At 66.2% G+C, this 55,887-nt stretch carries 56 protein-coding genes, 1 tRNA gene and 1 pseudogene (1 of these 58 only partly in view); 26 read left to right on the forward strand and 32 right to left on the reverse strand.

All coding sequences use genetic code 11. The features are described 5' to 3' along the window. Positions 1-87: 87 nt before the first annotated feature. From BMX17_RS18750 to tmcA, 3 genes and pseudogenes are all read right to left on the reverse strand, one after another. A pseudogene (locus BMX17_RS18750) lies at positions 88-285 on the reverse strand (glutamate--cysteine ligase); the annotation flags it as partial. A 214-nt stretch (positions 286-499) separates the two neighbouring features. Continuing rightward, on the reverse strand, positions 500-1,012 hold the full coding sequence (locus tag BMX17_RS18755) for a DUF456 domain-containing protein (RefSeq protein ID WP_092662970.1): 513 nt from the start codon (positions 1,010-1,012) through the stop codon (positions 500-502). Next, complete coding sequence (gene tmcA / locus BMX17_RS18760; protein ID WP_092662972.1) at positions 1,009-3,252, reverse strand: tRNA(Met) cytidine acetyltransferase TmcA; 2,244 nt, start codon at positions 3,250-3,252, stop codon at positions 1,009-1,011. Before tmcA ends, BMX17_RS18755 begins: the two co-directional genes overlap by 4 nt. Before the next feature lie 91 nt (positions 3,253-3,343). Between tmcA and BMX17_RS18765 the strand changes: the two genes are divergently transcribed. From BMX17_RS18765 to BMX17_RS18795, 7 genes are all read left to right on the forward strand, one after another. Then, entirely contained in the window at positions 3,344-4,372 is a 1,029-nt protein-coding gene (locus BMX17_RS18765; protein ID WP_092662974.1) for an NAD(P)H-dependent flavin oxidoreductase, read from the forward strand. Positions 4,373-4,587: 215 nt separating this feature from the next. Further along, positions 4,588-4,950: a 50S ribosomal protein L7Ae gene (gene rpl7ae / locus BMX17_RS18770; protein WP_092662975.1), complete on the forward strand. Its 363-nt coding sequence runs from the start codon at positions 4,588-4,590 to the stop codon at positions 4,948-4,950. 10 nt (positions 4,951-4,960) lie between these two features. Continuing rightward, positions 4,961-5,191 carry a 30S ribosomal protein S28e gene (locus tag BMX17_RS18775; RefSeq protein WP_092662976.1) on the forward strand — a complete coding sequence of 77 codons (231 nt, stop codon included), beginning with the start codon at positions 4,961-4,963 and terminating at the stop codon, positions 5,189-5,191. Next, the gene (locus BMX17_RS18780) at positions 5,191-5,643 is read left to right on the forward strand and encodes a 50S ribosomal protein L24e (protein ID WP_092662977.1); all 453 of its coding nucleotides are present in this window, start codon (positions 5,191-5,193) and stop codon (positions 5,641-5,643) included. The genes BMX17_RS18775 and BMX17_RS18780 overlap by 1 nt, the downstream gene beginning before the upstream one ends. Then, complete coding sequence (gene ndk / locus BMX17_RS18785) at positions 5,644-6,114, forward strand: nucleoside-diphosphate kinase (RefSeq protein WP_092662978.1); 471 nt, start codon at positions 5,644-5,646, stop codon at positions 6,112-6,114. A gap of 136 nt (positions 6,115-6,250) precedes the next feature. Continuing rightward, positions 6,251-6,634: a hypothetical protein gene (locus BMX17_RS18790; protein ID WP_092662979.1), complete on the forward strand. Its 384-nt coding sequence runs from the start codon at positions 6,251-6,253 to the stop codon at positions 6,632-6,634. A 166-nt stretch (positions 6,635-6,800) separates the two neighbouring features. Continuing rightward, a complete protein-coding gene (locus BMX17_RS18795) occupies positions 6,801-7,847 on the forward strand; it encodes an RNA-guided endonuclease TnpB family protein (RefSeq protein ID WP_092662981.1) in 1,047 nt (348 codons plus the stop codon). A 249-nt stretch (positions 7,848-8,096) separates the two neighbouring features. On the opposite strand, the gene BMX17_RS18800 is transcribed toward BMX17_RS18795, so the two are convergent. Further along, on the reverse strand, positions 8,097-8,285 hold the full coding sequence (locus tag BMX17_RS18800) for a hypothetical protein (protein WP_092662983.1): 189 nt from the start codon (positions 8,283-8,285) through the stop codon (positions 8,097-8,099). A gap of 148 nt (positions 8,286-8,433) precedes the next feature. On the opposite strand from BMX17_RS18800, the gene rbcL reads away from it, so the two are divergent. Further along, entirely contained in the window at positions 8,434-9,681 is a 1,248-nt protein-coding gene (gene rbcL / locus BMX17_RS18805; RefSeq protein ID WP_092662985.1) for a type III ribulose-bisphosphate carboxylase, read from the forward strand. Between the two features lie 9 nt (positions 9,682-9,690). Here the strand turns inward: rbcL and BMX17_RS18810 are convergent, their stop codons facing one another. From BMX17_RS18810 to BMX17_RS18825, 4 genes are all read right to left on the reverse strand, one after another. Then, positions 9,691-10,560, reverse strand: coding sequence for a DUF7537 family lipoprotein (locus BMX17_RS18810; protein ID WP_092662987.1), 870 nt, complete (start codon positions 10,558-10,560; stop codon positions 9,691-9,693). Between the two features lie 42 nt (positions 10,561-10,602). Next, positions 10,603-11,502 (reverse strand): ATP-dependent ribose-1-phosphate kinase, encoded by a 900-nt coding sequence (locus BMX17_RS18815; RefSeq protein WP_092663092.1) that lies wholly within the window; start codon positions 11,500-11,502, stop codon positions 10,603-10,605. Then, positions 11,499-12,455, reverse strand: coding sequence for a ribose 1,5-bisphosphate isomerase (locus tag BMX17_RS18820; protein WP_092662989.1), 957 nt, complete (start codon positions 12,453-12,455; stop codon positions 11,499-11,501). Before BMX17_RS18820 ends, BMX17_RS18815 begins: the two co-directional genes overlap by 4 nt. A 65-nt stretch (positions 12,456-12,520) precedes the next feature. Next, positions 12,521-14,065: an alkaline phosphatase family protein gene (locus BMX17_RS18825; protein ID WP_092662991.1), complete on the reverse strand. Its 1,545-nt coding sequence runs from the start codon at positions 14,063-14,065 to the stop codon at positions 12,521-12,523. A 101-nt stretch (positions 14,066-14,166) separates the two neighbouring features. Between BMX17_RS18825 and BMX17_RS18830 the strand changes: the two genes are divergently transcribed. The 4 genes from BMX17_RS18830 to BMX17_RS18845 are packed head-to-tail and all read left to right on the forward strand — an operon-like array spanning position 14,167 to position 17,107. Next, complete coding sequence (locus BMX17_RS18830) at positions 14,167-14,841, forward strand: glycosyltransferase family 2 protein (protein ID WP_092662993.1); 675 nt, start codon at positions 14,167-14,169, stop codon at positions 14,839-14,841. A 2-nt stretch (positions 14,842-14,843) separates the two neighbouring features. Then, complete coding sequence (locus tag BMX17_RS18835; protein WP_092662995.1) at positions 14,844-15,194, forward strand: DUF2304 domain-containing protein; 351 nt, start codon at positions 14,844-14,846, stop codon at positions 15,192-15,194. Further along, on the forward strand, positions 15,187-16,071 hold the full coding sequence (locus BMX17_RS18840) for a polysaccharide deacetylase family protein (RefSeq protein ID WP_092662997.1): 885 nt from the start codon (positions 15,187-15,189) through the stop codon (positions 16,069-16,071). Before BMX17_RS18835 ends, BMX17_RS18840 begins: the two co-directional genes overlap by 8 nt. A gap of 1 nt (position 16,072) precedes the next feature. Further along, a complete protein-coding gene (locus tag BMX17_RS18845) occupies positions 16,073-17,107 on the forward strand; it encodes a lysylphosphatidylglycerol synthase transmembrane domain-containing protein (protein WP_092662999.1) in 1,035 nt (344 codons plus the stop codon). Between the two features lie 138 nt (positions 17,108-17,245). Here BMX17_RS18845 and BMX17_RS18850 read toward each other — a convergent pair whose 3' ends face one another. The 3 genes from BMX17_RS18850 to BMX17_RS18860 are packed head-to-tail and all read right to left on the reverse strand — an operon-like array spanning position 17,246 to position 21,133. Beyond that, a complete protein-coding gene (locus tag BMX17_RS18850; RefSeq protein WP_092663001.1) occupies positions 17,246-19,042 on the reverse strand; it encodes an ArnT family glycosyltransferase in 1,797 nt (598 codons plus the stop codon). 40 nt (positions 19,043-19,082) lie between these two features. After that, a complete protein-coding gene (locus tag BMX17_RS18855; RefSeq protein WP_092663003.1) occupies positions 19,083-20,141 on the reverse strand; it encodes a methionine synthase in 1,059 nt (352 codons plus the stop codon). After that, positions 20,138-21,133 carry a 5-methyltetrahydropteroyltriglutamate--homocysteine methyltransferase gene (locus tag BMX17_RS18860; RefSeq protein ID WP_092663006.1) on the reverse strand — a complete coding sequence of 332 codons (996 nt, stop codon included), beginning with the start codon at positions 21,131-21,133 and terminating at the stop codon, positions 20,138-20,140. The genes BMX17_RS18855 and BMX17_RS18860 overlap by 4 nt, the downstream gene beginning before the upstream one ends. Before the next feature lie 279 nt (positions 21,134-21,412). On the opposite strand from BMX17_RS18860, the gene BMX17_RS18865 reads away from it, so the two are divergent. Further along, complete coding sequence (locus BMX17_RS18865) at positions 21,413-21,613, forward strand: hypothetical protein (RefSeq protein WP_092663008.1); 201 nt, start codon at positions 21,413-21,415, stop codon at positions 21,611-21,613. 98 nt (positions 21,614-21,711) lie between these two features. On the opposite strand, the gene BMX17_RS18870 is transcribed toward BMX17_RS18865, so the two are convergent. From BMX17_RS18870 to BMX17_RS18940, 15 genes are all read right to left on the reverse strand, one after another. Next, positions 21,712-22,293: a HemK2/MTQ2 family protein methyltransferase gene (locus tag BMX17_RS18870; protein WP_092663010.1), complete on the reverse strand. Its 582-nt coding sequence runs from the start codon at positions 22,291-22,293 to the stop codon at positions 21,712-21,714. Then, on the reverse strand, positions 22,290-23,507 hold the full coding sequence (locus tag BMX17_RS18875; protein WP_092663012.1) for a mechanosensitive ion channel family protein: 1,218 nt from the start codon (positions 23,505-23,507) through the stop codon (positions 22,290-22,292). The genes BMX17_RS18870 and BMX17_RS18875 overlap by 4 nt, the downstream gene beginning before the upstream one ends. Further along, entirely contained in the window at positions 23,504-24,376 is an 873-nt protein-coding gene (locus BMX17_RS18880; protein WP_092663014.1) for a 16S ribosomal RNA methyltransferase A, read from the reverse strand. The genes BMX17_RS18875 and BMX17_RS18880 overlap by 4 nt, the downstream gene beginning before the upstream one ends. Before the next feature lie 34 nt (positions 24,377-24,410). Next, positions 24,411-25,007, reverse strand: a complete 597-nt coding sequence (locus tag BMX17_RS18885; RefSeq protein WP_092663016.1) for a DUF655 domain-containing protein — start codon at positions 25,005-25,007, stop codon at positions 24,411-24,413. Positions 25,008-25,053: 46 nt separating this feature from the next. Continuing rightward, positions 25,054-25,410 carry an RNA polymerase Rpb4 family protein gene (locus tag BMX17_RS18890; RefSeq protein WP_092663018.1) on the reverse strand — a complete coding sequence of 119 codons (357 nt, stop codon included), beginning with the start codon at positions 25,408-25,410 and terminating at the stop codon, positions 25,054-25,056. Then, a complete protein-coding gene (locus tag BMX17_RS18895) occupies positions 25,407-25,697 on the reverse strand; it encodes a 50S ribosomal protein L21e (protein WP_092663020.1) in 291 nt (96 codons plus the stop codon). The genes BMX17_RS18890 and BMX17_RS18895 overlap by 4 nt, the downstream gene beginning before the upstream one ends. Positions 25,698-25,862: 165 nt before the next feature. Then, on the reverse strand, positions 25,863-28,142 hold the full coding sequence (locus BMX17_RS18900) for a methyl-accepting chemotaxis protein (protein ID WP_170845478.1): 2,280 nt from the start codon (positions 28,140-28,142) through the stop codon (positions 25,863-25,865). Positions 28,143-28,376: 234 nt separating this feature from the next. Next, the gene (locus tag BMX17_RS18905) at positions 28,377-28,643 is read right to left on the reverse strand and encodes an elongation factor 1-beta (protein ID WP_092663024.1); all 267 of its coding nucleotides are present in this window, start codon (positions 28,641-28,643) and stop codon (positions 28,377-28,379) included. Positions 28,644-28,682: 39 nt separating this feature from the next. After that, the gene (locus BMX17_RS18910) at positions 28,683-28,862 is read right to left on the reverse strand and encodes an HVO_2753 family zinc finger protein (RefSeq protein WP_092663026.1); all 180 of its coding nucleotides are present in this window, start codon (positions 28,860-28,862) and stop codon (positions 28,683-28,685) included. A gap of 84 nt (positions 28,863-28,946) precedes the next feature. Next, a complete protein-coding gene (locus BMX17_RS18915) occupies positions 28,947-29,570 on the reverse strand; it encodes a DUF2391 family protein (protein ID WP_139203582.1) in 624 nt (207 codons plus the stop codon). Between the two features lie 4 nt (positions 29,571-29,574). Continuing rightward, entirely contained in the window at positions 29,575-30,474 is a 900-nt protein-coding gene (locus BMX17_RS18920) for a 3-hydroxyacyl-CoA dehydrogenase family protein (RefSeq protein WP_092663028.1), read from the reverse strand. Positions 30,475-30,523: 49 nt separating this feature from the next. Next, on the reverse strand, positions 30,524-31,951 hold the full coding sequence (locus tag BMX17_RS18925; RefSeq protein WP_092663030.1) for a zinc ribbon domain-containing protein: 1,428 nt from the start codon (positions 31,949-31,951) through the stop codon (positions 30,524-30,526). Further along, the gene (locus BMX17_RS18930; RefSeq protein WP_092663032.1) at positions 31,948-33,129 is read right to left on the reverse strand and encodes a thiolase domain-containing protein; all 1,182 of its coding nucleotides are present in this window, start codon (positions 33,127-33,129) and stop codon (positions 31,948-31,950) included. The genes BMX17_RS18925 and BMX17_RS18930 overlap by 4 nt, the downstream gene beginning before the upstream one ends. A 111-nt stretch (positions 33,130-33,240) precedes the next feature. Beyond that, entirely contained in the window at positions 33,241-34,095 is an 855-nt protein-coding gene (locus BMX17_RS18935) for a DUF8054 domain-containing protein (protein ID WP_092663034.1), read from the reverse strand. Positions 34,096-34,143: 48 nt separating this feature from the next. Then, positions 34,144-34,515: a hypothetical protein gene (locus tag BMX17_RS18940; RefSeq protein WP_092663036.1), complete on the reverse strand. Its 372-nt coding sequence runs from the start codon at positions 34,513-34,515 to the stop codon at positions 34,144-34,146. Between the two features lie 544 nt (positions 34,516-35,059). Here BMX17_RS18940 and BMX17_RS18945 point away from each other — a divergent pair. From BMX17_RS18945 to BMX17_RS18965, 5 genes are all read left to right on the forward strand, one after another. Beyond that, positions 35,060-35,917, forward strand: coding sequence for an NOP5/NOP56 family protein (locus BMX17_RS18945; protein WP_092663038.1), 858 nt, complete (start codon positions 35,060-35,062; stop codon positions 35,915-35,917). Beyond that, positions 35,910-36,542, forward strand: coding sequence for a fibrillarin-like rRNA/tRNA 2'-O-methyltransferase (locus BMX17_RS18950; protein ID WP_092663040.1), 633 nt, complete (start codon positions 35,910-35,912; stop codon positions 36,540-36,542). The genes BMX17_RS18945 and BMX17_RS18950 overlap by 8 nt, the downstream gene beginning before the upstream one ends. A gap of 79 nt (positions 36,543-36,621) precedes the next feature. Then, a complete protein-coding gene (locus BMX17_RS18955) occupies positions 36,622-37,704 on the forward strand; it encodes a glutamate--cysteine ligase (RefSeq protein ID WP_092663042.1) in 1,083 nt (360 codons plus the stop codon). Positions 37,705-37,753: 49 nt separating this feature from the next. Then, the gene (locus BMX17_RS18960) at positions 37,754-38,263 is read left to right on the forward strand and encodes a helix-turn-helix domain-containing protein (RefSeq protein WP_092663044.1); all 510 of its coding nucleotides are present in this window, start codon (positions 37,754-37,756) and stop codon (positions 38,261-38,263) included. Positions 38,264-38,323: 60 nt separating this feature from the next. Next, positions 38,324-38,821, forward strand: a complete 498-nt coding sequence (locus tag BMX17_RS18965; RefSeq protein WP_092663046.1) for a phosphopantetheine adenylyltransferase — start codon at positions 38,324-38,326, stop codon at positions 38,819-38,821. On the opposite strand, the gene BMX17_RS18970 is transcribed toward BMX17_RS18965, so the two are convergent. Next, positions 38,822-39,130 carry a cyclin family protein gene (locus BMX17_RS18970; RefSeq protein WP_092663048.1) on the reverse strand — a complete coding sequence of 103 codons (309 nt, stop codon included), beginning with the start codon at positions 39,128-39,130 and terminating at the stop codon, positions 38,822-38,824. A 54-nt stretch (positions 39,131-39,184) separates the two neighbouring features. On the opposite strand from BMX17_RS18970, the gene BMX17_RS18975 reads away from it, so the two are divergent. Beyond that, the gene (locus BMX17_RS18975) at positions 39,185-39,700 is read left to right on the forward strand and encodes an MOSC domain-containing protein (RefSeq protein WP_092663050.1); all 516 of its coding nucleotides are present in this window, start codon (positions 39,185-39,187) and stop codon (positions 39,698-39,700) included. Here BMX17_RS18975 and BMX17_RS18980 read toward each other — a convergent pair whose 3' ends face one another. Further along, entirely contained in the window at positions 39,701-41,074 is a 1,374-nt protein-coding gene (locus BMX17_RS18980) for a DolP-mannose mannosyltransferase (RefSeq protein WP_211611396.1), read from the reverse strand. A gap of 94 nt (positions 41,075-41,168) precedes the next feature. Here BMX17_RS18980 and BMX17_RS18985 point away from each other — a divergent pair. The 3 genes from BMX17_RS18985 to BMX17_RS18995 all read left to right on the forward strand — a co-directional run bounded on the left by BMX17_RS18985 (position 41,169) and on the right by BMX17_RS18995 (position 46,215). After that, positions 41,169-41,253, forward strand: a tRNA-Leu gene (locus BMX17_RS18985). Positions 41,254-41,417: 164 nt separating this feature from the next. Then, positions 41,418-45,530, forward strand: coding sequence for an Eco57I restriction-modification methylase domain-containing protein (locus BMX17_RS18990; protein ID WP_092663096.1), 4,113 nt, complete (start codon positions 41,418-41,420; stop codon positions 45,528-45,530). A 4-nt stretch (positions 45,531-45,534) separates the two neighbouring features. Continuing rightward, the gene (locus BMX17_RS18995; RefSeq protein WP_092663054.1) at positions 45,535-46,215 is read left to right on the forward strand and encodes a hypothetical protein; all 681 of its coding nucleotides are present in this window, start codon (positions 45,535-45,537) and stop codon (positions 46,213-46,215) included. Between the two features lie 190 nt (positions 46,216-46,405). Here the strand turns inward: BMX17_RS18995 and BMX17_RS19000 are convergent, their stop codons facing one another. Further along, complete coding sequence (locus tag BMX17_RS19000) at positions 46,406-48,226, reverse strand: ArnT family glycosyltransferase (RefSeq protein ID WP_092663056.1); 1,821 nt, start codon at positions 48,224-48,226, stop codon at positions 46,406-46,408. Positions 48,227-48,375: 149 nt separating this feature from the next. On the opposite strand from BMX17_RS19000, the gene BMX17_RS19005 reads away from it, so the two are divergent. The 3 genes from BMX17_RS19005 to BMX17_RS19015 all read left to right on the forward strand — a co-directional run bounded on the left by BMX17_RS19005 (position 48,376) and on the right by BMX17_RS19015 (position 51,403). Further along, on the forward strand, positions 48,376-49,002 hold the full coding sequence (locus tag BMX17_RS19005; RefSeq protein ID WP_170845479.1) for a universal stress protein: 627 nt from the start codon (positions 48,376-48,378) through the stop codon (positions 49,000-49,002). An 85-nt stretch (positions 49,003-49,087) separates the two neighbouring features. Further along, positions 49,088-50,155, forward strand: coding sequence for an mRNA surveillance protein pelota (locus BMX17_RS19010; RefSeq protein ID WP_092663060.1), 1,068 nt, complete (start codon positions 49,088-49,090; stop codon positions 50,153-50,155). Positions 50,156-50,251: 96 nt separating this feature from the next. Then, positions 50,252-51,403: a sensor histidine kinase gene (locus tag BMX17_RS19015; protein ID WP_092663062.1), complete on the forward strand. Its 1,152-nt coding sequence runs from the start codon at positions 50,252-50,254 to the stop codon at positions 51,401-51,403. Here BMX17_RS19015 and BMX17_RS19020 read toward each other — a convergent pair whose 3' ends face one another. The 3 genes from BMX17_RS19020 to BMX17_RS19030 all read right to left on the reverse strand — a co-directional run bounded on the left by BMX17_RS19020 (position 51,404) and on the right by BMX17_RS19030 (position 54,695). Further along, the gene (locus BMX17_RS19020; protein ID WP_092663064.1) at positions 51,404-52,930 is read right to left on the reverse strand and encodes a globin-coupled sensor protein; all 1,527 of its coding nucleotides are present in this window, start codon (positions 52,928-52,930) and stop codon (positions 51,404-51,406) included. A gap of 132 nt (positions 52,931-53,062) precedes the next feature. Further along, positions 53,063-53,839, reverse strand: coding sequence for an MBL fold metallo-hydrolase (locus BMX17_RS19025; protein ID WP_092663066.1), 777 nt, complete (start codon positions 53,837-53,839; stop codon positions 53,063-53,065). A gap of 61 nt (positions 53,840-53,900) precedes the next feature. Further along, positions 53,901-54,695: an HpcH/HpaI aldolase family protein gene (locus tag BMX17_RS19030; protein WP_092663068.1), complete on the reverse strand. Its 795-nt coding sequence runs from the start codon at positions 54,693-54,695 to the stop codon at positions 53,901-53,903. 102 nt (positions 54,696-54,797) lie between these two features. On the opposite strand from BMX17_RS19030, the gene BMX17_RS19035 reads away from it, so the two are divergent. Next, on the forward strand, positions 54,798-55,887 hold the beginning of the coding sequence (locus BMX17_RS19035; protein ID WP_092663070.1) for an ATP-dependent helicase. The gene runs 1,649 nt beyond the window's last position; 1,090 of the gene's 2,739 nt are visible here — the first part of the coding sequence; it begins with the start codon at positions 54,798-54,800; its stop codon lies off the right edge, out of view.

Below are 55,887 nucleotides of genomic sequence, written 5' to 3' on the forward strand. Positions count from 1 at the left end.
GTTCCGGGAAATAACGCTCATAGCCGGCGTTTACAACGTGGAGCAGGCAATTGAACGCTGAAACGCCGAAATTCGCCGGATTCAATTGAGCCGTTCGAACAGTTCGCGACGGAGCGCGCTGGTCGTCTCACACGGTGTGGTCTTGATCTCCAGCAATGGCTCGACGAACTCACGCTCGACGCCCGGCGACGCGGTCACGAGGTCGCCCGGCTCGACCAGCCGCCCGTCGGTGTCGACGACCCAGTACTCGACTTCGATGCTCCGTCGTAGCGAGTTCCCTGACATTGTGATCCCGAGGCTAGTCCGTGGGCGTCGGCGCTCCGATGCCCCGATCCGTGGTAACTATTACCAACTTAGCCGACGGTCCGGCCCCACAAGAATTTTCCGACCACTGCAAAATTCTGCGGTAGGTTTGCGACCGCACCCTGTTCTTTTGGGCCGAACGACATTCAAATGTGTACTTAATACGCCTATTGAAAATCGTTCGTCGAATCTTTCCTCAAATGAGGATCGCCAGCAGGAAACCGACGACGAGTAGCGTCGTCAGCAGGAACTGCGCGACGGTACTCGCGAGCATTCCGAGGGTCGTGTAGACGGCCGTTCGGGCGCTGGCGGGGCCGTCGCCGGTGCGGCGGATCTCCGCGAGGAAGACCACGCCAGCGACGCCGAGCAGGATGCCGACCGGCCCGGCGACGAAAAATAGCAGGAATCCGGCGACGCCGGCCAGGAGGCTCGTCGTGGTGCCGGCACCGCTGACTTTCGCCGAAACAGCGCCGGCGAACCAGTCGACGACGACGATCAGCAGTCCCAGCGCGGTCAGCACACCGAGAACGAGCAAGCCGGGATCAGTGTAGCCCGTCGACCACCAGTAGAGGTAGACGCCTCCGAGCGAGAGGAGCGCGCCGGGAACGAGCGGGACGAGCGTTCCCAGGACGCCGAGAAACGCCAGTCCGATCGCGAGCCATACCACCAGATCCGTGCCGAAGAGGGTCGTGAGTACGGGTCCAGTCATCTGTATCGGTCGGCCTCCGTCAGTGCCGCCGCCGGGCCGCACGCATCGACGAGGGGTTCCAGCGCGTCGCCGAGCGCGCGCATCGCCTCGGCCGTCGAGTGGGAGTCGAGTATCGACGCAACCTCGTCCCACGGCCGGCCCTGAAGGGGTTTCAGGACCAACAGCCGCTCCTGACGCGTCGTGAGGTCGACGTCGACGCCGGCGGTGAAGTACGTGACGGCCAGCCGGCGGTACGGGCCCGGTGCCATGTCGAACAGGCCGGGGCCGAACGCCGCGCTCGCGACCTGTCGCCACTCCCAGTCGGCGAGATCGAGGTCGGCGTCCCGGTTCAGTGCCGAGAGGGTCGCCCGCACCACGTCCGGGTCGAGGTCGGCGAGAGGGTCCGCCAGTACGTCCCCGACGCGGGCGACGAACTGGTCGGTGTGGCGCTCGAACAGGTCGGTTCCCGCGTCGCTCGTGGGATCGAGCATCAGCGCGGAGTACTCCCCGCTCTCGTCGTTACGCGTCGTCGAGAGGTGGACGGGCCGGTAGCCGTTCCCGGCCCAGAACTCCAGCAGTTCGGGGGTCGCGCCGTAGCCGACGCCCAGCCAGTCCACGTCGTCGGCGACCTCCTCGCGGATCTCGGCGAGGAGGTGCGACCCCAGACCGCGTGACCGGGCGGCGTGGTGGGTGGCGATTCGGAGGACGCGGTAGCCGACCGGGACGCCGGCCGACTCGTCCCGGAGCTGGGTCGTCAGCACGTCCGGGAGCATATTCCCGCGGATGCGCCCGCCGTCGTACATATCCGCCCGGGTTTCGGCGTCGAGGCCGCCCTCCCGGGCCAGCAGGGCCACCGAGACCACGTGCCCGTCGTGCAACAGTGCGCGGACGGTGAGGTTCGGCGCGTCGAGGAGTCGTGCCAGGTCGTCGGGTTCGGTCCGGTAGTGCGCCAGCACGAGCAGACCGAACGTCTCCCGGAGCACGGTCTCGTCGGCCAGCAGGTCCGCGGCCTCGAGCGCGACGTACTCGACGGTCCCGGGCTGGGCGTCGGCTACGAGCGGGTCGACCGGCGGGCTGGCGTCGAGCAACAGCGCGCGGAAGGCCCACACCTCGACGGGGTCGCCCGTGGCGTACCGAATCGGCTCTGCCAGTCGGACCTCGCTGGTCGCGTGGTCGCTGTCGTCGAGACGGTCCCGGAAGCGGACGGAGAAGCCCCGGCCCGCTCCCTCGTAGCCGTGGACGGTCGTCGCGAAAGCCACTGCCGGCGCGTCGAGGAACGATTCGAGGACGTGGACCGGAAGCGCGGCCGCCTCGTCGACGATTACGGCATCGGGGCCGGCCGGGAGACCGCCCTCCACCGCATCGGCCGCCCGACGGAAGCGGACCCGACCGTCCGGCGCAGTCAGTTCGTGGGGCGTGTCGGGGTCGTCGGCGGAGACGAGCGCGTCCGCGGCGGCGAGGCGCTCGCGGGCGCGTGCGAGAACTTCGGCGGCGTTGCGGTACGCCGGAGCCGCCACCAGGACGTCCTCGCCAGCGAGTGCGAGCGCGCCGGCTGCCAGTCCCGCGGCGCTTGACTTTCCGCGCCCGCGGTCGGCCTCGACCACGACCGCCTGCCCATCGTCGTGCAGGCGTTCGAGTTCCAGTACCGCCTCGGTCTGATCGTCCGTCAGGCAGGCCTCGTAGACGGCATCGGGGAAGGTGTGGGCGTCGGGGAGGGAAACACCAACGCCGGCCAACACCGGCGCGGGATCGGTCAGGCCGTCGCGTTCGACTCGCTCGGCGTCCACGTCGACGATGGCGATTCCGGGGTGAGCCCGAACCGTCTCGACGAGTCGGCGGCGGAAGTGACCGGTGACGGCGGACAGGTCGGCCGGCGGGACGGCCAGGCCCTCGTCGAAGCCGTCGCGACGGTCGGGCCACTCGTCGAGCGGCGGGGTCAGCAGGATCAACAGGCCGCCGCCGTCGACGACGCCGACGGCTCGGCCGATAGCGTTGGGTCGACAGGCCGCGTGCAGGTCCAGCACGACGGCCTCGCGTGTCGTGCCGAGCAGTTCCGCCGACCGTTCTAGTGGGAGGTGTTCGCAGTCGAGGGCGGGTTCGGGGCCGACCAGCGTCGCGTCCGCCGGGTCGATCCCTGCGGCGTCGAAGGTGTCCGCGGCGGCCCGGCGCGTCCGATCGGGGGCACCTGCGAGGACGAGCAATCGGCGTTCGTCGGTCTCGCGGGCTTGTTCTCGCAACCGGCGGACGACGCCGTCGAGCATACGCCCCCTCGATGTGCCGCCGGCTTGTGTCTGGCGGTTTCGGCGGTTCTCGTGCCCGAACACTCAACTGTGCGGGCTCGGAAGGCCGGGTATGTCGACGCTACGGACGCCCCTCTGTGATCGGCTCGGGATCGACGTGCCCGTCGTGCAGGCCCCTATCGGCAGCGTCTCCTGTCCCGCCCTCGCGGCCGCCGTCTCCGAGGCAGGTGGGCTCGGGACGCTGGCGGTCACCTGGCTCGGCCTCGACGCCACGGAATCGGTGATCGCGGCGACCCGCGAGCGCACGGACCGACCGTTCGGCGTGAACCTCGTCCTCGATCCGGACACGACCACCCACGCGACCGAGGAGCATCTGGAAGTCTGTCTCGACGCCGGTGCGGAGATCGTCTCCTTCTCCTTCGGCGACGCCACCCCCTACGTCGAGCAGGTCCACGACGCCGGCGGGACTGTCCTCCAGACCGTCGGCAGTGCCGATGAAGCGCGCGAGGCCGTCGCGGCGGGCGTGGACGTACTCGTCAGCCAGGGCTGGGAGGCCGGGGGGCACGTCCAGAGCGACGTGGCGACGATGCCGCTGGTCCCGGCGGTCGCCGACGTGGCGGGCGAGGACGTGCCGGTGATCGCCGCCGGCGGCATCGCGGACGGGCGCGGTCTGGCTGCAGCGCTGGCGCTGGGCGCTGACGGCGCGTGGCTCGGGACGCGGTTCGTCGCGGCCGCCGAGTCACGGGCACACCGGGAGTACCAGCAGGCGGTGACGGCGGCCGACGCCCGCGAGGCCGTCCGGTCGGAGTTGTACGACGGTGGTTGGCCCGGCCAGCCCCACCGGACGCTCGAAAACGAGACGTACGCGGAGTGGGCCGACGCCGGGGAACCGCCGGTCGGCGAACGCCCGGGCGAGGGCGAGGTAGTCGCCCGGTACGGGAACGGGCACCCGGTCGAGCGGTACGACGACGATCCGCCGCTGGCGGGGATGGAGGGGACCGTCGACGAGATGGCCATGTACGCCGGCCAGAGCGCGGACCTGACCGACGACGTCCAGCCGGCCGCCGAGATCGTCGACGAGCTGGTCGCGGGGGCCCGTGACCGTATCGCTGTCCTGTCAGGATCCGGTTGTGGATCCTGACATGGGGGTAACCAGCCCGGAGATCCTATGCGGACGCCTGACACTGTTGTGGCGGCATCGAAAGCGCTTTTAGCAGGGGATAGCCAATGAAGGGATACAGCCTGCGCGGGGTTGATGATGCTCCTAGCCTCTCAGGACTTTGCCGTCGGCCGTCACACTTGGCGGTCGACTCTCAGGCGGGGGAGCGCGAGCCCACGCGCGGGAGGTGAATACCAATGTCAGTATACGTCGATTTCGACGTCCCAGCAGACCTCGCCGAGGACGCCCTCGAGGCTCTGGAGGTCGCACGGGACACAGGAGTTGTAAAGAAAGGAACCAACGAGACGACCAAAGCCGTCGAGCGAGGGAACGCGGACCTCGTGTTCGTCGCCGAGGACGTCCAGCCCGAGGAGATCGTCATGCATCTGCCCGAGCTGGCCGCCGAGAAAGACGTGCCCTATCTGTTCGTCGAGTCCCAGGACGACGTGGGTCAGGCGGCCGGCCTGGAAGTCGGCAGCGCCGCGGCGGCCATCGTCACGGCCGGCGAGGCCAGCGGCGACGTCGACGACATCGCACAGAAGCTCGAGGACCTCCAGTAGGTGACTCGATATGAGCGCAGAAGAAACTGAAGACGGAGGCGGCTCGACGCCCGCGGAGGTCATCGAAGTCGTCGGCCGAACCGGGATGCACGGGGAGGCCATGCAGGTCAAGTGTCGCATCCGCGAGGGCGAGAACCAGGGCCGCATCATCACCCGGAACGTCCTCGGCCCGGTCCGCGAGGGCGACGTGCTCCAGCTCCGGGAGACGGCCCGCGAGGCCGACCAGATCGGAGGACAATAATGCCACGAACCCGCGAATGTGACTTCTGTGGCGACGACATCGAACCCGGCACGGGCACCATGTTGGTGCAAAACGACGGGGCGACCGTCATGTTTTGCTCCTCGAAGTGCGAGAAAAACGCCGACCTCGGTCGCGAGGCCCGCGACATGGGCTGGACCGAGTCCGGCCGCAGCGCCGGCGGCAAACGCGCCGCCGAGACGGCAGACGAACCCGAAGCCGAGGAAGAAACCGAAGCCGAACCCGAAGACCCCGCCGCGACCGAGGCCGACGTCGTCGAGGACACGGGTGCCGCGCCCGACCTCGAAGACGCCGAGTCCGAGGCCACGCCGGGCCCCGAGGGTGAGGGTGCCGACGAAGCGGCCGCCGACGCGGACGCCGACTCCGCAGAGGCCGTCGACGAGGACGCCGAAGACGGCGACGACGAGGCCGACGAAGAGGAGGCCGAGGCATAGATGAGCCACGACGAGCGCACGTTCGTGATGGTCAAGCCCGACGGCGTCCAGCGCGGCCTGATCGGTGAGATCGTCGGCCGCCTCGAAGAGCGCGGCCTGAAGCTCGCCGGCGCGAAGTTCATGCAGATCGACGAAGAACTCGCCCACGAGCATTACGGCGAACACGAGGACAAGCCCTTCTTCGACGGCCTGGTCGAGTTCATCACCTCCGGTCCGGTGATGGCCATGGTCTGGGAGGGCGCGGACGCCACCCGCCAGGTCCGACAGATGATGGGGACGACCGACCCCGCCGAGGCCCAGCCCGGCACCATCCGCGGTGACCTCGGCCTGGACCTCGGACAGAACGTCATCCACGGCTCCGACCACGAGGACCCCGGCGCGAACGAACGGGAGATCGACCTGTTCTTCGACGAGGAGGAACTGGTCGACTGGGAGAAGTCCGACGCCGAGTGGGTGTACGAGGACGCCTGATCACTGACAGCACCGTCGGTGACTCCGTAATTTCTCAGTATTTTCGACGCCGGAGAGCGGTGGCTGTCGCGGGGTCGCTCGCGAACGGGCGAACACCGGGAGTAACTATTTGGACGCCCGCCCGATAGCGAGGGGTATGCGTGTTCGCCAGCGTGGACGATTTCTCGACGACGAACGCGGGACGTCGACGCTGGCGGTCGGTGGTGGCTCGACGTTCCCTCTGCTGGTCGCGCTCGTCCTGGGCGGGCCGATGCTGGCCGCGCTGATCGGTGCGGCCGTCCGGCGGGAACGGGCCTTCGACTACGTGGCGACGGCCGCCGCGTCCCTGATCGCGGTGTTCGCGCTAACCGGGACGACCGGGTTCGCGACTCACTGGACGATACTCGGGATTCTGGCGGTGCTTTCGGTCGTGGCTGGTCACTGGCTCAGCTTCCGGGGCGACCGGACGAGTCTGGTGATCGTCGGGAGTATCTACGCCGCGCCAGTGGCGCTGGCGGTGGCACTGCTGGTGACACTGTGACGTGGCGGTGTGTGAGCGGCGGTGACTGATTACAGCGGTAGCGAGGCGAAAGCCCACCCGTTCACGGGTGGGATGAAGCCGACAACTGGGGAGGAAACCACGGATGTCGGCCCGCCTGATATTCCCCCGTTTTATTATCATCCAGACAAACGTTACAACTGTAATCGTGGTCACGACCACTGTCACCACGACGTTTCACAACCCCTCCCGAGAGCGCTGCAGGGAGTGGCAACGCGCCACTCACCTGTACCGCGACACCAAGCAGTTCTGCATCGACGGGTGGGAGACCGGCGAGTTTGGCATGAGCGTGACCACGGCCAGCATCGACAACGACCTCTACTCGGCCATCCAGAATCAGGCCATCCGCGAAGCCAAATCCGACTACAAGAACGACGGCATCGTCGAGTACCACGCCAGCCAGCCGTTGGCGGTCAACAACCAGAACTGGGAGATCGACCGCACCGAGAACGGGTCGGTCGTCGTCGGTTTTCCCTGTATCTCGGGCTGGTGGTACACGCCTATCGACGTGTACGACGACATCGCCGATGACGTTGCTCGACTCGTGGCTGGCGAAGCCGACAAGTCCCGGTTGCAGGTGTACCGCCGGGACGACGACTGGTTCTGTACGTTCACCGTCGAATACGACGCAGAAACGGGCGAGGAGACGGCAATCGGCGTGGACATAGGTCACAACCACCTGCTGGCCGCAGACGCAGAAACGGGCGAGTCGATGCTGGTGTCCGGTCGTGAGGCGAAATACGTCCGGCGCAAATATCGTTCCTTGCGCGAGTCGCTGCAACAGGCGGGTGCGCTTCGCGCACGTAACCGCGTGGGTAACAAAGAACAGCGCCGGATTCGTGATCTCAACCACAACGCCTCCCGTCGCCTCATCGACTGGGCCGAGCAGTTCGAGAATCCCGTGCTGAAAATCGAGGACCTGGAGGGCATTAGAGAGGGAAGCGACTGGCGCGGCGTCCACTCGTGGCACTTCCACCAGTTGCAGGAATTCATCGTCTACAAGGCAGAACAGGCCGGGATTCGCGTCGAGGAAGTTGACCCGTTCGAGACGAGCCAACGCTGTTCGGCCTGCGGTGCCGAGGGCACACGCAACAGCGACCACTTCTCATGTCCAGAGTGCGACCGTAGCCGCCACGCCGACCTGAACGCCGCCGAAAACATCCGTCAACGGGAGGGAGAACCATGCACGGCCTAACACTTCGGCTGACGCGACCCGTGCGGCCTCGTGGACTGAACACTCCACCGACTGCTTCGCAGCCGCCCGGCGTGACCGGGGAGGAAGGCCGCGTTGACCCGGCTGTACGCGCTGGAAAGCACGTCCGGGGTCGTAACCGGATGGCGACCTGTGAGGCTGGCCACGCGAAAGCGTCCCTGAGCCGCCGAGGAAACGCGCAACCTGAATATCCCCGTCGGGGAATCCCACCCCTTTAGGGGTGGGAGGAGGTCAATCGGTGAAGATGTCGATGGAGGCCTCGACGAGCCGGACGATTGTCGCGACGAACGTCGTGAGGAGAGTCTCGACGAGCGAGAGGAACACGCGGTAGGCAGTCGCGACACGCAGGCCGAACCGATAGACCTGCCAGAGTCCGCGCAACAGCGTGGCCCGCTCCGGGTCGTCTATCTGATCGAGCATACGCGAGACACGGACCGCGGGCGCGGTAGTCATCCTATTTGGACGTTCCAGCAACTGGCGTCTTACGCGTTTCGGCTCCCGACAGATTTCGCCCCCTGGACCGCCACCCGGCGGCAGTTTAACGATCCGGGCCGACCAAGGTCGGGGTATGCCCGGCATCAACTACGAGGATTTCCTCGATCTCGAGTACGAGCCCCGTGACTCGGAGCTGGTCTGTACGTTCGCCGTCGAACCGGCCAGCGACATGGACATGGCCGACGCCGCCGGCCGCGTCGCCTCGGAAAGCTCCAACGGCACCTGGGCCGAACTCCAGGTCGAGGGGTCGATCACCGACCTCTCGGCGACGGCCTGTGCCATCGACGGGAATCGAGTCACGGTGGCGTACCCGGACGCACTGTTCGAGGACGGCAACATGGCGCAGGTGCTGTCCTGCATCGCCGGGAACATTTTGGGCATGAAAGCCGTCGAGCGCATCCGCCTGCTCGACTGTGACTGGCCCGAGCCGCTGGCCACCTCCTTCCCGGGCCCCCAGTTCGGGACGAGCGTGCGCGAGGATATCTTCGACGCCGGCGACCGGCCGATCACGGCGACGGTGCCAAAGCCCAAGGTCGGCCTCTCGACCGACCAGCACGCCCAGATCGGGTACGAGGCCTGGACCGGCGGACTGGACCTGCTGAAGGACGACGAGAACCTCACCGATCAAGGGTTCAACCCCTTTGCGGATCGCCTCACCGAGTCGCTCGGCCAGCGTGACCGCGCCGAGGACGAGACCGGCGAGAAAAAATCCTACCTCGTGAACGTCACCGCGGACACCCGACGGATGCTCGAACGGGTCGACATGGTGGCCGAACACGGCGGCGAGTACGTGATGGTGGACGTGGTGACCTGTGGCTGGGCGGCGGTTCAGCGGGTCCGCGAGCGTTGCGAGGACCACGGGCTCGCGATCCACGCCCACCGCGCGATGCACGCCGCGTTCGACCGCATCCCCGACCACGGCGTGTCGATGCGGGTCCTCGCACAGGTCACGCGCCTCTGTGGGGCCGACCAGCTCCACACCGGCACCGCCGACCTCGGCAAACTCGAAAACGAGGATTCGGCGGGAATCAACGAGTGGCTCTACGCCGATCTGCACGGCCTGAACGACGTGCTTCCGGTCGCGTCGGGCGGTCTCCATCCCGGTCTCGTTCCCGAGTTGATCGACCGTCTCGGGAAAAACCTCTGTGTCCAGGCCGGCGGAGGCGTCCACGGCCACCCCGACGGCACCCACGCCGGCGCGAAAGCACTCAGAGCGGCGGTCGACGCGGCCGCGGCGGGCGAAGACATCGAGGACAAAGCAGAGGACGTGCCGGAACTCGAAACCGCGATCGAGAAGTGGGGAACGGAGACGCCACGGTGAGTCGGTCGGTCACCGGGTCTCGTCGGTCCAGTCGGGTTCGTCGACGGTCACGTCCCCGACGGCGGTGGTCTCCAGCGAGAGAGACAGTTCCTGTCCGGTGTTCGCGTTCACGAACTGGAAGTCCGCGGACCGGATCACGCCGGTACGGTCGACGAGTAGCGTCGCGCTGGGGTCGGTCGCGTTGCGCGGTCGCCGGTCCGCACCGGCGAAGGCGTCGGCACCGAATCGGTACAGTCGCGTTCCGTCCCGCGTGACGTTGCCGGCGAACGCGAACTCGAACATCAGGAAGTAGTCGGCTTCGGTGAATCCGACGGTGCCGCGCTGGTACTGTCGACGGGTTCGCTGGCGCGTGGTTTCCGACACGGTGGTGGTCGCCGCCTGCCCGTCGAACGTATCGTTGTAGCGCTCGTAGCGGTCGTCTCCGGTGTGATACTCGTCGATTCGACTGGCGAGGAACGAGCCGGATACGTTGCGGAACGATCGCGTCACCCGGTAGCGCTGTCGCAACGGGGTCGTCGACCCCGCCGCGGTCACCAGCCTGAACGACGTTCCCTCGGGGGCCACGACGGTCCGATTGGTTTCGACCCGGTAGCTACCGCTCCGGTTGAGCGCCCGGAAGTGCGCGAGCAACAGTGCGCTCGCGTTCACTTCCGAACCGGTCCGGACCGCCTGCAGATCGAGTGGTTCGAGGTCTGCATCGGGGGTTTCTCTCGTGCTGTCGTCGTCAGATCCGGTATCAGTTCCCTGTTGTGGCCCCGAGCCGTCCGAAGCGTCTGGCTCGCCGTCCGCGGTCGGCGACCCCGGGCCGCCTCCGCCCGAACAGCCCGCCAGCGCGACCAGCGCCACCAGGAGCACGACGCCCAGTGTTCGACCGTCCATACGGGAACCTACATCTCGGCCGACATAAAATCGAGAGCGGTTTCACGTGTCGAGCAAGTCTTCGATCCGGTCCCAGGAGAGCGGTGGCGACGGGCCACGCACACCTGCGGCCAGGGCACCGCAGGCGTTGGCGACGGCGAGACACCGGTCGAAATCCGGCTCCGCGTCGCCGTCGAGCCACGCGGTCAGGAAGCCGGCGGCGAAGGCGTCGCCCGCGCCCGTGGTGTCGACGGCCTCGACGGGGAACCCGTCGTGGCTCGCGTAGTGCCCGCAGGGCGTCAGGACTTCCGCGCCCGCCGCGCCGTGTTTGAGGACCACCGTTTTGTCGAGGCCGTCAGCCGGGCCGAAGTGGTCCTCGATGGCCGTCGATGCCTCGCGCTCGTTGACGAACACGAGATCGGATCGGGCGAGCGGGGCCGTAAAGTCCCGTGCGTCGATCCGCCGGCCGGGGTCGAAACTGACCCGGAGGCCGTGGTCGTGGGCGCGATCGGCCAGTTCGGCGGCGGTATCGGGGTCCTGACTCGTCAGGTGGAGGTGGTCGGCGGCAGCGAGGATGGCGTCGTCGAGGTCGTCGGCCCCGAATGCTTCGTTGCCGCCCTCGTTGCCGAGGACTGCGACCTCACCGGCGGGGTCGACGACGAGGTACTTCACCGCGGTCTCGGTGTCGGCGACCACGAGCGGGTCGCAGTCGACGCCGGCCGAATCGAGGGCCCGGGTCGCGAGGTGGCCGTTCTCGTCGTCCCCGACGCTCCCGAGGATGGTGGTGTCGTTGCCCAGCGCGGCCAATCCAGTGGCGGCGTTGCTGGCGCTCCCGCCACAGGACTGGGACTGATCGGTGATCGTCGCCTCGGCGTCGGCACCGGGAAGGCGGTCGACAGAGAGGGTCACGTCCCAGTTGACGTGGCCCGCACAGATCACGCGCGCCGGATCGGCACCGCTCACACCGGGTCCTCCCACGGTCGCGCGGAGGTCTCGCCGAACAGTTCCCGCATCAGCGTGACGATGCTCTCGGGTGGGAACTGACCGCGCTCGGTGACGATGGCGTCCATGTAGCGAGGCGGCGTCACGTCGAAGGCAGGGTTCTCGACGGCGATATCGCCGATCTCATCGCGCTCGGCCGGGCCGATGATCTCGGCCTCGTCGCGCATCTCGATCTCGACGGTGTGGCCGGTCATCGTTCCCGGATGGAGTTTGATCGTCTGGGCCGCGGTCATGATCGGAACGCCGCGCTCGCGGGCCGACACCGCCAGGCCGCTGGTCCCGATCTTGTTGACGACGGAGCCGTCCGCCGCGACGGCGTCGGCTCCGACGAGGACGTGATCGACCTCGTCGAGGTAGCGACGGGCGGCGCTGTCGACGATCAGTGTCACGGGTACGTCCCACTCGCGCAACTGCTCGGCTGTGATGTGGCCCTGATTCCGGGGACGTGTCTCCTTGACGACCGCGGACAGTTCCTTGCCCTGGTCGAGCGCGGCCTCGATACAGGCCAACGCGTCCGTCGAGTGGCAGTGGGTCATCACGGTGTCCCCGTCCCGCAGTCGGTTGGCACCGATCTCGCCGAGGTCGTCCTGTGCGCGGTCGAGTTGGTCTCGGAACTGCTCGACAGCGTCGACCGCGGACTGCCGGAGCGACTCGACGGTCGTCCCCTCCATGCTCTGAAAGACGAACCGTAGCGCGTTGGGCAGGGAGACAGCGGTCGGGCGCGTGTCGTAGAGCACGCCCGCGGCCGCGTGCATCTCCGCCCTGAACTGCTCGGCCGTCTCGGCGTCGCTCGCCGTGGCCTGCGTGGCCAGCGCGTCGGCCGCCGCGTCGGCGATGGTCGCCGCGCCGCGAATCTCCATTTCGGCGATGTCGGCGGCGACGGCCTCGACCGCCGGGGCAACCTCCGTGTCCATGGCGCCGAACTACGCGGTCGGGCGTAAAAAGTGACCGGGGGGACGGGAGGAGTGCCGGGAACCCATCATTCCATGTAGCCCAGTTGCTTCAGCCGCTCGGCCACTTCCTCGTCGTCGCGGCTGTCGTCATCGTCGGCCAGCGTGATGGGGTCGCGACGCTCCCAGTCGCGGTCGTCGGCGAAGATATCGAGGACGTCGCCGGTCATGTCTTCCGGCACGTCACAGCCGCTGGCGACCAGCAAGGTCGGCGCGATGTCGCGGATGCTGATGTCGTCGAGTTCGCCCGCCTCGGCGAAGTCCGGGCCGCTCGCGAGGAAGATGCCGTTGGGCGTGTTCTCGGCGGCCCAGCGGTCCGGGCCGGTCTGGATCACGCCGCCGCCGACGCCGTCGTTGACGTGGACGCCCGGGCGCTGGTCGACGACGATTTCGGGTGCTTCGTCGAGATAGGGGCCCTCGTACACCTCCTCACCGCGGTACACGTCGGTGAAGAGCCGGCCGTGTTCGTCCTCGACGGCGGCGAGATCGGCCATCAACTCTTCACGCACGGATTCGGTATCGAAGTCGGGGTTGAGGTAGATCGGTCCCTGTGCGCTGGCGACGGCCTTCGTCCCGTCGAGTTCGATGGCCTCCAGTTTCCGGGAGCGTTTGAGCCCGGCGCTCTGGGGGACAAGCTCCTGAATGCGCTCGGGAACGACTTTTGCGAGGAAGTCGACCGCGCCGACGCGTTTGGCGGCCGAGAGAGCAGTCTCGCGGTCGATGCCGACCCGCTTGAGGACGCCGTCGACGGTCTGGGTGCGGGCCTGATAGCCGTTTTCGGCCAGCCACTCGTTGACGTAGAACTCCGTCTGGGTCGCCGCGGAGCCGTGGTCGGACATGACGACGAGGTTGGTGTCCTCCAGATCGTCGAGTCGGCCGAGCCACTCGTCGACGAGTTCCCAGGCGCGCTTGCTGGGCTCCTCGTCCCAGAAGAAGTGATGGATGACGTTCAGGTAGAAGAGGGTGACGTGGACGAAGTCGAGTTCTTCCTCCTCGAACAGCGAGAGGGCGACCTCGAAACGCTTGTCCAGCAGGTCGAGGATGGCCTCTACTTCCGCACCGCGTTCTTCGTTCGAGGAGAGGAGCGGATCGGGGTGGACGCGGTAGTCGAAGCGGTCTTCCAGCTCGGCGGCCAGCGATTCGGGGGCGGTGTAGCCCGAGGAGATCGAGCGGTACTCTCCCTCGACGGCGTCGGGGCCGCCGGCGACGACGGGGCCGTCGATCTCGCGAGGCGGGTACATCGTCGGCATATTGACCACGCCAGCGGTCTGGCCGTCGTCGTTGAGGTAGTCCCACAGTTCGGCGGTGTCGAATTCGCCGCCGTTGACGACCTCGATGACGCCCTCCTCGAGGTCCATCCGTTCGAACCAGAAGACACCGAACCCGCCGGGGTCCTTGCCGGAGGAGTAGCACTTCCAGTTGGGGAAGGTCACGGGCGGCAGGCAACTCCGGTGCTCGGCCCAGGCCGATTCCGAACGGAGGGCGGCGAGGTTCGGGAGGTCACCGGCCTCGATCCAGGGGTCGAGCAACCGCCAGCTCGCCCCGTCGAGGCCCACGACGAACGTCCGTGTCATGCGCGAGTCGACGATACGGACACAACTATGTCTTTCCGTCCAGTCCGGCGCATTCGAGACAAACGACAGGTCTAAGTTTACCGATGCGAGCAACTCTCTCAGTGGACGTCGTCGCCGTCATCCCCGCGTACAACGAGGCCGACACCATCGGTCCGGTGATCGATGGGACTCATGAACACGTCGACCGGGTGGTCGTGGTCGACGACGGGTCCAGCGACAGCACCGCCCAGATCGCCCGCGAACACGGTGCGACGGTCGTCGAACACGTGTTCAACACGGGCGTGGGCGGAGCCGTCCGAACCGGCTACCAGTACGCCATCCAGCACGATTACGACTTCGTGCTCCAGGTCGACGCCGACGGGCAACACGACCCGGAGTACATCCCCCAGTTGCTAGACGCGGCGGCCGACTCGGACATGGTCATCGCGAGCCGGTACCTCAACGAGAGTTTCCAGGACTACTCGCTGACGCGGAAACTCGGTATCGCCTTCTTCACGAAGATGGTCAACACGCTCGGCGGCATCGACATCACCGACGTGACCAGCGGCTTCCGGGTCTACCGGGTGTCGGCGCTGGCGACGATCCTGCATCGGTCGGACAAACACTGGGCGGTCGAACAGACCCTCGAAGCCGCCAAACGGGACTTCCGGATCACCGAGGTCTCCATCGAGATTCCGACTCGGGAGGAGGGCGAATCGCAGTTCTCGCTCGACACGTTCGTCCTCTACCCGCTCCGGATGACCGACGTGATACTCAGGGTCCTGCTCTTTCGCTAACGATGGATTTCACGCTCGTCAACCTCCTGTCGTTGCTGGTCGGTGCCCTGTTCCTCGCGAACGGCTACTACCTCGTCAAGGAGGGCCGGGAGGCGCTTGCCCTCTTCGTCATGTCCCTTTTCGTCGGGGCCGGCCTGATGTTCGTCGCCGTCTATCCGAACTTCTTCGAGATGCTCGCCACGCTTCTCGGACTGGAGTGGAAGGCACGTGCGATTCTGGTCGTCTCGAACCTGGTGTTGTTCGTGATAATCACCTACCTCATTAACCGCATCGGGAAGCTGTACGACCGGCTCTCGCGGCTGAACGAGGAAGTGAGTCTGCTGAAAAGCGAACTTGAGGAACTGGATGAGTGACCGCGCAGTCCTCTCGATCGATTTCGAGTTGTTCGAGCAGACGCCAGCCTATCGGTCCGCCGACGGGACGATGGACGAAGACGGCGTCGGACTGGACGGCGGGGAGTTCCTCCGTCGCACCCTGGCCACCCACGACGCCACGGCGACCTGTTTCGTCGTCTCGTCGGTCGCCGAGTCCCACCCCGACGCGGTCCGGGCACTCGCAGACGCCGGCTTCGAGATCGGATCACACACCCACAGCCACCGGCTGCTCTCGGAGCTGTCGGCCGCCGACCGTCGCGAGGAACTGGCCCGTTCGCGGGAGGTGCTGACCGAGGTCACGGACGAACCGGTGACGGGCTTTCGCGCGCCGGCGTTCGACCTCGCGTCGGACCACTTCGCGGTGCTGGCGGAGACCGGCTACCGCTACGACTCGAGTGTCGTCGCCAGCCGGACGATTCCGGGCTGGTACGGCGGCGAGTTCGACCTCCACCGACCCGCACCCGCGACGGCGGTCGACCCGGACGCGCCGACGGGACTCGCGGAGTTGCCTGTCAGCGTCATGCCTGGGCTCCGGTTGCCGCTGACGGGCACCTGGCTCCGGTTTTTCGGCCCGCGGTACACGATCCTCGGGATGAAACTGCTCGCCCGGCGCGGGATCACGCCGGTGCTGTACGTCCACCCGTGGGAGTTCGTCGACCTGCCAGCCGTCGAGGGCGTCCCCCGGCGCGTCTACTACCACACCGGCGAATGGATGCGCCGGGCGGTCGAGCGAATCCTCGCACAGGATTTCGCGTTCACGACCGCCCGCGAGGTCGTCGCGGACGCCATCGCGACCGACCCATCCACCGGAACTGCAGGGGCAGGACGGATCGAGGGCCGACCGGAGGAGGAGTAGCGTGTCCGGGCGGACCCGTCGCGGGATCGCGGTCACGCTGGCCCAATACGCGCTGGGGCTAGCGGCGCTTGGCTGGCTGCTCACGCAGGTCGACCTCGCGAACGTTCTCGTCCTGCTCAGCCGGCTGGACGCCGCGACGATCCTCGCGGTGTTGCTCGTGAGCGTCGCCGCGCTCCTCGCGCACTTCTACACGTGGTACGTCGTCAGCCGTCCGTTCGGCGAGGTTCGGTTCCGCGAGGCCGCCAGCGCCGATCTCATCGTGAAGTTCGTCAACCAGTTGTTGCCCTCCCGGCTCTCCGGTCGGGTCGCTGCGCCGTTCGTCGTCCGGAGTGAGACTGGGATCGGGTACGCTGACGCAACGGCGGTCGCGGGCGTCCACACCGGTCTGTACGCGATCTACTACGGGGCCGTTGCACTGTCAGGGGTCGCATTCGTGCTGGGACGGCTCCCCTGGGGGCTGCTCGCGCTGGTCGCACTCTCGACGGGGCTGTACGTCGCCGCCGGCGGGTTCGTGTTGCTCGCCGGGATGAACCTCGAATTCCTCGATCGGCTGATCGAGGGACTCGCGGACGTGGTGGCGCGCGTTCCCCGGATCGGCACCGGACTGGCCGAGCGTCTGCGAGCGGTTACGGAGTACACGACGTCGTCGACGAGTTCGTTCCGGCGGCTGACGACCGATCCGCGCATCTGGCTCCACTACGGCGCGGGGTGGGCGGGGGCGCTGGTGCTCGCGCCCGGCGCTCGCGTCCTGCTCTTGCTGTGGGGGTTCGGCACGAGTTTCGAGCCCGCCATCGTGCTCCCGCTCGTGCTGGTCGCGGCCTACAGCGTCACCCTGCTCCCGCTCACACCCGGTGGAATCGGCGTCACCGAAGCGACCGCGACCGCCGTCTTCGTCGCACTGGGTGTGCCCGGCGACGTGATCGTGCCCGTAATCCTGATCGACCGCTTCCTCGGAATCTACCTCCCCGCGGTCGCGGGCTGGTACCCCTCGCTGAAGGTCGACGTGTCGTCGCTCGCTCCCGACCAGGAAGCGTAGCGGTGTGTCCCCGCTGTATCACCCCGTCGGCGTCGCGCGGTACGGGTACAGGGCCGCGACGAGGGAGAGTTCGATTGCCCGGTATCGACGGCTCGGTTCCGGAATCGGGCGTCCGGTTGTTCGTGCCCAATCGGACGCCTAGAACGGCGGGAATCGCCCGTATTCACAGGCGCTGTCCCGCTGTAGGATCACCGTGTACTGGTTCTCCGCGAGTTCCTGCTCGTCGGCGTACTGGTCGGTCTGGGGCACCAGGCCGACGTGGAACAGATCCGTCACCGACCCCGGCGTCGGCCGGTCGGGGACGAAGTTCGGCGGGCGCGGCCCGAACTCGGCGACGATGCGGTAGCTGTACTCACCGGAGAGCAGGTCCCGGAAGTACGCCTGCTGGTCCCTGCCGTTGCGGTAGTAGGTGCCGTTTTGCAGGTAGAGCAGGTCGCGATACCCGAGCTGGATGTACTCGGGGCAGTCGACGATCGACGCCGCTTCGGCCTCGTCCTCCGGCCCGAACAGGTGATTGATCCGCATATCGTGGGGGACGGCGGCGTCGTGGAAGTCCCGCCGGTAGATCTCCATCGTGGCGTCGTCGTCGGCGTTGTCCTGTAACCACTCGGTCGCCTGATCGCGGGGCATCGAGGCGTAGCCCCCGACGCCGACGCCGGCGTAGATTCCGGTCGTCACCAGCAGGAGTGCGATCACGGGCGTCCCGACGGACGGGTTCCGCTCGCGCAACCGGATCAGCGACAGCGCGAGCAGGAGTGCGATCAGCGGGAACGTCGGCAGCAGGTGGTGGACCCGGAAGTCGTGCCAGCCCGAGAACAGCAGGAGGTAGACGACGAGCGCGACGCCCGCGAGCGCCAGCGCGTCGGTACTGGTGGCCTGGTCACGCACCGCCGACAGACTCGCGACGACGCCGGCCAGTGCCGCGAAAAACAGCGGCAGTCCGAGCGCGCTGAAATAGCCTCGGAGGAACCACCACCAGATCTGGGCGGTCGGGCCGGTAGTGTGTGTGCTCCGTGCGCCCGGTTGTTCGAGGACCCGATACAGGAACTTGTCGAAGCTCCCGACGAGGAACGTGGGATACCCGACGAGAATTGCGAGTAAGCCCAGCAGCGCGCCACCGGCGACCAGCCGCGGCCGGAACAGCGCCTCGAACCACTCTCCCTCGACGTGACGGCCACGCAGCAGGTACGCCAGCCCGACCAGAAAGACGATGGGCGCGGCGGTCAACTTGAACGCGATAGCGACCCCACCGGTCGCGCTGGCCGCGAGGAACGCCGTCCCGTCGCCGGTCCGGACGTACCGGACGAGCAGGTACAGCGCCAGCAGGAGGAAAAAGAGCGCGGGCATATCCTCCCCGCCTTCGTGAGCGATGGTGAGGAAGCCGAAGGTGAGCGTCAGGACGAGCGCGGCCAGCCGACCTGTCGCGCGGTCCCGGAGTACGGTGCCGAGGCGATAGGTCAGGTAGACCGCGCCGACGGCGAAGGCGACGTTGAACAGTCTGACGAACACGAGACTCCAGGTCCAGATCCACTCCGGCGTCCCGTGCCAGGCCGGGTAGTAGCCGAACTCCGGCTGGGGGTAGCCCAGTTCCGTGAACGCCGACAGATCGCCCGTCAGGACCGACACCAGCAGGACTGGCAACAGCGCCAGCCCGAACAGGTACAGCGTCGGTCCGAAGGGGACCCGGCTCCACTCGACGCTTCGCTGGAGCGTCTCGATGCTGGGATCGGCGATCATCCGCCCCATGGGGACCATCGCGTCGAGCAGACGGCTCTTCTCGTCTCTGGTCGCGAAGTTGGGGATGCGGTGCCAGAACCAGAAGCTACAGAGCACGGCCGCGAGCAAGACGATGAACGGCAGGTACGGATCGGATCGGAAGTCGTCCGCGACCTGCGTGCGGACGCGGCGAAAGAGGGCACGAATGCGGGAGGCCATACCGGACTCAATCCGTGACGGCGGTAAAAACGGAACGGAGTCAGTCGCTCGTCGGGGCGGCCAGCCCCACGTCTATCTCGCCAGCGTCGAGTTCTTCCTCGACCTCGCGGGCGGCCTGGACCATGTTCTCCATCTTGCCGTAGGCCACCTCACGGGGCAGGAGCTTCAGCCCGCAGTCGGGCGAGACCGTCAACTGCTCGGGCGGGACGATCTCGAACCCTTTCTTGATGTTCTCTTTGATCTCCGCGACGGGTTCGACCTCGGCGACGTGAACGTCCACGACGCCCAGCGCGAGGTCCTTGGTGAACTCGTGTTCGGTGAACACGTCGAGTTGCTCGTAGTTGCCGTTACAGAGTTCCAGATCGTACTCGTCGACCGGGTAGTCGAGCATCTCGGGGTAGATCCGCGAGTAGTCGCCGTAACAGACGTGCAGGCCGATCCGCACGTCCTCGGGCACGTTCTCGACGATCCGGTCCAGACAGTTGCCGACGATGGCGTGGTCGTCCGGCGTCGTCGCCAGCGCGGGTTCGTCGATCTGGATGTACTTCGCGCCGGCGTCCACGAGCCGTTCGATCTCCTCGTTGACGAGGTCGGCCAGGTCGTAGGCCAGTGCCTCGTCGTCGTCGTAGACCTCGTTGAACGACCAGCTCGCGAGCGTGTAGGGGCCGGTGATCGGCACTTTGACGGGGCGTTCGGCCACCGAGTCGGTGAACTCGAACTCGTCGACCAGCCACTCCTGACCGTACTCGACGTTCTCGACGACGGAGGGTTTATCGAAGTAGTTGTGGCCCCAGACCTTCACGCGGCCGTTGAACTCGTAGCCCTCGATCAGGTGGGCGAAGTACTCGACCATCTCGTTGCGTCGCATCTCGCCGTCGACGACGGCGTCGAGCCCGGACCGTTCGTGTTCCTCGGTGATGAGGCGGGCGGCGTCGTCGGCGGCTTCCTCCCAGTCGTCCTCGTCGAAACTCGCGTCCTCGTCTTCGAGGAGCTCGCGGGCGCGGTCGAGCCACTTTGGTTTCTTGTAACTGCCGACGACGGTCGTCAGCAGGAAGTGGTCGTTCGGATGGTTCTCGGGACGGAACTGCTCTCGCGTCATGCGGAGATCACCTCTTTGTTGACTGCGGCCAGCGCGTCCAGTTTCGCCTCGTACTTGTTGACAGGGAGATAGAACGTCTCGGTGTTGATCGTCGCGTAAATCGTCTCGAAGTCGGTGCTGGGGGTGTTGTCGTCGACCCACTCGATGCGCTCGGCGATGGTCTCGGGTTCCTCGACCAGCGTGTTCTGTCCATCGACGATGCCGAGCGCGATGTCGTCTTTGGTACCGTACTCGCTGATGTTGTAGACGTTGTCCTCGTGGTCGGCCACGAAGTCGAACCCGATGGCGTCCACGTCGGCGTCCATCAGGTGGGCGTAGACCTTCTCGTCCAGTGCGCCCCAGTAGGTGTGGGCGACCACGTCGGCGTCGGCGGCCGCGGCGACGGCGTCGATGGCCTCGCTGGCGCGCTCGTCCGCGCCGTCACCGGGCGGGTTCTCGACCAGCGACGGTTCGAGCAGGAACAGCGTCTCCACGTCGGGGAACTCGGCGATCTCCTCGATCAGGAACTCGCTGATCGCGTCGAGGAACGCGGCGTCGTCGCCGTAGTGTTCGTCGGTCGCCAGATCGGCCAGAGAGTACGGACCGGGGAGAACCGCCTGCAGACCCGCATCGACCTGCTCGCTCGCGGCGTCGAGTTCGGCGGCCACGTCGCCAGTCGCGGCGAGGTCACCGGTCACGACCGGCTCCCGGTAGAAGTTGTTGTTGTCGTAATACCGGACGATCCCACGGGTATCGACGGCGTCGGCGACCGCGAGCGGGTGGGCAATCATGTCGTCCCAGCGGCCCTGCCCCTCGACGATCCGGTCGAGGCCGGCCGACTGCTGGCGGTCGACGTACTCGCTCCGGACGCGTCCGTAGGCGTCTTCGATAGCCTCGCCCTCGGTCCCGTCGATCAGATCGGCCTTCTGGTGGCCCTTCAGATCGGATAACTCGTCTTTCGCCCAGTCGGGCAACGGGTACAATCCCGGTGTCGTCGTAACTACCTCTGACATTGCAATCCTGTACGAAATGACGCCCTTTAATATTTGCTAATCGGTTTGATGACTTCGAGTTATGATCCGTCCGACGAGAGGGTATATAAAACGGCACGACGGTACCACTGGGTGTTTACGGGGAACAGTACCCCGTCGGACCGATCTCATCAACAATCGAGCTGTCTGATCGACACTGGCTATTTTACACACAAACAGTCGTGAAATAAGTTTTGTTTCAGGAGCTTAGCGTAGTTAATCATCTTGTTTATCCGGCAGGTCCGAATAGTGGCTGGTGGCATGAAACGAATTGCCATGAAAGCGATCCTCGCCGTCCTGGCGGGGGTGTTCGGGGTTGGAACCGCAGCGGCAGAGACAGGGGGAGACACCAGTGCGTTCGATCAGATCCTCGCGGAGATCATCGCCAAAGTCGGGGCGAACCTTCCGCCGGAGGCGAATCGAGTGCTCCTGGACCTGCTGTCGTCGATCGGCCTGATCTAGCCGCTATCGTGAAAGGACACTCGCGTTCCGTATCCCTGGAACGCGGGTGCGTCCGTTTATCCGGCGCGCACCGAGTTCTCGATCAGTCTTCCGGCCGGTCAGCCGTCGGTCGAGCGCTGAAGTCTCAACACGAGTAGTCGCTCGAAGGCGTGTTTCTCGCTCGCGATCTCGGTCGCATCGAACCCGTAGTCGGCCGCGAAATCGACGACGGCGTCGGGGTCGGTGAGCGTCGACACGAGCAACAGCACCTCGCCGCCTGACGCGAGGACGCGACCCACGCCGTCTATGAACGGTTCGATCACGGCCCGGCCGTCTTCGCCGCCCGAGAGCGCGTACTCCATCCAGTCGTTCCGTTCGTCCGCCGGCGGTGTCGGCAGGTACGGCGGGTTGAAGAGGACGACGTCGAAGCTCCTGTTCCGGAAGGGATCGGTCAGGTTCGCCTGCACGACCGGGACGCCGTTCTCGCGGGCCTCCTGGCAGGCCAGCGGGTTGATGTCCGCGCCCACCACGTCGGCTCCGCTGTCTTCGGCCACGCTGGCGACGTAGCCGCTCCCAGTCCCCACGTCCAGCACACGGTCGCCGTCCCCGACGCACTCGGCGGCCGTCTCGGCCAGCAGTCGGGTGTCCTCGGCGGGCTGGTACACCTGATCGAGGTCTCGGCGCTCGGCGAGATCGGTCACGACTCGTCGCCCCCCGTCGCCGATCCCTCCCTGGGGGTCACACCGTCGGGACTGTCAGCAGACTCGCCGTCGGTCTCGTTCCCGGCCGTCCGCTCTCCGCTCGTCGCGTCGCCAGTCGCCACGTCGACGCCGTTGCCCGCGAGCCGGAGGCCGCCGGCCTCTTCACGACCGAGCAGTTCCCGCTGGGGGAACGGAATCTTGATACCCTCCTCGTCGAAGGCCTCTTTGATCGCGTCGATGACGGCGGTCTGGGCCTCCCACTTCCGGGGCGCGGTGGGGTCCGAGATCCAGAACCGACACTCCAGTACGACCGCCGAGTCCCCGAACTGCTTGCCGACGACGACGGGTTCGGGACGGGAGAGCAGCGGGTCGACGTCACAGCCCTGCATCGCCTGTTCGGCCACCTCTGCCGCGCGGGTCACGTCCGCTTCGTAGTCGACACCCACGTCGACGGAGACCCGGAGCCGACCCGATTTCGAGCGGTTGACGATCTGTGTCGCGGTCACCTCGTCGTTTGGCAACAGCACGTGTTCGTCGTCGTAGGTCCGCAGGCGCGTGTTGAACAGCGACACGTCGGTGACGACACCCTCGCGGTCCTCCACGACGATCCAGTCGCCCACCTCGAACGGGCGGGCGAAGATCAGGACGAACCCGGCGAGGACGGCCCCGAGGGTCTGGCGTGCGGCGAGACCGACCACCAGCCCGATGACGCCCGCACCGAGGAGCAGGTCCGACGGATTGACGCCGGCCAGCGACATGACGAACACGGCCGCGAAGACGTAGACCACGAGCTGGATCAGGTGATGGATAATCTCCCGCCGGTGGGCCGTGAGCACGTCGCCGCTTCGCTGCTCCAGCAACCCCTTGCTGACGCGGGTGAGCGCGTACGCGACGATCAGCGTCAACACCCCCACCAGTGCGAGGACACCCTGTCTTGGGCCGACTTTGACCGTCTCGAAACTGGCCTGGACGGTGTCGACGGCGTGCCAGATGATGACGAGGAAGGCACTCGCCAGTGCGGCCGCCAGACTGAACGTGATCGCCTGGATCGCCTCCGTGTCGTCGGTCGAGAACCGGGATTCGAGGTGTGCTCCCGCCCGCCGTATGCCGACGCCGACCGCCGCGAGCGCCAGTAGGACGACGAGGCTGGCCAGCAGTCGACTCATCCGCGAGGCGAAGGCGTTCTGGACCCCGTCGACCAGCAGGAGCGTCATCTCGGCTCGCCCACCTCCCACGCCAGCCGCGCTAACTCGGCGAACTCCGCGGGCGTAACTTTCCCCGCGCGCCGCCCCATCAGGTCCTCGTCGGCAGCCTCGACCACCGCGTCTGGCTCGTCCAGCCCCGAGATATGGGCCGTGTTCCGCACCGCGTTGCGCATCGTCTTCCGGCGCTGGGTGAACACAGCAGTAACGAAATCGAGGAAGAAGTCGTCGTCCGGCACTTCGTAGTCGGGAGACCGGGGACGGGCCCGCACGACGGCGCTCTCGACGGCCGGCGGCGGTGAGAACGCCTCCTTGGGAACGGTCTCGACGACCTCCACGTCGGCGTAGTGGCCGGCGGTCACCGAGAGGCGACCGTACTCGTCGGTGGCCGGAGCGGCGGCCATCCGCTCGGCGAACTCCCGCTGGAACATGAGAATCAGCGGTCGGTCGCGGGACAGAAGTCGAAAGGCGATCTCGCTGGAGATGCCGTACGGCAGGTTCGAGACCGAGAGCGAAAAGTCGGGTAGATCAACCTCCAGCGCGTCACCCCCGATCACGGTGAGGCGGTCGGCGTCGATCTCGGTGGCGAACTCCTCCCGGAGGAAGGCGGTGAGGTCCGGGTCGCGCTCGATCACGGTCACCCGGTCGGCGACCGCGAGCAGGCGGTCGGTGAGCGCGCCTGTCCCGCCGCCGATCTCGAGGACGTGGCTCGTGTCGGCGTCGATCTCGGTGGCGTAGTCCGGGAGCCGGTCGAGGACCCGGTCGTCGACGAGGAAGTGCTGGTCCCGGTTGGGGTCGCCGCGCACGCCGGCGCGGGAAAGCAGGGCGTCGGGGGCGCGGCTACCGGGCGTCGGCGCGTCGTCGGCGGGGCCACCAGTCATTGGCGGACCCAGAACCTCACCGACCAAAAACGTGTCAGTCCTGGTCGTCGGTGCCGACGAACGTCCGGTATTTCAGATCGTCTTCGCGCATCTCCTCGAGGACGCGCTCGACCAGTACCTCTCGGGGGTTGTGGAGGCCGTTGACCCGGGCCTGCAGGTCCTCGAAGTTCTGGAAGGGGCGGCGGTCGCGCTCGTCGAGGATGTTGTTGCGGAGCTTTTTGCCGATCCCTGGAAGGAGGTTCAGCTGGTGGAGCCGCAGCGTGATGGGCTGGGCGTCGTTGTAGAAGTCGACGAACCGCTCCTCGTTGGCCGTGACGATCTCTTCGACGACGTACTCCAGTTCCGAACGCGCACCGCTGGGGAGATCCTCGTACTCGATCGTGCGGATGCGCTCGACCGGGCTGTCCGCGCCGCGCTCGACGGGAACACGGTCGCCGATCTGGACGCCGGCGTCCTCGTCGACCCGAAGCTCGAACAGTTCGAAGTCGGATTCGGTCAGGACGTACGCGAGCGGCGACTTCTCGTACTGTGGGCGGTCGTCTTCCGTGCGCCCGTGGGGCAGGAAGTCGAGGACGACACCCGTCTCACGCTCCGTGTCGGCAGTCGGGTCGCCGCTCTCGGAATCGCTCATACACGCCGATACGGCGACGGGATACATAAAAGCCCCAGTGGGAGGTCTAGACGTACTTCGCGACGACGTCGAGGATGTCGTCGAGTTCGTCGCCCGAGAGGGAGAACCGTTCCTGGGCGTAAATCGCGCGCAACTCGTCGCGGTCCTGTGGCGTCGTGTTCGCGATCTTGTAGGCCGTCGCCTCGTCGACCTTCTCCAGGTCCCGTAGTTCGTCGACGAACTCCTGGGACTCCTCGGGGTCGAGCGTGGCGAAGCGGTTGACGTGCTCGATGGCCCGCGCCAGTTCGTAGCGCATCTCCCGATCCTCGTCGGTGGCCCGCTCGTGTTCGAGCGATTCGAGGATCTCCTTGGTCTCGGCGAGCGTCAGGTACTCCTCGCCGACCTTCTCCTTGAAGATCGTCATTCCTGGACGGTGATGTGGGCGGGCTTTGCGATGATCGTCTTCTCTTTGCCCTGATCCTCGATCAGGACCTTGTAGGCCTCTCCCTGCTTGCCGTCGACCGTTCCGGTGTGCCCGTTGAACCGCGGGTGGAATCGTCCGTCGTTGACCGACGGGTCGATCTTGAGGTGGACTTTCTGGCCCGCCTCGAACTCCTGAACGGACCGCTGGGGCGGCGACGTCCCCCGGTCACGGGGGTCGTTACTCAGCTCGTGGCGCGTCTTCTTGAGTGGACCGTTCGAATTGGGCATTCGTGGCTGTCGGTTGTGTGGTCGGGCTTATAAAACGTGCGTTCCGTCGCGGCCAGCGGCGTGGCGACCAGCTCTCAGCTCACGGGTCGCTTCGGGTTCCGGCCGTTCGCGTCGCGGTCAGAGGCCCCGTGCTCGAGTTCGGAGACGTTCCGGTCGCGTCCCCAGTCAGTCGTCGGTCGACGCCAGATCCGCGTCGGCGGCGTCGACATCCACGTCGGTCGCGTCGACGGTGAACTCGTCCATCAGCGCGCGGAGGTCCCCGGCCTGCTCCGCGATGGTCCGGGCGGTCTCGGTCACCGACTCCAGCTGATCGGCCTGGGTCGTCGCGGTGTCTGCCACCTCGCCGGCGCGGTCGGCGGTCCGTTCGCTCACGTCGGTCGCCTGATCGGTCATCGAGACGACTTCCTGTGCCGAGGCCGCCTGATCGTCGGTCGCCTCGCTGATCTCGCGGACGCCGTCGGTCGTCTGTTCGACCTTCTCCGCGATGTCTTCCAGCGCGTCCAGCGCCCCCTCGGTCGTCTCGACACCGCTCTTGACGTCGTCCTGCATCGCCTCCATGTCGGCGACTGCCTCACGGGTCTGTTCGGACAGTTCGGTCAGGAGAGAATCGATCTCCTGGGTCGCCTCGCGGGTCTGTTCGGCGAGTTCTTTCACCTCGTCGGCGACGACGGCGAACCCGTCGCCGTCCCCGTCGGCGTGGGCCGCCTCGATGGAGGCGTTCAGCGCCAGCACGTTCGTCTGCTCGGCGATGTCGTCGATCAGGTCGACGATTTCGGCCACGCGGTCGACTTCGGCGTCCAGCGCCTGCACGTCCGCGACGGTCTCTTCGGTCGCCGTCTCGATCTCGGCCATCTCCGCGGTGGCCTCACTGGCGGCTTCGGCCCCCTCGGTGGCCGCGGCCTCGGTCTCGGTGGCCAGGTCGGCGACGGTGTTTGCGGTCGCCGCGACCTCCTCGACGGTCGCGCTGAGATCGTTCATCTCGTCGGTGACGCCGGTGAGTTGCTGGTTCTGGTCGACGGCGTCGTCGGCGATTCCCTGGACGTTCTCCGAGACGGTCCGACTGCGTTCCCGCGCGGACTCGGTGGCGTCGACGGCTCGGGTGGTCGACGCGGCGACCTCGTCGGCGAAGGACCGGACGCGGGCGACCGTCGCTTCCAGTTCGCTCATGGTTTCGTTGAACGCGCGAGCGATCTCGGCCATCGCCGAACTCTCCTCGTCGGGTTCGAGCCGGCGGGTGAGGTCGCCGTCCGCGCAGGCCCGGATCACCGAGCCGTACTCGTCGGCGGTCGCTTCGAGGTGTTCGGTGAACTCCTCGGCCTCGCGGCGGGCGGCCTCGGCTTCTTCGCGTGCGGCCTCGGCGTCGGCCCGGGCTTCCTCGCGGGCGCGCTCGATCTCGTCGATCCGGTCGGCCAGCGAGTCGCGCATACTCGCGAACGAGGCAAAGAGCGTCCCGATCTCGTCTGTCCTGTGGGTCTCCATCGACACGTCGAGATCACCGTTCTCGATGGATTTGGCCCGGTCGACCAGCCGGTTGATCGACTTCGCGGTGGGGCGGACGATCACGAAGCCCAGCAGGAACATACTCCCGGCGACCAGCCCGAAGATGAGCACGAGGTACTGGAGCGACTGCCAGCCCACCGCGTAGGCCGAGGTGGGCGCTCGCAGCAACACGATGAGGTCGGTGCCCGGTACCTGCTGGTAGCTCAGTACCGTGCTGTTGTCCTCGAAGATCTCACCGCCGGCGGTCGTGTTCGTGAGCATCCGTTCCTCGCCCGCACCGGTGTAGAGGTTCGTGGCGGACTGGTTGCCGTCGTACAGCATGAACCCGTTCCCGTCCATCACGATCACGTGCGAGCCGTTGATCTGGTTCTGGAAGTCGAAAGAGTCAGAGACCGAGACTTCGACCGCGACCGAGTGGTTCTCGCCCGGCACGGGGCTGACGAAGGCGGCGTAGCGCTCCCCGTCGACGAGATACGACTGGGAGAGGTACACGTCGTCCGCGCCGTCCAGGCCGTAGCTCTGCCGCGTGATCCAGGGGATGCGCATACTCGCGGTCGAGATGTCGGCGGTACTCCCGAGGACCGACCCGCGAGCCAGATCCACGTAGTGGACCGCACTCACTTCGTCGGCCAACCCTGCCTCGGTATCGTTGAGCGCGCGCTGTAACGCCGGTCCGGGTTCGGCCTGGAGCGCGCTGGAGGTCGACACGGTGCGTGACGTGGTCCGGTACTGCGTGAGCCACTGGTCGACCTCCCCGCTGTTGCGTTCCGTATCCGTTTCGAGTTGGTCGTAGACGGTCTGCTGTTCGGCGTCACCGAGGACGCCGACGACGCCGAGGAGCGAGACCGCCAGCAACAGGAGAATCACCACGACCGTGAAGACGTACTGCCGGATGTACGTCTGACGGACGCGATCCGGAAGGTATCGCGTGAGACGGAAATCCATATATCCGCGGTCACCAAGCAACCCCAATAAGCGTTCGTCCCCCATTATGCAGTCTGATAATCGACCCCACACCTACCGCCGAATATCCGCCGATTGCATCGGTATCGACGCTCTGATGAAGAGTATCGTTCTCGAAAACGATGCGATTACCGACACCCAACGGAGAGTGCCCGGTAGCCCCAGAGGGGCGGCGTCGCTATGGGGTCTCGGAGCCGGAAAATTGCGGTGGCGAAACTAGAGGCGGCCGACCGAGTCGACTTCGACGGACTCGACACCTTCGACCGTGGCGAAGGCTTCTTCGACGGCGTCGGTGCCGCCGGAGTCGTCGGGGACGACGACGGTGGGGAACAGCGCGACGAGGCCGAAAGCCACGTCGTCACGCTCGAATCCGTTGATCTTGGCTCCCTCGGGGAGGGACTGTTCGAGACGTTCCTGCAGGGCGTCCAGGTCCACGTCCGGGCTCTGCGGCATTACCTTGATCTTGGCTGCGACTTTTCCCATGGTAGTAGATTGCGGCAGGGGGTTGATTGCCGTTGCGATTTAGGGCCCGGTGAACCCACAGTCCGGGCACTCGTAGAGGTTGCTCTGTTTGCGGCACTTGGCACACCGGTAGATCTGGTGGCCACAGTCGGGACACTTGAACGCGGCCGCGTTCGTCCCCGAGATGTTGATCCCGCAGGAGATGCACTTCTGTTTCCGCTTTTGCTGAGTGTCGCTCATACCTACCGCGAGGATAGCCCGACATTTAACCCTTAACATAAGGCGTTGCCGTGGCCTCGGTGGGCGACTGGTCGCGCCCAGGCGTCACGACCCCGGCAGGATGTCGCCCAGCGCGGCACCGATGGCCATCGGCACGAACGCGACGACACAGGTACAGAACGCGAGCCACGGCTCCGCCCACTCGACGCGCCCCCAGGCGGTACTCATCACGAGCGACAGGACGAGCGAGACACCGACCACGCCCAGCAGGCGACGCGGGACGAATCCGAGGATGGGCTTGTAGATCCGCACGTCCTGGAACTCGGCGACGTAAAGGATGCCGACCGTCGTCGCGACGGCGAAGGCGAGCGTCCCGACGAGATAGATCGGCCGGGTGGCGACGAACGCACCGACTTCCTGCGTGCCGCCCTCGACCATCATCGGGATGCCAAAGAGGAGCGCGCCGAGCATCGCCTCCATGAGGTCCGCGCGGTCGAACCCGACGATGGTCCGGCCGAACACCGCCGGCTCTTCGATCTCGGTCGCGGTCTCGATGATCTCCTGAATCCGCCGTCGGCGGGCCGGGTCCGTCAGGGACGCCTCGTACTCGTCGAGTTCGTCGAGCAGATCACCGAGCGTCGGCGGTTCGTCGTCCGGGTCGTCGCGCCGGGGCCGGTCACGCTCGTCGGGCTCGAACTCGTCGGCGTCCTCGCCGGCGTGATCGACCATCGCCTCAGATCACGTCTTCGATGTCGTAGTCCTCGTCGTCGGCCACGTCTTTGGGCTCGCCGCCCTCCCAGACGTAGAAGCCGCGGCCGACCTTCTTGCCGGTGTCGCCGTTCTCGACTTTCTCCCGGAGGATCTCGGGCGGTTCGAAGCGGTCGCCCAGTTCCTCGTGGAGATACTCACAGATGTCGAGTCGCACGTCAAGACCCACGCGGTCGGTGAGTTCGAGCGGGCCGACCGGGTGGTTGTACCCCAGTTCCATCGCGGCGTCGATGTCCTCGACGCTGGCGACGCCGTTCTCGACCATCCGCATGGCCTCGACGCCCAGCGCGACGCCCAGCCGCGAGGAGGCGAACCCGGGTGTGTCGGTGACGACGACCGGTTCCTTCCCGAGGCCGTCGACGAACGCCTCGGCGCGCTCGGAGGTTTCCTCGTTGGTCTGATCGGCCAGCACGACCTCGATCAGGCCCATCTTGTGGGGCGGGTTGAAGAAGTGCAGGCCCACGGCACGCTCGGGGTGTTTCAGCGCCGCCGCGATCGAGGAGACCGACATCGAGGAGGTGTTCGTGGCGATGATGGTCTCCTCGTCGACGTGGTCCTCGGCGTCGGCGAAGGTCTCGCGTTTCAGCTCCAGATCCTCCGGGACGGCCTCGATTACGAGATCCGCGCCCTCCAGCGCGGCGTCGAGGTCGGTCGTCCCCTCGAGGTCGTCGACGGCCTGTTCTTTCTCGGATTCGGTGATGTAGCCGCGCTCAACGCCGCCGCTCAGACGGTTGGTGATCGTGTCGATTGCGTCCATCACCACGTTCGGTTCGATGTCGCGGATACTCACGTCGTGGCCGGCGGCCGCACAGACGTGGGCGATGCCGGCACCCATCGTCCCTGCACCGATAACTGTGACTCGCATGCACAGACCCGCGAGTGCGAGCCGTTAAACGTTTACGAGAGTTTCCGCCCTATTCGTCGCCCTCGGCCCGGGCTTTCCGCCCGTACCGGATCACGCCCTCTTGCTTGTAGATCCGCCGGATGACGGTCGCCACTGCGTCGCCCACGTCGGGTGAAGTCTCGGCTCCGACGATCTGTAGCGGCATACTGACGGACTCGCCGTCGGCCTCGAAGGCCGCGATGGCGACGCCGTACTCCCCGCTTTTCTGTTGCTGGACGGCGAATTCGGGCGGTTCGCCGCCCCGCGAGACCGCGGTGACGGCCTCGACCTCGCCCGTGTCCGGCAGTTCGACCGGCTCGAACTCCACGAGGGATCGGCAGTCCGGACACGCTCCTTCGGGCGGGAACGCCAGCGAGCCACACTCCGGACACCGGCCCGCGACGAGGCGGTGACGCTGAGGGATCGACCGTTTCCACGTCGGCACGGAGACGTAGGCCGCGCCGCCGTTGGGTTCGCCGCTGGTCACGTCGCCCCGGCGACGCAGGTACTCGGCGTACGTCAGGTCCGTCCCGCCGTCGATGGCCAGATCCGCAGGCACGGACTCGTCGGCCTCGACGACGAACGCGTCCGCGCCGCCGCCACTGCCGTAGCCTGCACCGAGCACGGTCTCGTGGCCGTCGGCGAGGGCTTTCGCCAGCGAGAGCGGCACGCTCGCGGCGGCCGTGTCGCCGAGCTCCTGCACCGTCGCACAGGTGTGGATCGTCCCGTTGTCCAGCCCCATCGCACCGGCGGCGCGGTAGGGGAGGCCGCCGTCGGGAGCTTGCACCGCCGCGGCGTCGGGGTCGTCGGCGTCCACGGCGTCCACGGCACCGGCGAGCGTCTCGCGGAACGCCTCGCGGTCGTAGCTGGTCACGTCGATGCCTTCCACGTCCTCACTGCCGGCCCGACGGAATCGCGTGCCGGGGTAGGGTTCGGCGTGTTCCGCGCGGTCGGTGATCGGCGCCGGCGCGTCCGGTCCGACGAGGAAAGCGGCCGCGCCTGCCCCGGCGGCGTGTTCGTGCGCGTCACTCGGCTCGCCCTGCGGGCAGTCCGCAGCGACCACGAGGGCCACTCCGTCGGTCTCGGCCTCCAGCGCCGCGAACAGCGCCCGGGTGCCGGCCCGCGTACTCCCCGTGAACGTCTGGCGTGTCGTGTCGTCGGCGACGCCGAGGAACGAGCCGAGGCGAACGGTCGGGTCCTCCTCGGCCATCGGCGGATTGGTGGTGGCAAACCCGAGCCAGTCCACCTCGGCCGCGTCGGCGTCACCCGCGGCGAGCGCGCGCCGGGCCGCCTCCCAGCCCATCGTGAGTGCGTCCTCGTCGGCTTCGGGAACCGCCTTCTCCTCGATGCCCGAGGCCTCGAAACTGCCCCAGGCCTCGGCGAACTCCTCGGCGGCGACCCGGAGGCGGGGCGCGTAGGCACCGACGGCGCGGATACCTTCGCGGGAATCGTCCGTCATGCCGCATCACCTCCCATCCCTCGTTCGAAGACGTGGACGACCGCCGCACCACCGGACCCGCCGACGTTGTGCGTCAGCCCGACCTGCGGGTCCTCGAGCTGGCGCTCGCCGGCCTGCCCGGAGAGTTGCTTGAACGCCTCGACGACCTGGCCGGCCCCGGTCGCACCGATGGGATGCCCCTTCGATTTGAGGCCGCCGGAGGTGTTGACGGGCATCTCGCCGTCGCGTTTCGTCTTCCCGCTGGCGACGAACTCGCCGGCCTCTTCGGGATCACAGAGCCCGAGATCCGAGTAGGCCATCAGTTCGGCGATGGCGAAGCAGTCGTGGACCTCCGCGAAGTCGAGATCGTCGGGCCCGTAACCGGCCATCTCGTAGGCGCGGTCGGCGGCGTACTGCGAGGCCGGCACGGCGGTGTAGGTGTCGCGCTGGAACAGACCCACCCGGTCACTCCCGGCACCGACGCCGGCGACCCGGATGGGGTCGTCCGTGTAGTTCTCCACCACGTCCTCGCTGGCCAACAGGACGGCAGCCGCGCCGTCGGTCGTCGGACAGCAGTGATAGAGGTTGAGGGGATCGGCGACCGTCGGCGCGTCCATGGCGTCCTCCAGCGAGCACTCGAAGCCGAGTTGGGCGTGGGGATTTTTCGCCCCGTTCTCGTGGTTCTTGACGGCGACGTGGGAGAGCTGTTCGCGGGTGGTGCCGTACTCCTGCATATGCCGACTGGCCATCTGGGCGTAGACGCCGGCGAAGGTGGTGCCCGAGAGGCGCTCCCACTCTGTTTCGCCCGACACGCCGAGCCAGTAGCGCACGGCGTCGCCGGACACGTCGGTCATGATCTCGACGCCACTCGCGAGCACCACGTCGGCCATCCCGCTCCGGATGGCCTGCACGCCCTGCCGGACGGAGTAGCCCGAGGCCGCACAGGCGTTCTCGACCCGCGTGACCGGGATGCCGTGCAGGCCGACGTGTTCGGTCACGGCGGGGCCGGGCAGACCGAGTTGCCGACCGCCGACGCCGAGCGTACCGACGACCGCTTCGTCGACATCCTCGGTTTCGATACCGTCCGGGACGCTGTCACAGGCGTTCTCGAAGGCCGTCCGGAACAGCGACCGGTAGCTCTCGCCCGGGAACGAGCCGTAATCGGACTGGCCCGCCCCGATAAGGTAGGCGTCGCGCATACCCATCCTGCAAACCGGCGGGGCATAAACTTGTCACTACGGAACGGCGGTTTGTGACGAATCTGGCACGTCGCGGCGGCAGCGGCGAGTGGGTGGGCCAGTCCTGACGGGTCAGACGGCCGCGGCCACGTCCGAGGCGTCGACCTCGAACAGTCGCGAATGACAGTCCTCGCAGGTGACCGCGACCACGTCGACGGTCCGACAGCAGGACTCGACGACCTCCTGTCCGAACCGGACCTGCCCGTCACAGGCGGGGCACCGCTCGACGAACAGTCGGAGGCCGGCCAGCAACTGCCCTCGGCCGGCCGGGCCCGTGTCGTCCCACCCATCGTAGTAGTCGGGGAGGACCCGGCCCGCGGCCACGTCGGCCAGGAAGGCGGCGCGGGACTCCCAGCGGCCGACGGTTTGTCCCTCGGCGTGGGCGACGAACGCCGAGCCGTACTCCTCGAACGCCAGGTTCTCGGCGTCGATGCCGACGATGGCGGCGACGGCCTCGCGGTCGGCGTCTTCGTCGCGCTCGCGTTCCACCTGCTCGCGGAAGTCCGCGGCGAACGTCGGCGTCAGGCCGAGATCGCCGTGATCCTTCTCCTCCAGCACGCCCGCGTCGACAAGCTCCGCCTCCACGTCGATGTCGGGGGCATCGGCGTCCCGATCCGCATTCACCGTCGCTGTCCCTCCGGTCTCGGCCTTGTCGAACCAGGCCAGCACTCGCTCCGGGAGGTAGCGTTTCGTGAGCGTCGGCGTGCCCGGAACCAGATAGCCCCGCAGATAGATGGCGGCGACCGAGAGCGTGAACGCCATTCCACCGACAGTCGTGCCGACGAGCGCTCCCGTGACGGTCGTGACGGCGTACCCGACGGCGGCGGCCACCCCGATCGCGATGACGGCGTTCACTGCCGTACACGGCACACAGCGATTCTCCCCCGTGTATTCGGGCTGGCGGACCCGATCCAGAACCGTTCCCATACGTCACGGTAACGTCGGGCGATAAGAAATGCGTATCGACCCGACCGGTCACTCGCGACGGTCGCGGATCCGGTCGACCGCGTCGGCGAACCGGTCGTCGTCCGCGAGGTGGTCGAGGACCGCTTCCTCGGCGATGTCGAGCGCGTAGGCGGGGCGGCCCTTCCCGGTCGGTGACTGCTTGCGCTTCTCGCCGAGCAGGTCGGCCGATTCGAGTTCCGAGAGGGCGTTGATGACGCGCTGGCGTGTGACGCCACCGGGCACCATTCCGTCGAGGTCGTCGAACTCGTCGAGCAGATCCTCACAGACGCCGGTCACGTCGAAAGAGTGGACCGGCACGTCGTCACGAGCCCGCAGATCGATCACCGAGAGCAACACGAACCGGTGGAAGGGGTCGACATCGTCGAGATCGGCACCTGTCATGCGCAAGCCTACCCCCTATCGGGTAAAGAAAGTGTGGACTTCTCGTAGCCACTGGGAACGCAGGTCAGGGGCACAGATCGATCTCCGCCCGTTCACAGACTCTCCGTGCCGACGAGGGGTCGTCCGGCGCGTCGAGTCGCGAGACGAGTGTGGCGTACCTGAGCGTGTCGACCCGTCCGATGACGGACGGACCGAGGGGGCACTGGTACACGTCTGCGGGGCCGTGAGACCGACGGCCGAGCGCGACCGGACACGACAGCAGTCACACGACACCCCGACGGAGCCCACCCGTCGTCGCGCTCGCGATTCGTCGTCAACGCACGGGCCACGTCGAGGGTCTGCAGATCGAGGTCGCGACCCGCTGTCCGGTAGACGGTAGCGGCTTCCGGTCGATCACGGGCCGTCCGGGTCGTGTACTCCAGGGCTGCCGTCGGCTGGGCGACCCGGCTGTTCGAGGAGGCCGTGCGGGAAGCGACGCCGGTCTCCCCTGACTGACAGCCTCGCATCGCGAAGCTTTACCGCCGCGGGGGTCCGATGGCCGGGTATGACCGACGACGCGTGGTTCGCCGGCCTCGATCCGGCGGACCGTGAGACTGCCGCGGGCCGGATACGGGAGGGGGGCGCCGATTCGCCCGCCGACTGGCCCGCGATGGCCGTCGAGACCGGCTTCGCGGCCGACGAGGGCGATTACTACGACTGCCTCCGCGAGGCTACGATCGACGCAGCGCGGGCGGCCGTCGAGGAGCGCGAGGGCGCCGTCGACCAGCAACTCGTCCATGCCGTCCGGGCCATGGACGACTGCCGACGACAGGCCAACGAACTCGCCGAGCGGGTCGCCGAGTGGGGCAGTAGTCGCTTCGAGAGCGGGGGGACCGGGGTCGAGTACGCCCGCGAACTTACGGAGCGCGATCCGGAGACACTGGGCGACAGACGAGCCGTCTCGTTGGCCCGACGGGTCGTCGCGCTCGACGAGGAGGCCGACGCCCTCAAGGAGTACGTCGAGACGACGACGCCGGAGGTCGCGCCGAACCTGGCGGCGCTTGCCGGCCCCGTGCTGGCCGCCCGCTTGCTGTCGCTCGCGGGTGGGCTGGAGTCGCTGGCCAAGAAACCCAGCGGGACCGTGCAGGTGCTGGGGGCCGAGGACGCCCTCTTCGCCCACCTGCGCGGGGACGCTCCCTCGCCCAAACACGGGATCATCTACACCCACGACGCGGTTCGGGGGACCAGACCCGACGATCGCGGCTCCGCGGCCCGGGCGCTCGCGGGGAAACTCTCGATCGCCGCGCGGATCGACCACTACAGCGGCGACCGCCGGCCCGAACTCGAAGCGGAACTGGACGACCGCATCGCGACCATTCAGGCTCGGGCGGCGGACGACACGGAGGCGGGCGACGATGAGTGACCTACCCGCCGGGGTGGCACGTCGGGACATCGACGGCGAGACCGGGCTGGCGACACAGGGCCCGCCGGCATACGGCGAACCGACCGACGAGGCGGGGTGGCGGCGCTGGAACCCGCGGCGCTCCAAACTCGGCGCGATGCTGGCGTCCGGAATGGACACCGGCCTCACCGGCGGCGAGACGGCCCTCTACCTCGGTGCGGCCGCGGGGACGACCGTGAGCCACGTCGCGGACTTCGCGGGACCGACCTACGCCGTCGAGTTCGCGCCACGGCCCGTCCGAGACCTGCTGGACGTGGCCGAGGAACGTGACCGACTCTTCCCGCTGTTGAAAGACGCCCGGAAACCGGAGACGTACGCCCACGTCGTCGAGCCGGTGGATGCCATCGTGCAAGACGTTGCGACGCGGGGACAGGCCGAGGTGGCGCTGGCCAACCGGGAGTTCCTGCGAGAGGACGGCCGCCTTCTCATGGCGGTGAAAGCCCGCAGCGAGGACGTGACCGCTGATCCAGAGGTGGTGTTCGACGCGGTGGTCGAGACGCTCTCGGAGGGGTACGAGATTCTGGAGCGCGCGCGCCTGGAACCGTACCACGCCGACCACCTCGGGGTCGTGGCGCGGCCGCGGTGAGGCCGGCGACGAGTCGGTCCGGGCGGCCGTCGGTCCGGAAGGGAAGGTTTAGGCCGGGGGGAGTCCAACCCGCGGAAAGATGGACCGGAGGGGCTCTTCCGAGACGTTCACCCGGATGGGAACGCTGGGTATCGAAGAGGAGTTTTTCGTCGTCGACGACCGGAACCGGCCGACCTCCGGCACGGACGAACTCGTCTACGAGACCGAGCCACCGGAGATCCTGGACGGCCGGCTGGACCACGAACTGTTCAAGTGCGTCATCGAGACACAGACGCCGACGATCGGTGCCGGCGACCTCGACGAGGCCAGCGAGCACCTGGACGCCGTGCGGTCGGCGCTGGTCGAGCACGCCGAGGCCCACGGCTACGGCATCGCCGCGGCGGGTCTCCACCCGGCCGCGAAGTGGCGGGAACTCGAACACGCCGAGAAGCCGCGTTACCAGGCGCAACTCGACCGCATCCAGTACCCCCAACACCGGAACACGACCGCCGGTCTGCACGTCCACGTCGGGGTCGACGACGCGGACAAGGCGGTGTGGATCGCAAACGAGATCCGCTGGCATCTATCGATCGTGCTCGCGCTGTCGGCAAACTCGCCGTACTGGAACGGGTTCGACACCGGCCTGCACTCCGCACGGGCAAAGATCTTCGAGGCACTCCCGAACACGGGCGTGCCGACGACGTTTGCCTCCTACGCCGAGTTCGACGAGTTCGAGCGCACGATGGTCGAGACGGGTTCGATCGACGACCGGGGCGAACTCTGGTACGACGTGCGGCCCCACTCGGGACTGGGCACCGTCGAGGTGCGGACGCCTGACGGCCAGGCCGACCAGGAGAAAGTCATGGCCTTCGTCGAGTACACCCACGCGCTCGTGACCGATCTCGCCGAGCGCTACGAGGACGGCGAGACCGGCCGAAAGCACCGGCGCGAGCTGCTGGACGAGAACAAGTGGCGCGCGATCCGGCACGGTCACGGGGCGACCCTCCTGTCGCGTGACCTCTCGGAAACCGTCGATCTGGGCGAACTGGTCGACCGCGAGTGCGAGCGACTGGGCGTCAGCGGCATCCGCGAGGTCTACGACGCCGAGAGCGGTGCCGAGAAGCAACGCCGACTCCACGACGAGGCCGGGATGGACGCCCTGTGTCGGTCGTTGCGTTTGTAGCCAAGGATTTTTACCCGGCAACTTCCTTCCGTCGGAATAGAAGCAACTCATGTCTACAGACGACGGGCCATCCGAACCGGAGGACGAGGGGTTGGACGTGACGGACGGCGAGGTCGTCCGCGACCGACTCGAGGAAGAGACCGACAGGGCGGTCGAGCGGTTCGACGACGGCGTCGTCGACCTGCTGTCCTGGGTACTCGACACGGAAACGCGGGCGCGCATCTACGTCTACCTGCGCCAGCATCCCGACAGCACGAGCGACGAGGTCGCGGAGGGAACGGGACTGTACCCCAGCACCGTCCGCGAGGCGCTCGCGGAACTCCACGAGGAGGAGAAGGTGTCCCGGAGCAAACGCGAGAGCGGCGGCGCGGGGAACAACCCCTACGAGTACACCGCCATCGCGCCGAGCGAGCTGGTGTCGAGTATCGTGGGCGACGTGCAGTCGGAGCTGAACACGGTGTTCAATCTCGACGATCACCTCGAGGACGCCGAGGAGTCGGAATCGCCGGACGGAACCGACGAACCGGTGACGATCACGGTCGAGGAATCCGAGCAGTGACGGTGGCCGGGGCGGGGCAATCCGAAGCCACTAAACCCTGAGGGGACCATGCCCGGAGATATGAAGGTCGCGCTGGGCGGGACGTTCGACCCCGTACACGATGGGCACCGTGCGCTGTTCGAGCGCGCGTTCGATCTCGGTGACGTCACCGTCGGGCTCACGAGCGACGAACTCGCACCGAAGACCCGCGACGAGGATCGCCACGTCCGGACGTTCGAGCAACGCCGGCGCGACCTCGACGCGGAGCTCGCGGACTTCGCCGAGCAGTTCGACCGCGAGTACGAGATCCGAGAGCTCACCGAACCCACTGGCATCGCCACAGAATCACAGTTCGACGTCCTCATCGTCTCCCCCGAGACGGAGACGGGCGGTCGCCGCATCAACGAGATTCGGCGCGAGAACGGCGACGACCCCCTCGAGATCGAGGTCGTCGACCACGTCTACGCCGACGACGGCGAGATCATCTCCTCGACCCGGATCGTCAAAGGCGAGATCGACGAACACGGGAACCTCACGCCCGACCGCGACGGGCGACCGAAACGGGAGCCCGAAACCTGATCACCAGTCCGGGGCCTCCAGTCCCGTGCGTTCGAGCAACTCCTTCCACCGCTGTTGGACCGACAGTCGCGAGACGCCGACGGCGTCGGCCACCTCGCCCTGCGCGCGACGGTCACTCGTCACGAGCGTCGCCACGTAGAGGCTCGCGGCCATCGTCGCCCGTTTCGAGCGGTCGCTATCGGGAAGCGTCGAGAGAAAGAGATCGGCCGCTCGCGTGCGCGCCTCGTCGTCGAGGTCGAGGCGGTCGGCCGCCGCCTCCAGTTCGGCGAGCCACTCCTCGTTGTCGACCTCGTCGCTGGCGCGATACATACCCGTCCGTTGACCGGCCGGGAGTATAAACGCTGTCGCCACCTACCGCGGCGTATGTCAGGCACCGTCGAGGGGATCTGGGTGACCGAGGAGGGATCGGCACCGATGGAGGCCGTCGATGCGGTCCGCGCCGTGCGGGGCGGGCTGGAGGGTGACAGATACCAGCGCGGTACCGGCTACTACTCCGGGTTCGACGAGTGCGAAGTGACGCTGATCGAAGCCGAGGCCATCGAACGCATTCAGCAGGACGAGGGAATCGACCTGACCGACGGCCGCCACCGCCGGAACGTCGTCACCCGTGGGATCGACGTTCACGAGTTGCTCGACACCCGGTTCACTCTCGGCGAGGCCACGTTCGAGGGGACCCGTCCGCGGCCGCCGTGTGCCCACGTCGAGCAGGTCGCGGGCGAGGACGGCGTCGCGAAGTCGCTGGGGAACGACCGCGGTGGGATCTGTGCCCGCGTGGTCGACGGCGGTGAGTTCGCGGTCGGCGACGAGATCGAAGTGGGCGAGTCGGTCGCGCCCGACCCGGACGGACTCGCCGACGCGATCAGGGACCGACTGTCCTGATTACCAAGGCGTCACGGCGTCTACGAGCCACGGGAGTGGCGGTTCGTCGAACGGCCAGTGGCCACACGTGGGTTCCTGCAAGGTGCCGCCGGTCGCGTACACGAAGGCTCGTTGTTTCTTGTCCATGCGGTAGTGACAGGTGGCCGGCCGACGCTGTTCCCAGTAGATCGTCTCCATCGAGGGGACGCCAGGCGGCCGTTCGGCGAGCGGGCCGTACTCCACGGTCCCGAGCGATTCTTGCACGGCTGCCAGTTCGTCCCGGACTGGCGTCGTCGCAGCCTCGTTCCAGTGAACGCTCGACGCGACGAGCAAAACGACGAGCCCGAGCAACAGGACCCGTCGGGAGGGAGTTCGCGTCTCGGCGACGACGGCACCCACGCCGAGTGCGGCGAACGGGACGGCCATCACCGCGTCGATCGCACCGGCCATCTCGACGAAAAAGAAGAGCTGGTAGGCGATACCCCCCACGGCGACCCACCAGTATCTGTGCCAGTTGGCCTCACTCGCGAGGAACCAGCCGTAGATACCCAGCGGGAACACCGCGATTCCCCACCCGATCTCGTAGATGGGTTCCAGCAGCCGGGCCGCCAGCGAGTACTCGCCCGCGCCGTAGAGTGGCGTGAGCACGACCTCCACGAACAGTGGACCGACGGTGCCGGTGAGGGCGAACGGAGCCAGGACGAGCGCGGTCACGAGCGCGCCGCCCGCGAGCGCGCGTCCGAGCCCCCTCCGACTGCCCTCGACGGAGCCCATCGCGGCCACGAGGAGAGCGAGCGGTGCGCCCAGGTGCCAGAACCCGGCCGTGACGGCGGCGACGGCACCGCTCGCGAAAAAGCGCTCCTCGACGGCCAGCAGCAGGGCCAGCGCGCCGAAACACAGCGCCATGTACTTCGGCCGAATGCCGGCCCAGGGGTACGTGACCAGCGTCGTGACGACGAACACCGTCCAGCCCGCGGCCACGCTCGCGACGCCGTTCCCGGTGAGCCGGTGGTTGATCACGCCGACGAGCGTGGCACCCGTGACGATAGCCGCCGCGGCGACCAGGACGCTCAGGACGTGCAGGACAGCCATGTTCCCGCCCGAGAGGAGGGCGAGCGGGGTCGTCACGGCGTAGATCAGGGGCGGTTTGAGGTCCCAGAAGTCGACGTAGGGTGTCGCGCCCTGGGTGACGTACCAGCCGCCGTGCTGGAACAGGGCGGAGTCGTCGCTGATGTACCAGGGGTGATCGAGGAACTGGTAGCCGGTGCCCGTGACGAGGAGGGCGATGGCACCGCCGAGCAGGAGGGGAAACCAGTGGGTCTCGATCCAGTCGTGGAGGTCGGTCCACGTTCGCGGGACCGTGGCGGGCACCCCCTGCATTGCTTGGTCGAGCATTCCGGTTCGTCTCATAAGTCAGTTGGCAAACCGTTCGGGGGCGGTCGGTCTGCCTCGTGACGTTTATAAGCAGGCGTCTGAAAGTGGGGGGTGCGCGCGGGTTGCCGAGCTAGGCCAAAGGCGCAGCGCTTAGGACGCTGTCCCGTAGGGGTCCGCCGGTTCAAATCCGGTCCCGCGCATGAGCGAACGAAGTGAGCGAAGAGCAGGACCGATTTGAACCCTGGAAGGAACGCGCAGCGAACGCAGTGAGCGAGCATTTCTTCCTCCGGTTCGAATCCGGTCTCGCATTGGAAACCTCCGCCACCTATATGTGGTTACCAAGGACCAGTTTGGGATATCTTACATGAGTCAGGCCACACTCTCTGAGCGACCATACGTCAATTCGAATCTGTTCTCGGGCCACTACCTCGACGAGCGCGTGCAAGAGCGCGACGAGTGGGATTGTGACGACGCGGCCAGCGAGGCGATGGAGAAACTCCAATCGCTCTACGACCTGGAAGGATCGCTGGTAGAAGGCTATGGCGAGGACGCGCTCATCGACAACTGGATAGACGAGGTGCTTGATGTACTCGGGTTCGGAACCCAGGAAGAGGTGACGCTTCCCGACGGCGGTGGCTTCGTCGACGAACTACTCTTCGAGACGCCGACCGTCCGACGTGACGCCGCCGAGGTCTATCTCGACACTGAAGACACGACCGACCTCTTCGAGCGCGGCGTCGGTATCGTCGAGGCCAAACAGTGGGACGCCGCGTTCGATGTCCAGTTCAGTGAGCAGCGCCCCTACCGCAACGCCTCTCACCAGACGAAACACTATCTCGAAAACACGCCGCCGAACATCCAGTGGGGTATTCTGACGAACGGTCGAAAGTGGCGACTCTACGGGACCAACGACTACGAGACCCAGACGTACTTCGAGGTCGACCTCCCCGAACTACTCGAACGCGGTGATCTGGAGGCGTTCAAATACTTTTACGTGTTCTTTCGACCCACCGCGTTCCACGAATCCGACGGAACGACGTTTCACGACGAGGTGTGGTCCGAGAGCGAGACCGCGTCCCAGGAACTCGGGGAGAATCTACAGGACAACGTCTTCACAGCACTCCGTGTGCTCGGCCGGGGCTTCGTCGAGACCAACGACGATCTCGACATCGACCCCGACGACGCGGAGGCGCTGGACGAACTGAAAGAGCAGTCGCTCGTGTTCCTCTACCGGCTGATGTTCGTGCTGTACGCGGAGGCGCGGGGGCTCATCCATCCGGAGGACCAGCAGGCACAGGACGAGTACGACCGGAACTTCAGCCTCGACGAACTCCGGCTGGACATTCACGAGGCCATCGGGGAGGTCGACGAGGGCTTCGAGGAGGAATTCAGCACGTACTCGACCGGGATGTGGAGCCGACTGGAAGATCTATTCAGACTCATCGACGAGGGTGAGGACGCTCTCGGGATTCCGCCGTACAACGGCGGCCTGTTCGATCACGACGACCACGACTTCCTGACGGAACACGAGGTGAGCGACCGCTATCTCGCGGAAGTCATCTATCGGCTCTCGACCACGAAAAACGACGAGGAGCGCTACGTCCTCGCGGACTACGCCGACCTCGACACGCGCCACCTCGGGAGCGTCTACGAGGGCCTGCTGGAACACCAGTTCCGCATCGCGCCGGAGCAGTACGCGGCGGTCGCGGCGGACGGCGGACAGGTCTGGAAGCCAGCCACCGAAGTCAGCGTCGCCGAAGCGGTCGAGACCGTCCCCGAAGGCGGGCTCTACGTCGTCAACGACGAGGGCGAGCGCAAGGCCACTGGAGCCTACTACACGCCCGACTACGTGGTGACCTACATCGTCGAGGAGACGGTCGGGCCGCTGGTCGAGGAGATCCGCGAGGACCTGATCGACCAGGGCTTCGAGCCCGGGACCCAGGAGTACATCGCGCCGTTCTTCCGCCGGGTGACCGACCTGCGGATTCTCGACCCGGCGATGGGGAGCGGCCACTTCCTGACGAAAGCAACGGGCTATCTCTCCGAGCAGGTGATGGCCGAAGTCCGCGAGGCCGAATCGGAGTTCGGCGTCGCCTTCGACGAACAGCACATTCGGCGTGAAATCGCCAAGGAGTGCATCTACGGCGTGGACCTCAACGGGATGGCGGTCGAACTCGCGAAACTGTCGATGTGGCTTGAGACGCTGGCCGCCGACCGTCCGCTCGCCTTTCTCGATCACCACTTCAAGCAGGGCAACTCGCTGGTCGGGTCGGACATCGAGGAGATCGAGGAACTGGAGTCCGACGCGAACGGTGCGGACGAGCAGGCGTCACTCGCCGAGTTCGGTGCGACTCGCGAGGGCACCATCGAGCGCCTCATGGACATCTACAGCGAGTTCCTCGCCATCGAGAACGAGACCGTCGAGGACGTGCACGAGATGAAACGGAAGTACGCCGAGATCGAGCAGGACGAACTCCGGAAACGGTTGGTAGCGATGGCGAACGTCTACACCGCCGAGCGGTTCGGACTGGACGTTCCCAGTGGTGCGTACGAACAAATGGCGAGGGCCTTAGAAGATGACAAAGAGTGGGAAAGCGTTGAGGATACAGATTGGTTCGCAACCGGACAAAGGATTTCCAACGAACAAGACTCATTCCACTGGCGATTAGAGTTCCCGGAGGTTTTCTACGAAGAAGGTGGGAGAGAGCGTAAAAAAGACGGATTCGATGCAGTAATTGGAAACCCACCGTATGTTCCTACGGAACAGATACTTGACCAACAAAAGGAATATCTCACCACAGTTTTTGAGGTACTACATAGAAAATATGACCTCTCAGTTGCATTTCTTCAACAAATAATCAGATTGTCCAGAAGTGAGGGGAGATGTGGAATGATTACACCGGTAGCTTGGGAGACTGGTGAGAATTATTCTAGATTCCGTGAAACAAATCTAGTTGAGGGGGAGATGAATCTTGAGAAGATTATCAATCTCCCGTTTGATGTTTTCCAAGACGCATATATCGATACGAACATCGCTATATTTAGAAAATCCGCTCCTTCTGGTTCGTTTTTGGCTAAAGAATTTGAGAAGCGTCTAAGGGTCGAATCAGCTGATGTAATGGAAGAAAAGTCAGAGCAGATTCCCCAGGATTATTTGACTGAAGTAGGTGGTGCAAAGATATTCCTCCAAAAAGGCACATATGAAATGCTCAAAAGGTTTAGTGGAAGTGAATTTGTTGATCTCGGCGAGATCACTGATGCAACACAAGGGATTGTCGCTTCCTTCCATGAGTACTCAAATGAGAGAGAGAATGATGAGTTCCTTGAATATCGAGAGTGTGACGTTTATCGGTACGAGATCGAGACTACAGAGAAAAGGTACATAGATTTCAGCGATGAAGATAGTCTCCGACCTTATTATACAAATCCGCGAATTCTCATCAGACGTCTTGTAAACCGCGATGATCGTCTTATGGCAATGATTGCTGAAGACGACTTTGTAGTGAAGAAAGATCTGAATCCATTTATTAAATCTGGAGATACACCACTGCGTTATATACTCGCTTGTGTGAACAGTTCTCTACACTCATATTTATATATAAGCCAATCAGCAATGGCACTTAAAGACGATTTTCGACAAACAACCCTCGCAGAGTTACAAAAACTTCCAATTAGGACTATTAATGCAGAAGTTGATAATAATAAAAATGATCAAAAGTACAACAGATTGCAGGATTTGCTGAGCCAAGGGATTCCACAAGAAGATGTGATAACGGACGAACTGAACTCATCTAACGAGACAGATATTGCTGTTGGACAAGATTTACTTATCGATTTGAGTGAAAATATAGTATCACTAAAGGAGAAACGCCGTTCGATTAACTCGAAGTTGCTAGATTACATCCGGCCTTATTCTGAGAAGGATGTAATCAGCGAAATCGGCATCTACCAACCACCGTCGGGCGTCGGCGACACGAAACTCACCGCCACCAAAGAAGAGTACGAGAACATTCGCGTCGGGACAGTCACCTGCGAACGCGAGGACGAGAACACAGTCACCGTCCACGCCACAGCACGCTACAAGCCCGAGAACGAGGACGCTCACGAGACCGACCAGTGGGGGTACACCGAGACGGAGCCGATGCCGGCGATGCGGTTGACCGACCTCACCGAGACCGAGGCCGACCTCGTGGAGGCGTTCGTGCCCGTGGCCGTCGAGGAGGCCGACGGGTTCGCCGGGTTCCGCGAGACGGCCACTAAGACCAACTCGCTCGTGGACCGACTGGAAGCGATCACGCTCCCCGATCCCGACGACGTGGCCGAGGACCTCCAGCGATATCGTGAGGCCGTCGAGCGCGCCGCGGAACTGGACGAGAAGATCCAGCGGACCGACGACCTGATCGACGAGATCGTCTACGACCTGTACGGGCTGACCGACGAGGAAATCGAGATCGTCGAAGAAGCAGTTGGTGACTGAAAATATGTCGAGCCGGGATCCGTCGGAGCTTCGAGAGGCACTGGGCGAGATCGACTTCGATGGGGAGCCAGAGCAGTTGCCGGAGTTGCGCGAGGAAGCTCGGGAAACCGTCGCTGCGCAACGAGAGACGCTGAACGACATCGACACGAAAGCCAGCCGAATTCTCCGTCTCAACGTCGCACTCGTCGGCATACTCGTCTCCGTTCTGTCTATTGCGACCCAGCTCGGATCTGGCTCGGGGTCGAGCGCAGCGGCGTTGGACCAGTTCGTGAATATCTACACAGAATTTGGGATCGGTGCCCTGGTCCTTTCGACGGCCTTCGCCGCGATGACCTACACCGCTTCGGAACTCGATGTGGGAGTCAGCTCTGAAAACCTGGCGAACTTACTCAGGGCCGATTTCACCGCCGAAGATACCGAAGAGCTACTGGTGAAAAATTATATCATGAGAATCAATTTCAACCGAAGTACGAACGTCAGAAACATCCCACTGATCCAGATGACGATTATCCTCCTCGTTTCGGCGATTGTTGCATTTCTGCTTGGGGTTTATACCGCAATTGTCGGCGCAGTCCCTACCTGGCTCGTGATACTTGCTGTTGCGCTGATTCTCGGCGTTGTGATAGTGTCTGGACTGGTGACTCAGATTTGGCGAGCATTCAGTGATCTCCGAGAGTGGCACTGACCCAAAGCCTATATTTGCGAAAGGAGTACTTCCGTGTATGAGTGAGGAGCAAGAAGAGCAATCGGATCAAGACCGAGCACAGGAGAGTCTCCTCAGTGGCGGCGAGCGCGTCTCGAAGGGCCGCCAGCGAGACAATCACGACGACAGTGATTGAACTCTGATATTTTGTGCGTATTCGATATCGGCATTCTCACCACTCCGGCACCGCTTTCGTACACGCTCCATCCCGCTCTAGTATCACGACGTACTGGCCGGGCCCCAGCTCCTGTTCGTCGCCGTAGAAGTCGTTGCGAGGGGTGATTCCCATCGGGAGGATATCCACCAGCGAGCCGGGCGTCGGTCGCTGGGGAACGTAGTTCGGGGGTCGGGGGCCGAACTCCTTGGCGATCTCGTAGGCGTACTCCCCATCCAGCAGCCCGCGGACGTACGCGGCCCGTCGAGAGACGTTCCGGCGGATGCCGGCCTCGCGGTGGGCCCGGGGCACGTCCCGCAGATAGAGCAGGTTCTCGTAGGAGAGCTGGATATACTGGGGACAGGTGACGTTGCGGTCCTCGTGGCTGGCGGGGCCCCAGCGGTGATCGACGGGCATCCCGTGGGGCAGGGCGGTCTCGTCGAAGCCGTGGTGGTAGGTGGCCATGGTGGCGTTGTCGGGGGCGGTGCGGTCGAGCCAGTCGGTCGCGGCGTCCCGTGGCGCGGTGGCGTAGCCCGCGACGCCGACGCCGGCGAAGGCGGCGGTCGTGACGAGCAGGCCGGCGATCAGCGGCCGCGCGAGGGCGGGCCGGCGGTCCCGCAACCGGGCGAGCGCGTCGGCGGTCAGCAGGACGACGAGCGGGAGCGTCGGGAGCAGGTGGTGGGGCCGGAAGTCGTGCCAGCCCGAGAGGACGGCGAGGAAGGCGGCCAGCAGCGCCAGCACGAGGGCGCGGGCGTCGCGGTCGGTGGCGGGGCCGGCGGATCGGTCGCCCGCGTCGGGGCGGAGCGCGGCGACGCTCGCGAGGACGCCGGCGATCCCGGCGACGGTGAGCGGGAGGCCGAAACTGGCGAGATAACCACGGAGGAACCACCACCAGGAGGGGGCCGTTGGCCCGAGCGCGACGCTGGCCCGGCCCGCGGACTGTCCGACGAACCGCTCGACGACGAGATCGACGTGACCGACCAGCAGCGTCGGGAACCCGAGCGCGATCACGGCGGCACCGGTCGCCGCACCGCCGACGAGGAGGCGCGGTCGCCAGCGTGCTCCGGAGCCCTCGCGGCGGGCGCGGAGCAGGTAGCCCAGCCCGATCACGGGAACGAGCAGGCCGGCGGTGAGCTTGAACGCGACCGCGAGGCCGCCGGCGGCGCTGGCTTCCAGAAACCGGCGGCGCGTGCCGGTCTGGACGTATCGGACGAGCAGGTAGAGCGCGAGCAGGAGGGCAAAGAGGGCGGGCACGTCCTCGCCGGCTTCGTGGGCGAGCATGGCGAGGCCGAAGGTGACTGCGAGGAGGGCGGCGGCGAGGCGGCCGGTCGCGCGGTCCCGGAGGGCCGTCCCGAGGCGGTAGGTCAGGTAGACCGACCCGACGGCGAGACAGCCGTTGACGAGTCGGGTGGCGACGAGGCTCCCAGTCCAGATCCAGGCCGGCGTCGTCTGCCACGTCCGGACGTAGCCGTACTCGACGTTCAGCGAGTGGATCCCGGCGAGTGCGGTGCCCTCGCCGAGCAAGAGCGCGAGGACGACGACGGGGAGGACGGCGAGGCTGTAGAGGTAGAACGTGGCACCGAATGGAGCGCGACCCCAGGCCACGGACTCCCGGAGGGCGGCGAGGCTCGGGTCCTCGATCAGGGAGCTATAGACGACCAGGACGTCGAGCAGGCGGTCGCGCTCGTCCCATGTGGCGAAGTTGGGGGCGCGGTGCCAGATCCAGAAGCTGGCCGCCAGGGCGGCGACGAGGAGGATCCACGGGAGGTACGGATCCGCACGCAGATCGCGGCGCACCTGCCCTGCGATCCGGTCGATCGGTCCCGACGCCACTGTCATTCGTGTGGCGTGAACGATTCCACGGGGATTGCGCTTTCGGGACGCGGTGGGCGACTCGTCGCGCGACCGCGAGAGTGGACCGGGGGACAGTTCCCGACCACTGAGAACTTTGTTGCGAGCATATAAGTCGTGAACGCGTTCGTCCATCTGTGTACGAACGTATCCTGATTCCGACGGATGGGAGTACAGGGACGGCCCACGTGGCCATGCAGGCGCTGGACCTCGCAGAGCAGTACGGCAGCACGGTATACGTCCTCCACGTCGTCGACGAGACGGCGAGTTCGCTGCTGGAAGCCACCGGTTCGGAGAGCGAACTGGAAGAGCAGGGCGAGCGCGCCGTCGAGCGCATCGAGCGGATGGCACAGGTCCACGGGGTCGACACGGTGACGGAGATTCAGACGGGCGATCCGGCGTCGGGCATCCTCGACTACGCCGAGGAGATCGAGGCCGATCTGATCGTGGCCGGGACCCACGGCCGGTCGGGCGTCCAGCGCCGCCTCATCGGCAGCGTCGCCGAACGGCTGGTCCGACACGCGAGTTGTCCCGTGATGACCGTCCGTCTGCCGGAGTCCGACGAGACGGTGACGGACGAAGCGGACGCGCGGGAACTCGCCGAGGAGGCACTGACACAGAGCGACCGCGGCGACGGCGAGATTACAGGGGTCGAACGCCAGGTCAGCGTCTGGGTCGTCGACATCGAGAGCGACGACGGCGAGTCGCTGGTGGCCTACATCGATCCGGTGACCCAGCGGACGAGTCTGGTCGCCCGCAACTGATCGGGCCGAACGGATCGCACGACGATTTTTCGCGGCGAGGGCCGAAACCGGAGGGCACTTACCCGACAGCGCCACACCGACAGGTATGCGTATCGCCGACCGGGTGCAGGTCGAGGGCGGGAAAGAGCGGATCACCGTGGTCCCGGAGACGCTCGACGACCTGTGGCACCTGACTTACGTCCTGGAACCGGGCGACCGCGTCGGCGGGGACACGACGCGGCGCATCCAGCGCAACGACGACAAGATGCGCGACACGGGCGGCGAACGCGAGCATATGTACGTCACGCTCGCGGTCGAGGACGTGGAGTTCGCCCGGTTCGCCAACCGCCTCCGGGTCGGCGGCGAGATCGTCGACTGTTCCCGCGAGGACCAGCTGGGCCACCATCACACCCTCAACGTCGAGGAACGCGACGAACTGGAAGTCGAGAAACGCTGGAAGTCCGATCAACTGGAACGCCTGAACGAGGCCGTCGAGGCCTCCGAGAACCCGGACGTGGCCGTCGCCACCGTCGAGGAGGGACAGGCCTACGTCCACACCGTCGCCCAGTACGGCACCGAAGAGCGTGCGAGCATCACCGCCCCGACCGGGAAAGGGGAGTACGCCCGCCCCCGCGAGGAACTGTTCTCGGACCTGACGGACGTGCTGAGCCGACTCGACGTGGCCGCGATCATCCTCGCCGGCCCCGGCTTCACCAAACAGGACGCCCTGGAGTACATCGAGGACGCGAACCCAGAGGTGGCGGAGTTGATCACCACGGTCGACACGAGCGGCGTCGGCGATCGGGGCGTCCACGAGGTCCTCAAGCGCGGTGCGGTCGACGAGGTACAAGAGCGGACCCGGATCGCCGAGGAGGCCGACCTCATCGACGAGTTGATGGACCAGATCGGCCAGGGCGAGAAGGCCGCCTACGGGCCCGAACAGACCGCCAAAGCCGCCGATTACGGTGCGGTCGAGCACCTGCTCGTGCTGGACGAGGCCCTGCGCCGGGAGCGGGCCGAGGAGGGCGAGTGGGACGTGGACGTAGACGACGTGATCGAGTCGGTCGAACAGCAGGGCGGGGCGGTGACGGTCTTCTCCAGCGAATTCGATCCCGGGATGCAACTGGCGAACCTCGGAGAGATCGCGGCGATCCTTCGGTACCGGCTGGAGTGAGCGCGACCGGCGGACGCGCGTTCGGTTTTCCGATCTGTTACGGTCACAATCGTTTTGAGGTGCTATTCCGTTGGTCGAGTCGGTACGGATCGAGAAATGAGCTCCCAGGAGCCGGATTTCACGTCACAGGTCGCCGACCTCAACAAGTACGGACAGGCGCTGAACAACTGCGAGTCCGTCGAAGAGGTCGTCTCGCTGAGCCTCGAGGCCGTGTCGCTGCTCTTTGGCTTTCCATACACGACGTTCGTCGAGGTACGCGACGGCGACCTGCGCGTGGTTCACAGCACCTACCCGGCGGTTTCCGCTGGGGACGAACCGTTCGCGGTGGCGTACGAGGCCTTCGAGAGCGGGGAGACGACGGTTCGGAGCGGCGAGGCGGCCGGCGAGGCCGAAGACGGCGTCGGCGCGACGGTGGCGGTACCCGCGACCATCGCCAGCGACGTGGTGGCGATCATCGTGACCCGCTCCGTCGAGACCCAGGAGTTCGGCGACGAGGTCGTCAGACCGCTAGAGATCCTCTCGACACACGCCGCGACGGCCATCGGCAACATCCGCTCGCGCGAGCGACTCGAACGCGCCCGCCGGGACCTGGAGAAGCGCAAGGAGATGGTCGAGATGTACGACCGACTCCTGCGTCACGACCTGGGGAACGACCTGCAGGTGATCTCGGCGTTCTCCGACGAGATCGCACAGAACGTCGACGGCGAGTGGGGAGACTACGCCGAGCGCGTCCACCGGACCGCGGAGGGCGCGATGGACCTGATCCGACGCGTCGGTGACCTCGTGTCCACGCTGGAACGACAGGACGAACCCACTCCGCGGTCGCTCTCGGCGATCCTGTCGGCAGTGGTGGCCGACACTCGGGACCAGTACGAGACGCTGACGGTCGAGTTCGATCCCGAGGCGTTCGACGTGCGCGTCTACGGTGGCGACCTGCTGGACTCGGTGTTTACGAACGTCCTCACGAACGCCGCGGTCCACAACGAGGGTGCGGTCAACGTCCGCATCCTGCGGGGCGACGCCCGCGATGGCCGCGTGACGGTTTCGATCGCGGACGACGGATGCGGGGTCCCCGACGACGTGTCAGACCGTCTGTTCGAGATGGGGGTCAAAAGCGAGGACAGCGACGGGACCGGATTCGGGCTCGGCTTCGCGAAGGCGCTCACCGAGTCCTACGGCGGCGATATCGACGTGACCGAGAGCGATCGCGGCGGGGCCGACTTCCGGATCACGCTGGATCGGGTGTGATCAGGCGTCCTTCGTGAGTCGGCCGACCACGTCGTTGACTTCGCCGACGCGCTCGGCCTGGGCTCCCGTCGCGGCCGCGATGTCGTCGGCGGCGGTCGACACGTCACGGGCGCGCTCGACGGCCTCGTCGACCATACTGGCGATCTCCTCGGCGCTCGCCGCCTGATCGTCGGTCGCGTCGGAGACCTCGCGGATCCCCTGGGACGCCTCCGTGACGGCGTCGGCGATCTCCTCCAGGTCGGCCATCGCGGCCTCGACGGCCTCGATCCCTTCCTCGACGCGGTCGTTCGTCTCGGCCAGTCCCGCGACGGTCTCCTCGGTATCGGCCTGAATCCGGTCGACCATGGCCTCGATCTCGGCAGCGTTTTCCTGTGACTCCTCGGCCAGGTTCTTCACCTCGTCGGCGACGACCGCGAACCCCTCACCGGCCTGGCCGGCCCGTGCGGCCTCGATGGAGGCGTTGAGTGCGAGGATGTTCGTCTGGTCGGCGATGTCGTCGATCACGTCGACGATCTCGTCGATCTCCCGGACGCGCTCCCGCAGGTCGTCGAGGTCCTCGGCGACGCTGTCGGCTGACTCGCTCACGTCTTCCATCACGCCGATAGCGTCACTGGCAGACTCCTGCCCGGTCTCGGCGCGGCGTTCGGCTTCTTCACTCGTGGCTTTCACCTGATCGGCCGTCGACGCCAGTTCCTCGATGGTCGCGCTCATGTCGGAGACTTCGCCGGCGATGGTGTCCATGTTCTCGCTCTGTTCGGTGGTGAGCGCGTCGATCTCGTCTGCGTTCTCCGATACCCGGTCGGCAGTCGTCGCCAGGTCGGTCAGCGGCGCTTCGACCTCGTCGCTGACTTTCCGGGACTGCTGGCGTCTGCGCTCGGCCTCGCGCTCGGCCTGCTCGTTGGAGGAGTGGATGTAGGTGTCCATCGCCACCTGCTGGTCGAGGTTGATGATCTTCGTGAGCGCGAGCGTGCGCTCGACGACCTCGTCGACGGCGTCCTCGACGGCGGCTTCGACCTCGGCGTCGTCGGACGCCGTGGCGTTTTCTTTGGCCTGCTCGCCGATCTCCGAGAGGAGACCGCGATAGTAGATCGAGTACGCGCCCAGATACACGCGGGGACCGAGATCCAGCATATCGTGGAGCTTCCCGATCCGGGCGCGACCCTCGAAGTAGTCCTGCCCGTAGTCGCCGCGACCGAGATCGAGGAGGTACTGTCGCTGTGTGGTCTTCAACTGCTCGACGGTCTTGCTGGACCGCCCGAAGATTTCGACCGTTCGCTCGTGGTCCGTGAGGTGATCGTAGAACTCGTCGACGAGATCGTCGGCACAGTCCTCGAAGAGCCCCCTCATTCCTTCGAGCGTCGCGGCAGTATCAGCGTCGAAGGCGGTGAACTCCTTGCGCCAGTCGATCTCCGCGTCGTCGAGGCCGATATCGGCGGCGAGCCCGCTGCCGTCCACAGCGCGTCGATCCGATTTCGTTATTTTGTCTTCGCCTGATACCTCGTCGCTGGCCTGGAGACGATTACTCATTACGCCCTCGGACCACTCTCCGGGATAAATACGACACGGCGCAGTTATCAGCCCTGATAGAATGGTCGAATCCGCCCCGCTTGGTAACGAATCACGGAATGTCGACACCCGTATAATTCGGCCGGGCTGTCGTCACCGGATCTCGAACGAGAGCCCGTCGTGGGCGAATCGCACGTCACCGTCGTAGTGGTCGGCCAGCGAGTCCAGCATCGCCTCGTGATCGCCCTCGGTGTGTGGATACAGGTGTGTGAGGTAGACGCGACCGACCGCCGCGTCCGCGCTCGCGAGCGCCTCGCCGAGCGAGGCCGGTGTCGGATGGTTCGACACGTCCACGTCGTCGGGGAACGAGCAGTCGTGTGCGAGGACGGCCGCGCCGTCGAAGAAGTCGATCAACTCGGGGAACGCCTCGCTGTCGCCGCTGTAGCCCAAAACTGGTGGGTCCGTGTCGTCACCACCGTCGTCGGGGTGAGCGAGACGGTAGGCGAGACAGGGCATGGAGTGGCGAGTCCCCGTCGCCTCGCCAGTGAAGCCGGCGACATCGAACGGGTCGTCGGCGTCGACGCTCCGGAGGGTGAGGTCGATGCGGTCCTGCAGATACTCGTGAACGGAGAGCAGGTCCTCGACGAGGTCGGGCGTCCCGGGCGGGCCGACGATCTCCAGGGACTCCGCGCCGGCCAGCCAGCGGGCCTTCAGCAGGGGGAGGAGATCCGCGACGTGATCGAGATGGTGGTGCGTCAGGAGGACGGTATCGACTCCCTCGTAGCCCGCGTCGGTGGTCGCGAGCGCGTGGAGGACGCCGCTTCCGCAGTCGACGAGAAGTCGGTCCCCCGCGGCTTCGAGCAGGATGCCGGTCTGGAAGCGCTCACCCGTCGGCATGGCGCTCCCGGTTCCGAGAAACGTGACGCGCATACCTGCCCGTCGAGACGCGCGGCAAAAAGACCCGGGACCGAACGCCGACGGGCGGGTCCGATCAGGGCCGGTCGCCCTCGAAGGCGTCGAGCCAGTCCCCGACCGCCGCCTGCAGTGCACCCGTTGTACTGCCGAGGTTGAGCATCCGGTATCCCTGCTCGACCTTCTCGTTCACGTCGTCCATCCCGAACCCGAGACCGCCGACGGGGACGCCGGCGTCGATGGCCTTCGAGCGGACGGTCTCGACAGCCTCCCGGACCTCGGGATGGTCGAGTTCGCCCGGGTGGCCAAGCTGGACCGAGAGGTCCAGCGGACCGATAAAGACGAACCCCAGGCCGTCGATCGCGAGGATTTCGTCGAGTTCGGCCAGCGTCTCCCTGGTCTCGACGGTGACGCCGACCATCGTCTCGGCGTCCTCGGTCGCCACGTACTCGTCGGCCATCCCCCAGCGGCGGGCTCGGGGGGCCGCGAGTCCGCGTTTGCCGGGCTCGTCCTCGTAGCGAAAGCGGGCCGCCTCGACAGCCTGACGGACCTCCGCGGCCCCCTCGGCACGGGCGAGAAAGACGTTCCGAACCCCCGCGTCGAGGGCCTTCCTGATCCCTTCTGGCTGGCTCGTCGGGACGCGCACGAGCAATTCCGTGTCGGTCACCTCCGCCGCCCGGAGCAGGTTCTCCAGCGCGCCCGCGTCCCACGGGCTCGGGCCGCCGTGTTCCAGATCGATCCAGACGAAGTCCAGTCCGAGGTCGCCGTACAACTCGACCAGCGTCGGGCTGTACGTGCTGTCGAGGACGCCCAGTGCCACCTCGTCGTTCTCGAGTCGCTCTCCAAGCGTGTTCGACCGTTGTGAGTCCGGCATGGACCCGATATTGGGCTGGGAGTTCCGTAAACGCACCGCGACGTTTCACTTTCACCGCGCGGTCCAAACCGACTTGGGAACTACGACCGTAGGGCGGGCAGGATGGGAGAGCGCGAGTTGCTGGCCGGTGCCTCGGTGGATTTCGATCCCGCAGCCGTCGAGATCGACGACGCCGACGTGCTGGACTCGCTGGAACCCCCGGTCCGAGAGTGGTGGGTCGAACAATTCGGCGAGTACGTCCCCCAGAACGGCGGCTACTTCACGCCGCCACAGAAGGTGGCGATCCCACTGATCCACGAGGGGACCAACGCGCTCGTCGCCTCGCCGACGGGGAGTGGCAAGACACTGTCTGCGTTTCTGAGCATCATCGACGAACTGTTCCGCCGGGACCGCACCGAGGGTCTGGAAAACAGCGTCTACTGCCTCTATATTTCCCCGCTGAAGTCCCTCGCCAACGACATCCACCGCAATCTGGAGGTTCCCCTGAGCGGGATCACCGAGAAACTCGACGACCGAGGCGAGGACGTGGAGATCCGCCACGCGATCCGGCACGGCGACACGCCCGACAGCGAACGCCAGCGGATGCTGGAGGAGACGCCCCACATCCTCAACACCACACCCGAGACGCTCGCGATCCTGCTCAACTCCCCGAAGTTCCGCGAGAAGCTACGGACCGTGGAGTACGTCGTCGTCGACGAGATTCACAGCCTCGCCGAGAACAAGCGCGGCACGCACCTCTCGGTCTCGCTGGAGCGACTGGAAGCGCTCGCGGCGACCTCGCCCACGCGGGTCGGCTGTTCGGCGACGGTCGAACCCCTCGATACGATGGCGGAGTTCCTCGTCGGCCGCGCCGAACCCGGTGGCCCCCCGCGGGACTACGAGATCGTCGACACGCGGTTCGTCCGGGAGTTCGACGTGCAGCTGACCTGCCCGACCGACGACCTCATCAACACCCCTCGGGACCTGATCACCGACCGGTTCTACCGGGAACTCCACGACCTGATCGGGGACCACACGACGACGCTCGTGTTCACGAACACGCGGTCGGGGGCCGAGCGCGTCCTCCAGAACCTCCGGGAGCGCTACGACGGCTACGACGAGACCAACTCGGGCTGTCACCACGGCAGTCTCTCGACCGAGGAGCGCCAGCGCGTCGAGGAGTTGCTCAAAGCCGGCGACCTGGACGTGGTGA

Origin of the sequence: Halorientalis persicus (genome assembly GCF_900110215.1) — an archaeon.
Taxonomy (GTDB): Archaea; Halobacteriota; Halobacteria; order Halobacteriales; family Haloarculaceae; genus Halorientalis; species Halorientalis persica.

Bases quoted from the DNA above. Each gene is read 5' to 3' on its own strand.
- BMX17_RS18755 (WP_092662970.1), bottom strand. From the start codon at position 1,012: ATGACTGGACCCGTACTCACGACCCTCTTCGGCACGGATCTGGTGGTA.
- tmcA (WP_092662972.1), bottom strand. From the start codon at position 3,252: ATGCTCGACGGCGTCGTCCGCCGGTTGCGAGAACAAGCCCGCGAGACC.
- BMX17_RS18765 (WP_092662974.1), top strand. From the start codon at position 3,344: ATGTCGACGCTACGGACGCCCCTCTGTGATCGGCTCGGGATCGACGTG.
- rpl7ae (WP_092662975.1), top strand. From the start codon at position 4,588: ATGTCAGTATACGTCGATTTCGACGTCCCAGCAGACCTCGCCGAGGAC.
- BMX17_RS18775 (WP_092662976.1), top strand. From the start codon at position 4,961: ATGAGCGCAGAAGAAACTGAAGACGGAGGCGGCTCGACGCCCGCGGAG.
- BMX17_RS18780 (WP_092662977.1), top strand. From the start codon at position 5,191: ATGCCACGAACCCGCGAATGTGACTTCTGTGGCGACGACATCGAACCC.
- ndk (WP_092662978.1), top strand. From the start codon at position 5,644: ATGAGCCACGACGAGCGCACGTTCGTGATGGTCAAGCCCGACGGCGTC.
- BMX17_RS18790 (WP_092662979.1), top strand. From the start codon at position 6,251: ATGCGTGTTCGCCAGCGTGGACGATTTCTCGACGACGAACGCGGGACG.
- BMX17_RS18800 (WP_092662983.1), bottom strand. From the start codon at position 8,285: ATGCTCGATCAGATAGACGACCCGGAGCGGGCCACGCTGTTGCGCGGA.
- rbcL (WP_092662985.1), top strand. From the start codon at position 8,434: ATGCCCGGCATCAACTACGAGGATTTCCTCGATCTCGAGTACGAGCCC.
- BMX17_RS18810 (WP_092662987.1), bottom strand. From the start codon at position 10,560: ATGGACGGTCGAACACTGGGCGTCGTGCTCCTGGTGGCGCTGGTCGCG.
- BMX17_RS18820 (WP_092662989.1), bottom strand. From the start codon at position 12,455: ATGGACACGGAGGTTGCCCCGGCGGTCGAGGCCGTCGCCGCCGACATC.
- BMX17_RS18825 (WP_092662991.1), bottom strand. From the start codon at position 14,065: ATGACACGGACGTTCGTCGTGGGCCTCGACGGGGCGAGCTGGCGGTTG.
- BMX17_RS18835 (WP_092662995.1), top strand. From the start codon at position 14,844: ATGGATTTCACGCTCGTCAACCTCCTGTCGTTGCTGGTCGGTGCCCTG.
- BMX17_RS18840 (WP_092662997.1), top strand. From the start codon at position 15,187: ATGAGTGACCGCGCAGTCCTCTCGATCGATTTCGAGTTGTTCGAGCAG.
- BMX17_RS18850 (WP_092663001.1), bottom strand. From the start codon at position 19,042: ATGGCCTCCCGCATTCGTGCCCTCTTTCGCCGCGTCCGCACGCAGGTC.
- BMX17_RS18855 (WP_092663003.1), bottom strand. From the start codon at position 20,141: ATGACGCGAGAGCAGTTCCGTCCCGAGAACCATCCGAACGACCACTTC.
- BMX17_RS18860 (WP_092663006.1), bottom strand. From the start codon at position 21,133: ATGTCAGAGGTAGTTACGACGACACCGGGATTGTACCCGTTGCCCGAC.
- BMX17_RS18865 (WP_092663008.1), top strand. From the start codon at position 21,413: ATGAAACGAATTGCCATGAAAGCGATCCTCGCCGTCCTGGCGGGGGTG.
- BMX17_RS18875 (WP_092663012.1), bottom strand. From the start codon at position 23,507: ATGACGCTCCTGCTGGTCGACGGGGTCCAGAACGCCTTCGCCTCGCGG.
- BMX17_RS18880 (WP_092663014.1), bottom strand. From the start codon at position 24,376: ATGACTGGTGGCCCCGCCGACGACGCGCCGACGCCCGGTAGCCGCGCC.
- BMX17_RS18885 (WP_092663016.1), bottom strand. From the start codon at position 25,007: ATGAGCGATTCCGAGAGCGGCGACCCGACTGCCGACACGGAGCGTGAG.
- BMX17_RS18890 (WP_092663018.1), bottom strand. From the start codon at position 25,410: ATGACGATCTTCAAGGAGAAGGTCGGCGAGGAGTACCTGACGCTCGCC.
- BMX17_RS18895 (WP_092663020.1), bottom strand. From the start codon at position 25,697: ATGCCCAATTCGAACGGTCCACTCAAGAAGACGCGCCACGAGCTGAGT.
- BMX17_RS18900 (WP_170845478.1), bottom strand. From the start codon at position 28,142: ATGGATTTCCGTCTCACGCGATACCTTCCGGATCGCGTCCGTCAGACG.
- BMX17_RS18905 (WP_092663024.1), bottom strand. From the start codon at position 28,643: ATGGGAAAAGTCGCAGCCAAGATCAAGGTAATGCCGCAGAGCCCGGAC.
- BMX17_RS18910 (WP_092663026.1), bottom strand. From the start codon at position 28,862: ATGAGCGACACTCAGCAAAAGCGGAAACAGAAGTGCATCTCCTGCGGG.
- BMX17_RS18915 (WP_139203582.1), bottom strand. From the start codon at position 29,570: ATGGTCGATCACGCCGGCGAGGACGCCGACGAGTTCGAGCCCGACGAG.
- BMX17_RS18920 (WP_092663028.1), bottom strand. From the start codon at position 30,474: ATGCGAGTCACAGTTATCGGTGCAGGGACGATGGGTGCCGGCATCGCC.
- BMX17_RS18925 (WP_092663030.1), bottom strand. From the start codon at position 31,951: ATGACGGACGATTCCCGCGAAGGTATCCGCGCCGTCGGTGCCTACGCG.
- BMX17_RS18930 (WP_092663032.1), bottom strand. From the start codon at position 33,129: ATGCGCGACGCCTACCTTATCGGGGCGGGCCAGTCCGATTACGGCTCG.
- BMX17_RS18935 (WP_092663034.1), bottom strand. From the start codon at position 34,095: ATGGGAACGGTTCTGGATCGGGTCCGCCAGCCCGAATACACGGGGGAG.
- BMX17_RS18940 (WP_092663036.1), bottom strand. From the start codon at position 34,515: ATGACAGGTGCCGATCTCGACGATGTCGACCCCTTCCACCGGTTCGTG.
- BMX17_RS18945 (WP_092663038.1), top strand. From the start codon at position 35,060: ATGACCGACGACGCGTGGTTCGCCGGCCTCGATCCGGCGGACCGTGAG.
- BMX17_RS18950 (WP_092663040.1), top strand. From the start codon at position 35,910: ATGAGTGACCTACCCGCCGGGGTGGCACGTCGGGACATCGACGGCGAG.
- BMX17_RS18955 (WP_092663042.1), top strand. From the start codon at position 36,622: ATGGACCGGAGGGGCTCTTCCGAGACGTTCACCCGGATGGGAACGCTG.
- BMX17_RS18960 (WP_092663044.1), top strand. From the start codon at position 37,754: ATGTCTACAGACGACGGGCCATCCGAACCGGAGGACGAGGGGTTGGAC.
- BMX17_RS18965 (WP_092663046.1), top strand. From the start codon at position 38,324: ATGAAGGTCGCGCTGGGCGGGACGTTCGACCCCGTACACGATGGGCAC.
- BMX17_RS18970 (WP_092663048.1), bottom strand. From the start codon at position 39,130: ATGTATCGCGCCAGCGACGAGGTCGACAACGAGGAGTGGCTCGCCGAA.
- BMX17_RS18975 (WP_092663050.1), top strand. From the start codon at position 39,185: ATGTCAGGCACCGTCGAGGGGATCTGGGTGACCGAGGAGGGATCGGCA.
- BMX17_RS18980 (WP_211611396.1), bottom strand. From the start codon at position 41,074: ATGCTCGACCAAGCAATGCAGGGGGTGCCCGCCACGGTCCCGCGAACG.
- BMX17_RS18990 (WP_092663096.1), top strand. From the start codon at position 41,418: ATGAGTCAGGCCACACTCTCTGAGCGACCATACGTCAATTCGAATCTG.
- BMX17_RS18995 (WP_092663054.1), top strand. From the start codon at position 45,535: ATGTCGAGCCGGGATCCGTCGGAGCTTCGAGAGGCACTGGGCGAGATC.
- BMX17_RS19000 (WP_092663056.1), bottom strand. From the start codon at position 48,226: ATGACAGTGGCGTCGGGACCGATCGACCGGATCGCAGGGCAGGTGCGC.
- BMX17_RS19010 (WP_092663060.1), top strand. From the start codon at position 49,088: ATGCGTATCGCCGACCGGGTGCAGGTCGAGGGCGGGAAAGAGCGGATC.
- BMX17_RS19015 (WP_092663062.1), top strand. From the start codon at position 50,252: ATGAGCTCCCAGGAGCCGGATTTCACGTCACAGGTCGCCGACCTCAAC.
- BMX17_RS19020 (WP_092663064.1), bottom strand. From the start codon at position 52,930: ATGAGTAATCGTCTCCAGGCCAGCGACGAGGTATCAGGCGAAGACAAA.
- BMX17_RS19025 (WP_092663066.1), bottom strand. From the start codon at position 53,839: ATGCGCGTCACGTTTCTCGGAACCGGGAGCGCCATGCCGACGGGTGAG.
- BMX17_RS19030 (WP_092663068.1), bottom strand. From the start codon at position 54,695: ATGCCGGACTCACAACGGTCGAACACGCTTGGAGAGCGACTCGAGAAC.